We start from the raw sequence: 54,509 nt of genomic DNA on the forward strand, positions 1-54,509 counted from the left end.
GATGAAAGCGGTACTCTCTGTGAAGTAAAAATCATTTTCCAACTCGCCAAACCAAAAGTAGTGGTGTAGCTCATTGCGATTCCCAGCCCCGTCGCGGTGAAGCTGAATCACTCTGAACCTGGTCATGCTAACGACGCCGCGATATGGTTTAGAAATCAAATATGCAGCCACTAATTGCTTTAAATCACGAAGTTGGAACTGCTTAAAAGATGTCTAGTGGAACAGTGATTTCGCCAAGTTATGGCTAAAATGCCAGCTATTAATAGATTAGCTGCACAGATCTTCGAAAGAAAAAGCCCACCAGTTCAAGTGGGCTTTTTCTTTGAGGGTCAGTTTCTCGGCCAAAGCCGACTTTGGCCCAGTGACAAATCAGCTTCCGGTTTTGATCGCAAAACGGCCTTGTTGCTTAAATTGGAAGAAAGCTGAAGGAACTTTCAGGGTTTTATTCTTTGATGCGGCGAAGCCAGTAGTAGCCCAAATCATTGGTTATTAGGGTAGCGTTTCCTAGTACTGATTGGGTATATGTCTTGTTCTCAATGAATACGTCGATGTATCCGTTACCGATATCGAGAACTATGTTGCCGGCTTGGTTGCTGGTAAGGATGTCTAAGCCACGTCGAGACCATTGTCCGTAATCAATGTATTGGCAGGGAGCACATCCTATGATGGTTAATTTTGGCTTGATGAAGTCTAGAAAATCGTACGAGCGGCCCGAGTCTCTACCATGGTGGGGGGCTAGCATCACGGAAGTGTTTGCAACATCGTTGGCATAGTTGTTCTTTATCTGTTCGAAGGCTGCGTCGTGGGCGTCACCGCAGAACAATACTTTTCCTCCGGCACTTCGATAGAGGACGACGTAAGAACCCTCATTTACATCATCGTCAAGGTCGGGATCGGCTAATAACTCTTTCGTGGGTGCCAATATGTGAAGTGCGTCACCTACGCCATCGTTGTCATCCTTATTTGCATAGATAAATTGAGCCCCCGCCAAGTGGGTGACGACCGTGACATCCTTCTCCTTTCCATCGCGGACCTTTACATATCGATCCCAGTCTTCTTCGATGTATTGCGAGTTGTTATTGAATTCGGGCTTTTCGCGGCGGGTACCGGAATGCCAGAAGTTGTTGATTCCAATTTCATCGACTAATCGATTGAAGCCATCCATGTGGTCCATGTCTGGGTGCGTCAAGACAAACCGGAATACCTTCTTTATACCTATCCAATTGCAATAATCGATTGGGTTGGTGTTGTGGTCGCACATGCGAAAATTACCGGCTGCTCGCCCTGCCGTCTTCATTGCTTCAGAAAAGTTTGCTTTTTGGGTCGTTTCTGAATTTCCGTCGCAGATGTCAATCATCGTCACGCGACCACTGGCGTGTTGAACTACCGTGCAGTCGCCAGGATATACGTTAATAAAGTGAACTCTTGCCATGCCGGGGCTCCCGAGTTATTTCAACTCTATTGAGTTTGTTTAAGTTGAACTCGCTTTGTGATGTAGTTAGATTGCTTGCGGTATGAGAACAGGTACAAGGCGAAGAGTAGAGTTAGTGCCAAATAACCCCCCCATTCTTTTAGCCAATGGCACTCTTTGCCAAATTTGTCGAATGCTGCTACCACGCCGAATAGGAGCAACATTGAGCAGAAAGTGCGATACATGTTGTTCTGTTCCGATAGGATCTCGATCTTAGGGTCTTCTTTGGCGGCGGCAACAAAGTCCGCGTATGGAGCAAAAGTTACGAATTTAGTTCGCTTTAGAAGTGGCTCGATAAAAAGCGAGCCGATTCGGCTAATAACAGAGCCGATAAAGTAATACACGAAGACCCCGATAACTATGCTGTCTTGAATCGTATGAAAAGAAGTGAGCCTATCAACCAGTGCGGCAAAGATGACTCCTGGAAGCAGATAGTTGAAAAGGTTGTAACTGGTTAGCTTGTCGAGCAAGTCTTTCATTCGATACCCCCTTTATTTACCCACTTGTCCTTAATTTGGATAAACCGTTAGTGCGGCTTGAATTCTAGATGCTAGGTTCGCGGCTCTCGGCCGGCGCTGCTATTCTGTCGTGACAAGTTGCGAGGGCATCTGGCGGCTAAACTTTTACGTAGTGTTGTTGGACTCGCCATTGCGTTCCTGCGCGCTCAAGATCAGCCTCGAAAGGAAACGACAGTCGTACATCACCACTTTCTCTGCCTATCGGACTGCCCGGTACCACTGGATGTATCAGGTCCAGAATAGTATCGACTTTGTCGTGGGTAGGTTGGCTCGTGAACAACACCGAAACGTCGTTCCGGTGGTCGTTGCGAAACAGCGCGACAAACCTGCTGAATTCGGCACGCGGACGCGTCGTATCGTTAGTTGCATGTGACAGCATGAGAAACGACCAGTCATTCTGACTGGGTAATCCGCCAGCTTTAAGCGCCTCATAGAAGCGGTGATTCATGCCGCCATGGTGAGCCACTTGTACCACGTGCAATGGTGTCAGCAGCGCCAGAAGCTCGGGATAGTAGTTTTTGGATCGAGCGGGGGAAAAGTCGGTGAAACCAGCGTCCCCTGTTACCAGAATGGCCTGTTCTTGCAGATGGAAGCGCATCACATAGCTCAAGCGATTGCTGGGTGTGACCGTTCCTGACATCAGGCCTTCGGTTCGGTATGCAAGGATGTAGGTGCCGATCGGCAGCTTCTCGTGTAACTTCGCGATGAGTTCATGAGAAGGCCCCATCAGATGGAATCCCAATTCTCCTTTGGAGCTCGGATTCGCTTCTTGGAACGCCTTGCCATTCCAGCGGAAGTACCGTGGTGCTCCCTGAGGAATGGCTTCGGAAACGATGCGGATGCGTCTGCCTCCAGTTGCATGGCGTCTCTTGATGGCATTCACGACTTCGGCCAAGTTCGTTGCATTGATAGCTTCATTTGCAACCGACTTGCGGATGGTCTCCAGAGCGAGACGGTCGGATCGAAGAATGGCTTCATTGTGCCAGCGGGGTGGCGATCGTTCAAACGCTACGAAGTCATGCCACGCGCTGCCCGGGGGATACATTCTTTCTGAGCGCCAGCCACTTTCGTAGTACTTCAAATGCTCGACAGCGTCGACGAAGCGTTGATCTTGCTCTTCCAGATGCTCATGCTCATGTTCGTCATCGAATTGATTGAGCGCCTGAGCTGCTGCGGAACGCTGTAGCTCAAAATAGCTTGTCATCTGATCAGGGTTCGTCTGTAGTTCTCGCTCCAAAGGCTGAGATTGATTGCGAAGCGCCTTGTGGTCGTCAATCACACGCCCCATTAATTCACCGTAGCTCTCTTGGTGCCACTCGGCCAAACCCTTTTCGTAAACACGGTCCACATCTGCGATGCGCTCAAGTCTTTTTGTGAGGTAGCGCGCTAGAACCGTTTCCCCACCTTCCGCCATGAGGCGCTTCACAAGGCTAGCGTTTCCTCCTGACACGCTGCCTACACTAACCTCACCATCGTCATCCTGAATAGGCGGGAGCCAGATTTCGTCAATCTCCAGATCCAAATTCTCGATGATTGGCACCAGACCGCGAAGATGATCCGCGTCGTAATGTGTGCCGACGATGAGATCCAGCTTAGGTCTTTCCTCGCTGAAATCGGACCAGATGCTTGTCGGCGCACCTGCGGCATCAAATAGTTTTTTGAAGACGTGATTAATCGGGTAGCCGGAGGTTTTGTCTACGCCTGCATCGGCAAGAACACGAACCACTTGACCATTTTCCAACTGAAACTGTAGCAATAATGCGGCGCCCAGTTGAACCTCGAACATGTCGACTTGGATCTTGCCCATCTTTCACTCCATTTTCACGGTTACGGCACGATGTAAGTAGTTTAATTGCATAGCCCTCTTTTATATATAGACACATGGAATATTCACTCAGCGCGTTAGCTCGCCACTGATGCTTGAATTGCTAATCGGCAAACGTTAGGGCTGCCCCATTGACGATAGCGGCTATCGACCACCATTGGTGACCAAACGGTAGGTAATTGAGCGTAGCCGCCCGGTTCAGGCGGGAGTCTTACACCGACCGAGAAATCTGCCGCTCGATGCCCTTTCAGGCTGAGCAGCAAGTACCTGCAGCATAGCTGCCTGATTCCGGGCAAACACTGAAAGTCAGATTAGGCCGATTTCCAGCACTCGTCCAAAACGTGGATTGGAGATGAAAATTCCAAGAGGTACCAACGACGCTGCGATATGGTTTAGAAATCTATTACGCGGCCACTAATCCCTTTAAATAATGAAGTGGGAATTGCTTAAAAGATGTCTGGCGGAACAGTGGTTTTGCCAAGTTATGCGTAAAACTCCAGCCATCAATTGATTGACTGCACATCTGCAAAACAAAAAGCCAACCTTTTCGGGTTGGCTTTTTTGATGTCTGGTCGATATCTGGACAGAGCACGTTCTGGCTTAATCCGGTTGGTTGAGGCGCATCGGTATTTGGGCGACATGAAAAGTCTGATTGAGTAATCTTGAACGAAAGCCCATTTCCCTTAACCGAGAGAGGGAAATGGGGGATTTAACAGACTGTATTTGATGCTACTAAGGCATTTCCACTTTGTCGTTGCTGCCATCAGACACTTCCCGCTCTACGTAGGTGTAGGCTTGCTGCTGTCGGCGTAGATGAAACGGTCCTGCAAGCAACACTAACTGAAACCAATGCTGGATCGCACGTAGCAAGAATAATCCTTCATTGGTGTTGCACCCGCACAGATAAATGGCAAACAGGGGGATGATCAAGTAGCCCGTTGTATGCTAGTTCGTTCACCATTGGGATGTATCTCCCTAGGTAAGCCGCTTCTTGCCCGAAGGCGAAGTACTTAAAAATTCGTTCGAATTTTGGTGCGGCTAGCTCTGATACTGACAACAGAGGACGCTCTGTCCCAAGTAATTCAAATGCTGTTTGAAACAGTCGAACGCCAAGTCCCTTACTCTCGTAATTCGGGCGAACGCGAAGCGTACACAATTTCCTTTCAGTGTCGGTGTGTTTCAATATCATGTAGGCGACGGCTAATGAGGCGCGCTTTTCAATCAGCAACGTGCGTTCCCCTGTATAAATCCCAGGTAGCACCTTTTGGGCAAACCACTGATCGAATAGTGGATAGCTAGATCGTAAAAACTCAGCGTCCTGAGAGATGACGTTAATGGCTTCATTTAAGAGCGAAGGATCTTGGCCTAGAGTATCTTTCGTTAAGAGAAGACTCATTTTTCTTCCCTCTTCAACGTAGTAGGACCACCTGTCTTTCCGCCCTGTTTGCGCTGGTCTGCTGACGGTAATGGTGCCTTTGCCTCTGGGCAGCTAGTTGTGGGCTGTGCCGCTGCAGCGACTGGTGGAAACAGCAAAGCATGGCCGGCTTTGAGACCATCCCACAGCATATTACCCATTGCACCTACAATAAGAGCCACAGCGACGAACTTCCCAACACCAAACTCAACAATCTTGAATCTAGCCAGTGTGCCAAACTCTTTCACGGATGCGGGATTTGCTGATTTCCAGTGATAGCCAAGGCTGTTCTGCACGCGTTTAAGACTTGCATCAAGACTCGTCGTGGTTCCGTAAATCGAGTACTTCGCCCAAAATTCTTCATCTTCAAGAGAGCGCGATGCCTTAAATAGCTTGTCTTGGAAGATGATGTCTTTAGCCCGCGATCGCATTAGGAAAAGGTGCACCTTGGAGAAGTCAAGGAAGCTCCCAATTGTGCCTTCAAGGCCGGGTGGGGCGCCGCGTCTTACATTGATGCGGAAGTCAATGTCTTCTGTTCTTTGCCACGATGGCTGCCACCACTTCTCGGTATTTTGTCCGGTGCCTACGCAGTAAAAATCCCTCTTAAACTCAAGTAGACGAAATCGGATATACACACGCTCAATAGAGTGCCCCGTGGAATTTGCGACTATCTTCCCACGCTGAATCAGCGATTGGATTGAAATTGACAGGGCGTCATGGCCAGAATGCTTAGTTTCAGCAATGGCACCTTCTACACTCACGATAGCAAAGTTCTTGCTTCGCCCAGAAGGGTCATAAACGACAGCATCTTTGCCTTGAGTACCCATTGAAGCGACAGCCCAACTCTCGTTAAATATTGCCGGGACTGCTTGGGGTTGCGACACAACCGACGATAGGTCTTTTACTGTGGACAAGTTAATTTTTATAGGAAAAATTAACTCGATTGATGTCGTCTGATCATTCACGTCGAGCATTAGCCCGATGTCCAGCAAGGAATCAGCAGTATTTGCTTTCTTACTTGATTCCTGCTCCCAGATATTTAGGTGAATCTCGGGTAATACGAAAGGAGAATTGGTCGGGGCTATCCAGCCAGACGGGTGTCGGGCGAAGCAAAGCAAACCATACGTCGGGGGGACGGTGCTAGTAGCCATACTTCTCAAACGTAGCAGAATGATTGGGGTGGGGTATTCGAACTGACGTAGTTCGATAAAGGCTGGGATTTTGAAAAGCGAACCGGATTCGAAACCTTAATGGCAAACGCCTTTTCCCTGTCCTTAAAATACGTATCGAACTTTTCCTTTGTCACTCCTGCAAGAAACTCTGTTTTGGCCCAGAGCTCATTTGGAGAATCAACGTAGATATCCTCGATTTCAAACTTCCCTATCACACGTGAAATAGGTGAAGTTGCGTAGACGACTATTTCTCGGACATCTTTCTTGAATAGGACGCGTCGAAATTCAAAACCTTTGCGCCCATCAAAAATGGCATTGGCGTATTCAGGATGAATAGACAAGAGAATTCGCTTTTTCATGATCGCCGGAAAGCTGAAGAATGCTGTTAAGTTGTTGTGTCGAAATTTGAAAGAAACCCCAATATCCATTGATGTCTAGGCCTACTTGCTCGACGAGTGCCTGACGGTTTGGGCGTTTGTGAAATGCAATATTGTAAGTAAATCGTATTATCCAAGGATATCGTCGTCGCTGGTATAGGTTTCTTAGCTCGGTCTCCGTGAAAATGCTATAGGGAGCGCAGTAGGCCAGAAACTGATCTACAGTAGGAAAGTGACTGATATTGGTTAGCTCCTCTACGACGCATAACGATGTTACGACTGAGGTGTAGTAGGCTGGCCCACCTTCCGCGGTTCGGTAAATGAGTAACGTATCTCCACGCTTTAACTGATCTATGCCCTTCATCGCAGCCAAGTAGATTTTGTGGATGCTGTTGCTATGTGAGACATCCTGCAATATAGAAGAGCTCTCCGTTTTCAGCAGGGAGTCGGGTAGCAAACGAGAGTGCCATTCGGGGTACAGTGACAGAATGAAGTGTCTATTGTTTGTTATCGGAATACGAGGGTAGTCAAGCACCACGTCGCCGACTACGAAGTCAAGCTGCCGTTCGAAAACTAACTCTTCTCCGTTTTCTGTTTGTTTGACTGCACGCCGTACGAAGCCATACTTCATGAACAGCTCGACCAAAGCGGTATGCTTTTCAAAAATCGTCACATAAAGGGCGTTCACCCGCTCTTGTACCGCAACGTCAAATGCCCTCTTAATGAATCGCTCGCCTAAACGTGTGCCGTGTGGGTTGACCTTGAAAGTCCCAATTTTCAGCCGGCGGGCATGGGGCAATTGCGGATTTGTATCTAGGATCGGCTCATCCTCTATTTTGAGATACAAAAAACCGTCCAGCAGGCCTGCGTCGTTCCGGAACGTAAACGCTTGGTGAGCCCCCTTTTTCTTGAACCATTCGCCAAACTCAGCGTAATCGGCCTTCAAGGAGTCGAAAAAGGGGTCCTCAAACCAAATGTTCTCGAAGCGTTCTAAATGTAGGAGACTGTCTTCCATATTGTGCCTTTGGGCTCTTTGCAGCCGTGCCATGATTATTGAGAACAACAAAACTACTATCAATGTGATGCTAGCATGGTTATGCGATTGGGATTGAGTCGGCGGTAAACGTCAGCCAAAGCGTTTGCTGGGGGCCGGTGACTTGTCTGTCTCCACTGGGTACCACAGCCATGAGGCTATTCCGTTTAGTGCCATCAACGCCTGTATCGACGGTTTAGACGACCAAATTCCTATTCCAGCAAAAGCCTTCAAGGCGGCATTCCGTGGTCTGTCGGAAAATAACCTTGGCCTTCTCGTTGCGGTATTGCGCCATAAAAGTTAGTTGCTACCCGTAATGGTGTGACAGCTTCCAATCTCGCCATGGACATTTGAATTTTGGCCACTTTTTCCGGTTGACCGTGGAATCGGGCTGGCGACAGGGGGATGCCAATTAAAAGAAATCAGACAATGGTTTAGATCGAGAAAACCAGCCGGATTCGCGGTAATAATGGATGCGCAGGAACCTGCCACTTCCGGGTGGCGTTTTCTCTTCATATAAAAAGGAGACATCATGATTTTTGAAGGTGGTTGTTACTGCGGCGAGGTGCGTTATCGGGTCGAAGGCGAGCCGGTTCTGGAGGGGCAGTGTCACTGTCGCCAGTGTCAATACATCACGGGGGGCGAGCCGAATACGTTCATCGCTGTCCCGTCGAGCGGCTTTGCTTACACCAAGGGCAATCCGGCCTCATTTACGCGCAGCGATGTGCCCAATGCGGTGACGCGCCGGTTTTGCCCGAACTGTGGCACGGCGATTGGTACTGAGATTCCGGGTGGGCTGATGGCGGTGAAGGTTGGCACGATGGATGAGCCGGCCCGTTTTGTGCCCAAGGTCGCGATTTTTACGGTGGACAAGCAAGCGTTCCACATGATTCCGGAGGGCCTTCCCAGCTTCGAGAGAATGCCGGGCTGAGTTTTCATTTCAGACATTCACCCCCGGCAAGCTGTCGGGGGGTGTAACCAAAGCAATTGGTTTTCAGCCGAGCAGTTTCCGCTGGTCGAGGTATTTTTCGAGGATTTCCAGGCGGGCGAGCGGGTCGTCGAGTTCGAGCAGTTTTTGCTTGGCGAGGTTCTGGATGGGCAGGACTTCGGTGATGCGGAAGCCGACCCATTCGGCTTCGTCGTAGCGGTGCGGTTCGGGCAGGCGTTCGTTGCCGAGGTCGTCGACGACGCGGCGGAGCAGCGGGACGAGGCGCTGGCGTTCGGGCGGTAGCGGTGTCGGGCCGGTTTCGGCCAGCAGTTCGACGCTGGCTTCAAGCTGGTTGTTGGCGCCGACGCTGGTTTCGATGATGCGGAAGCGGCGGCTGCCGTGGGCGGTGATCATCAGGATGCCGAGCTGTTCCATCTCCCAGTCGCCGATGGTGGCCAGCGTGCCGACGGGGTGCGGTTCGGCGGTGGCACCGACTTCGCTGCCTTTTTCGATGAGGCAGACGCCGAAGGGCGAGCCGTCTTTCATGCAGGCGGCGGCCATGTCGAGGTAGCGTTGCTCGAAGATCTTGAGCGGCAGCACGCTACCGGGGAAGAGCACGGTGCTGAGCGGGAAGAGCGGGATGCGCATTGTTTCGACGGCATTGCCGGTCGGCGAGCGGACGAAGTCGAACCAGCCCATGTCAGCGCTCCTCGCCCCAGCGCTGCATCAGCGTGTGCGGCACGCCGATCTGGTCAAGGATGCGGGCGACGACGAAATCGACGATGTCCTGGACGCTTTGCGGGTGGTGGTAGAAGCCGGGGCTGGGCGGTAGGATGACGGCGCCGGCGCGGCTGAGGCGCAGCATGTTTTCGAGATGGATGGCCGAGAACGGCGTTTCACGCGGGACCAGGACGAGCTTGCGGCCTTCTTTCATGACGACGTCGGCGGCGCGTTCGATCAGGTTGTCGGCCAGGCCCTGGGCGATGGCGGCCAGCGTGCCCATGCTGCACGGGCAGACGACCATGGCGTCGGGCGGGTTGGAGCCGGAGGCGACCGGGGCGAACCATTCTTCGCGGCCGAAAACAGCCAGTTTTTCCGGGTTGACCGCAGGATAGCGGGCGAGCAGGGCGGTCTTGGCATCGCTCGGGCGCGACGGCAGTTCGAAATTGAGTTCCTGTCTGGCGACGACTTGCGATGCTTGCGAATAGAGCAACTGCACCTTGCAGCCGGCGTCGAGCAGGCATTCGAGCAGGCGCAGGCCGTAGGGCATGCCGGAGGCGCCGGTCAGCGCGAGGCAAATGGTTTTAGGCATTGGGAACTTCCGAAGGCGCTGGTTCAGCCAGCAGTTTAGCCGCGATCAGGCCGTTGATGGTGCCGAAAACCAGCGCCGCGGCGGCGAAGACCGGGGTAAGCAGAAAGACGCCGTCGTGCGGGATGAGCCAGACGCGGGCGAGCAGCAGCTGGCCGCCGATGTGGGCGAAGGCGGCGAGGATGGACAGGCTGACCGGGCCGAACCAGCGCTTGGGCAGATGGCGGGCAAGGCCGAGGGTAAGCAGGCTGAGCGTCGTCCCGGTGAGCGACAGGAAGAAGCCGGGGGCGAGGAAGAAGCCGAGCAGCAGACTGCCGGCCAAAACCCGCAGGGCGCTGACCCAGACCGCCGTGCCCCAGCCGTAGCGGGCCAGCACGACGAGGGTGACGATGTTGGCCAGCCCCGGCTTGACGCCGGGCAGCGGCGACGGGATGGCGGCGTCGACCAGCGACAGGCCGACGGCCGCCGTGGCCAGCCAGGCGACGCGGCGGTCCTCGGCGGTGACGGTGAGTTCAATAACTGATCGAGTCATAGACCTTGGTCCGCCCGGCGATCTGGACGCTGACGCGATTCGGGGCGCAGATGGCGATTTCGCCGGGGCGCATGAGCCAGCCCTGCTTGACGCAATACTGGCGCGGGCTGGGGTCGGAGACGACGCGGGCGCGGCCCGGTTCGACGGCGATCAAGGTGGTGCCGAGCGGCCCGGCGACTTCGAATTGCTTGCGCGCCTTGAGGTCGACTTCGGCAAAGACCTTGCCTTCCTGCCGGATGATGGCGCGGTCGGCCAGACCGCCCTGCCAGAAAACCGGGATGCTGGCGCCGACGGCAGCGGCGCTGAGCAGCATGATCAGCCAGTCGCCGGGGCGGATCAGCGGCAGCCAGCTCATGGCCTTGCCGGGCGCCGGCGCATTTCAATTTTGGCCATTATTTCCGGTTGACCGTGGAATTGGCTGCCCGCAGCACCCTCAGCCGCCAGCCAGCGTACGGTGGCGGACCAGCACCCGGGCCCGCGTGGCGAATTCGTTGGCCAGCCATTCGGCGATGTAAACCGAGCGGTGCTGGCCGCCCGTGCAGCCGATGGCGACGGTCAGGTAATTGCGGTTGTCGCGGATGTAGGCGGGCAGCCAGGTGGCGACGAAGCGGCTGATGTCGTCGCGCATGTGACGGACTTCTTCCTCGGCTTCGAGAAAGTCGATGACCGGCTGGTCCTTGCCGGTCAGGGCGCGCAGTTCCGGGTCGTAGTGCGGGTTGGGCAGGCAGCGCACGTCGAAGACGAGATCGGCATCGAGCGGAATGCCGTGCTTGAAGCCGAAGGATTCGAACATCAGGGTCAGGCCCTGGCCCGGCTCGGCCTCGATGAACTGGCGGACCCATTCGCGCAGGCCGCTGGCCTTCATGCCGCTGGTGTCGATGCGGTGGCCGAGGGTGGAAATCGGCTCGAGCAATTTGTTTTCGGCCCGGATGGCTTCTTCCAGCGTCTGTCCGGCGGTGGCCAGCGGGTGACGCCGGCGCGATTCGGAATAGCGCTTGAGCAGCGTTTCCTCATGCGAAAAGAGAAAGAGGAAGGTGATTTTGACGCCGTCTTCCTTCAATTTGTCGAGCTTGGCCGGCAGCAGTTCGATGCCGTGTCCGGAACGGGCGTCGATGGCAACGGCCACCTTGTCGACATTCTCTTCCTTGAGCATCCCGGCGAGGACCGTCAGCATGATCACCGGCAGGTTGTCCACGCAGTAATAGCCGGCGTCTTCAAGCAGGTTCAGGGCGACGGACTTGCCGGAACCGGAAAGTCCGCTGATCAGTATGAGTTCCATGGAGGCAGAGCATAATCAAGGCGGCGCCCGGTATCAACCCGCGGCATAATATAAAGCCAGCAGTCCTTGGCAGCTTGCATGGTCATTCCCGCGAAAGCGGGAATCCGGTTCAAGCATGGACTCCCGCTTTCGCGGGCGTGACAAATCAGGTTGCCGGCGAACAGAAAAACAGGAGATCAACATGACCCCGACAATTCCATTGCTCGACCTGCCATTCCTGGCCGAACTGACCGCGCTGCGCCGCGACATTCACGCCCATCCCGAGCTGGCTTTCAACGAGAACCGGACGGCCGACATCGTTGCCCGCGAACTCGAGCGCTACGGCCTGGAAGTCCATCGCGGCATCGCCAAAACCGGCGTCGTTGGCGTCTTGCGGGCCGGTACATCGACCAAAATGGTCGGCCTGCGCGCCGACATGGATGCCCTGCCGCTGGCCGAAATGAACGAATTCCCGCATCACTCCAAGCACGCCGGGAAAATGCACGCCTGCGGCCACGACGGCCATACCGCCATGCTGCTCGGCGCTGCCCGCCATTTGGCCCAGCATCCCGATTTTGACGGCGTCGCGGTCTTCATCTTCCAGCCGGCCGAAGAATCAGAAGGCGGCGCCGCGGTGATGATCGAGGACGGCCTGTTCGAGCGTTTCCCGGTCGAGGCGGTGTTCGGCCTGCACAACTGGCCGGGCATCCCGGTCGGCGAGATGGCCGTCATGCCCGGGCCGGTCATGGCCGGCACCTGCGCTTTCGAGATTTTCGTGCGCGGCCACGGCTGTCATGCCGCCATGCCGCATCAGGGCGTCGATTCCATCGTCGCCGGCTCGCAGCTGGTGCTGGCGCTGCAGACGGTGGTCAGCCGCACGCTGCACCCATGTGAATCGGCCGTGGTCAGCGTCACGCAATTCCATGCCGGCGAGGCGTGGAACATCATTCCCGAAGAGGTGGTTTTGCGCGGCACCATCCGCAGCTTCAAGCCGGAGGTGCAGGAAAATATCGAACGCGCCGTTGAGCGCCTGTGCAGCGGCATCGCCGCGGCCAACGGGGCGCAGATCAGTGTCCAGTTCGATCACCGCTATCCGCCTACGGTCAACAGCGTCAACGAGGCCAAATTCTGCCGCGAAGTCGCCGCCGAAGTGTTCAAGCCGGAACGCGTGCTGACCGACATCCTGCCCTCGATGGGCGCCGAGGATTTCGCCTACATGCTCAACGAAAAGCCGGGCTGCTACGTCTGGCTCGGCAACGGCCCGGGCACCGGCGGCTGCACGCTGCACAACCCACACTACGATTTCAACGATGAACTGCTGACCCTCGGCGCCAGCTACTGGGTGCGCCTCGTCCAGCGTTACCTGCCGACAAAGCCGGCGGCCTGAATCTGCTTTCACGGGCGAAAAAAAAAGCGGCGTTGAACGCCGCTTTTTAGCGCTGGGCGCCGCCCGGCCTAGAGCTTGAAGCGGGCAACCTGCTGGTTCAATTCGCCGGCCATGCCTTTCAGGCGTTCTGCCGATGCGACGACGTCGCGCATGGCGCGGGCCCCTTCTTCGATCAGGTTGCGAACTTCGCCGATGTGCGTCTGCATCGTTCCTTCGTTCTGATATTCGACGCTGATGGCATCGGTAATGCGCGCCACCACCTGCGTTACCTCGAGCGAACTGGTGTTCATCTGGTCGAAGGCGTCGCGCGCCTGGTTGGATAGCTCGACGCTGCCATCGACCTGCCGCATGCCGGATTCCATGGCATCGACGGCGCGTGCCGTGCCGGTGTGGATGCTGTCGACCATGGCGGAAATTTCGGCGGTCGATTTTGTCGTGCGTTCGGCCAGCTTGCGCACCTCGTCGGCGACCACGGCAAAGCCGCGCCCCTGTTCGCCGGCCCGCGCCGCTTCGATGGCGGCATTGAGGGCAAGCAGGTTGGTCTGGCTGGCGATGTCGGAGATGACGCCGAGGATGGAATTGATCTGGGCGGACAGCGTGCCCAGTTCGCGGATGTGGGTGGCCGTAACCTGCACCGAACTGGCCATCGATTTGGTTTCTTCGGCGGCCTTGCTGGCCAGCGCCGCGCCACTCCCCGAAATTTTGCTCGACCCCTGAACGATCTGCTCGGCTTCCCTGACGGCATTCATGACCTGACCGAGGCTTTCGGAGAGCACTTCGCCATTGCTGACCATGCTGCGGGCGACATCCAGTTGCTGATCGCTGCCGCTGGCTACCTGCGAGGTGGCCGACGCCATCTGGGTCGCCGTCTGGGCGACGTCGTTCGCATGCCTGGCCAGTGTGCTGACCAGCTCGCGCAGGTGCACCTGCATGGCGGACAGCCCGGCCAGCAGGCTGTCACGGTCATCATCGGCAATGGCGATTGGCTGCGTCAGGTCGCCGGTGGCGATCGCGTTGGCCACCTGACGGGCGTAGCCCGGCTCGCCGCCGAGTTGGCGGCGAACATAGGCCAGCGTGGTGATGACGCTGGCGATGCCGACCAGAATGGCCAGCGCCGACAGCGCCAGCACAATGTTGCCGGCCTGTTCGGCCTTGCCGGCAACTTCAAGGCGCTGGGCGCTGGTTGCCTTGTCGATGACCTCGAGGTCATCGAGCAGGGCCTTCTTCAAGGCCCGCCAGGCGGGGGTTTCCTTGCTGTTGATCAGGCTCTTGGCGTCATCGGTGCGGCCCGACTTGATGGCGGCGAGAACTTCCGTCTGGGCATCGGCCTGGGCCTGGGCGAGCGGTCCGAGGCGGGCCAGCGAACTGCTGAAACCGTCGACCGACGCGGCGGCACTGGTGGCGCGTTCGCGCGCCGCGGCGAAGTCCTTGCGGGCTTTTTCGAGATTGTCGAAAGCCTTGGGATTGCTCGGGTCGAGGACAATGTTGCGTATCGCCTGACCCATTTGCAGACCCTGGCTGTACATGTCCTGATAGCCGTGCTGCAGGGCGCCGATGCCATCAAGGAAGCTGCCGAAACGGGCCGAGGTGCTGCGCAGGCCACTGTTGGCGACGACAACGGCAGCAATGAAAGCGGCCATGATCAAGGCCATGCCAAGCAACAGTCGGTTACGGAAGCTCATGGCCCTACCCCTTTGGTAATATTAGAGTTTCATTGTACGGCTTGGTTGTTTCGGCTGCTAGCGCGATCCGCCGGCGGTGATCATTCCATCGGTGAGCCGGAGGGCATTGACCAGCAGCAGCTCGCGTTCGAGGCCGGCGACCAGGCGCTCGTCGGAGAGGTTCAGAAAGCGGGCGTTGACGTCGACGGCGAACGGCAGAGAGAGCACGAAGGCAGGGAAGTCGGCTTTCGGCAACTGGCGTTTTTCCATCATTGCGAAGGAGACGATGACCTTGATGGCATGCCAGGCCAGTTGCCCGATATTGCTGCGGAAGTTGCCGAGGCGCCGGAAAGCCCGTTCAAAAGCCGCGTCGACCGTGGAAAACGGCTTGCCGTGGCCGGGGATGACGATGTCGATGGGCAGCCGGGCGAGCATTTCGAGCGTTTCCTGCGCGCTGGCCAAGCCGTCGGCTTCGCCGAGCAGTTCCGGAAAAATGACGCCGAAGCCGTTTTCCCACAACGCATCGCCGGAAATCAGGATGCGTTTTTCCGGGTTGTAATAGGCCAGCGCCTCCATGTCGTGGCCGGGTACGGCCAGCGCCTGCCAGTTGAGGCCACCCATTTCGACTTCGTCGTTGGCGTCGATCAACCGGTCGTGCTGGAAGCGCGCGCTTTGCTGGCCGAGCGGCGAGAGCAGCAGGGCATCCTTGTCCCACTCGGCAATGACGGCGTGCAGGCCGGCCGGGACGATGATCTCGCAGTCGAAGGCTACCTTGAGCGCGGCATTGCCGCCGATGTGGTCGGAGTGCGAGTGGGTGTTGATCAGGCGGCTCAGGTTGCGGCCGGCCAGGGCGTGATGGACCAGATCGACCGTCTGTTCGGCATGCGTGACATAGCCGCTATCGACCAGCGTGGCCTGGTCGCCGTCAAAAAACAGGATGTTGTTGGCCGACAGCCAGCCGCGTTCGAGGACGAGCAGGCTGGCCGGAAGGTCCGGGTTCATTCCGGTTTTTCCGGGCTACCGTCGGGATTGGCCGGCTGCATTGTCGTCGGCACGGCCAGCTCGGCCACGATGTCCGGCGCGCTCAGCGGCGGCCGGCCGCAGCCGAGGCAATAGCCGGAATCGGGGTCGGCCATGCAGATGCCGACGCATTGGTAGAGTTCTTCGTCGTTCATTTTGCGTTGCCGTTGCCGTTGCTGTGTATGCCGCATTCCTGCGGGGCCTGTTCGCGGCGTCGCCGGGCGACGTTGGCCAGGATGTGCTGCTGCCCGGCGTCGTCGAGGCGCGACCAGGCCGTGATTTCATCGATAGTGCGCAAGCAGCCCTGGCACAGGCCGTTGCTCGCATCCATCTTGCAGATATTGATGCAGGGAGAGGTGATCATTTAAATGAGCATGAAGCGGTGTTGCTGGTCGCGGACCATTTCAACGGCTTCGAGGGCTTCGTCGCGACTGATTCTGGCCAGCATGGCCAGATGAAGACGGCGGTCACGGGCAGTTAGTTCCGGGAAGTTGAGGGTATGGGCGTTGATGTCCTCGTTGCCGTCGTCGCTGACAACACCCTGGCGGTCGACCGTGATGCTGACTGGGGTCAGGTGCAGGGCCGGCTCGGGCGACTTGAGGTAGTCGGCGAGTGCGTGGACCAGATGTTCGGGCATCAGCGATTCGGCAGTGTGGCGCAGTTTGGCGTCGAGTTCGGCCAGGTGACGGGTGCCGACTTCGAGGGCATGGCCGCCCGAGGTGCCGCGCAGGACGGTGAGATGGGCGCGCTCGACTGAGACGTCGGCACGCAGGCCTTCGCGCTCGTCGCGCAGGGCCTTGACGTGGGCGTGGAAGGTGTGGAGCAGGCTTTCGAGGGCTTTGCAGCGCAGGCCGTGCCGGGTGGTTTCGAGTTGGCAGCTCGGCTCGATCAGCGTCTGGCCGGAGAAAAAGAGTACGAGCTGGGGGACATCGCTGCGGATGACATCGCCCTGTTGCGCCAAGCCGAGCTGCTTTTTCTGTTGCCGGCGGGCAGCGAACATGGCGTAGAAATATTCGCTTTCCCAACTGCACGGCTCGGCGAGAAAGTCGCGCACGGCCTGGCTGCGGCCGAGCATCTGGTCGATGTCGCCGGCCGTGGCGAACAGCGCGTGCACCAGCGGATCGTCAGCGAAGGCCTTGCGGTTGATGTCGATCGGGCCGGGCAGCGAGGCGACCAGCCCGTCGCAGTAGCCCAGCGCATAGTCGACCGGGCCGCTCAGGTGTTTTTCGAAACCCGGGGCAGCCTTGAGCATCGGGTCCACCATCTCGGCCACCCGGTCGAGCGCCTTGCGCAGGGACGGATCCAGCGGCGGCGCAGGCTTGAGAAAATCAGCGACGGTGGAAAGAAGGCTCACTCGGACCTGGCACAAAGGGCCCGGCCGGCCTTGGCGCCATTCGGGCGGTTGATGGCGCTGGAAATCCAGTCGCCGACAGCTGCCAGTTTAGCCAGATCGATGCCGGTTTCAATGCCCATGCCCTGCAATAAATAAACAACGTCCTCGGTTGCCACGTTGCCGGAGGCGCCTTTGGCGTAAGGGCAGCCGCCAAGGCCGGCGATCGAGCTGTCGAATACGGCCATGCCCATCTGCAGCGAGGCGTAGATGTTGGCGATGGCCATGCCGTAGGTGTCGTGATAATGGCCGGCCAGTTTTTCGATGGGGAGCAGTTTGGCGCAGGCTTCGATCAGCCGTTTGACCGAGGCCGGATTGCCGACGCCGATGGTGTCGCCGAGCGAAACTTCGTAGCAGCCCATGTCGAACAGGGTTTTGGCGACTTCGGCGGTTTTTTTCGGATCGACGGCGCCTTCGTAGGGGCAGCCGACGACGCAGGAAACATAGCCGCGGACCGGTATTTCCAGTGCTGAAGCGGCCGAAACCACGGGTTCGAAGCGTTTCAGGCTCTCGGCAATCGAGCAATTGATGTTTTTCCGGGAAAAACTCTCGGAGGCAGCGCCAAATATGGCAACTTCGGTTGCGCCAGCTTCAATGGCTGCATCAAAACCTTGCAAATTTGGCGTTAAAACCGGGTAGACCGTGGCAGCGTGGCGTTTGATGCCACGCATGACCGCCGCATTGTCGCCCATCTGTGGCACCCATTTCGGCGAGACGAAGGAGGTCGCTTCGATGGCACGCAGGCCGGCATCGGCGAGGCGTTCGATCAGTTCGATCTTGATCGCCGTCGGGACTACCTGCGCTTCATTCTGCAATCCGTCGCGCGGGCCGACTTCGACGATTTTTACCTTGCTGGGCAGCTTCATGGGAGTACCTCGTTAACTCCCTCCTCTTGTAGGGGAGGGAACTTGGTTTAGTTCGGCTCGAATTCGACCAGTTCGGCACCATCGGCGACCTGCTCGCCGGCAGCGTAGCAGAAAGTCTTGACGGTTCCGGCGGCGGGGGCGGTGATGGTGTGTTCCATTTTCATCGCTTCGAGGATGAGTAGCGGGGCGCCTTTTTCGACCTTCTGGCCGGGTTGGGCGAGCAGGGCGACGACCTTGCCGGGCATCGGTGCGGTCAGCCCGCCGCCTTGGGCGCCGCCAGCTTCAACCAGATGCAGCGGGTCATCACGGAGAAGTGAGTACGTGCTTCCATTGAGGAAGATGCTGCGCTTGTCATCGACCGCGACGACGCTGGGCATCAGACGGCGGTCGTCCAGTTCGACGGCAAAGCGGTCGCCTTCGAGTTTCTTGCCACGGGCCAGCGTGGTCTGGCCGTTGATGGTGATCTGCCATTTGTCACCCTGGTAGCGAACCATGGCTTCGATCAGGCTGTCACCATCGCGGAAGCCGATCAGGCGGGCGGCCGAGAGGTTCATGCGCCAGCCGTCGCGGGCATGCCATGGCGAGCAGGGGTCGCCGCTGGTTTTGGCGGCCTGTTTGGCTGCGTGCTGTTCCCAGAGTAGTTCGCCGACCGTGGCGACGAGCAGCGCATCGCGCGGCACGGCCTGGGCGGCGGGGAAAAGAAATTCCTTCTGGCGCTCGATCAGGCCGGTGTCGAGGTCGGCGCCGGCAAAGGCCGGACAGGCGACGAGGCGGGAAAGGAAATCGATGTTGGTGGTGACGCCCGCAACCTGATAGTCGGCCAGCGCCTTGCGCATGCGGGCCAGCGCGGCGTCGCGGGTTTCGTCCCAGACGATGAGCTTGGCGATCATCGGGTCGTAGAACGGCGTGATTTCATCGCCTTCCTCGACGCCGGTGTCGACGCGGACGTTGAGGCTTTCGGCCGGCGGCGACAGGCGGACGAGCTTGCCGGTCGAGGGCAGGAAGCCCTTGTTGGCGTCCTCGGCGTAGATACGAGCCTCGAGGGCATGGCCGCGGATCTGCAGTTGTTCCTGGGCGAGCGGCAGCGGCTGGCCGGCGGCGACGCGCAGCTGCCATTCGACGAGATCTTGGCCGGTAATCATTTCGGTGACCGGGTGTTCGACCTGCAGGCGGGTGTTCATTTCCATGAAATAGAACGAGCCATCCTGGTTGGCGATGAACTCGACGGTGCCGGCGCCGACATAACCGACAGCTTTGGCGGCGGCGACGGCGGCCTTGCCCATCTCGTGGCGGCGCGCCTCGGTCATGCCGGGGGCGGGGGCTTCTTCGAGCACCTTCTGGTGGCGGCGCTGCACCGAACAGTCGCGTTCGAAGAGATAGACGCAATCGCCCTGTGTGTCCGCGAAGACCTGGATTTCGATGTGGCGTGGCTTGGTGATGTATTTCTCGATCAGCACGTGCTCGTTGCCGAAGCTGGAGGTTGCTTCGCGCTTGCACGAGGCGAGGGCGTCTAGGAAATCCTCTGTGCGTTCGACCAGGCGCATGCCCTTGCCGCCACCGCCAGCCGCGGCTTTGATCAGTACCGGATAGCCGATGGCGTCGGCTTCCTTGTGCAGTAGTTCCGGCGTCTGGTCATCGCCGTGGTAGCCCGGGGTCAGCGGCACGGCGGCCTTGCCCATCAGTTTCTTGGCTTCGGATTTGGAGCCCATGGCGCGAATGGCCGAGGCCGGCGGGCCGATGAAGGCGATGCCGTTGGCGGCCAGCGCATCGGCGAAATCGGCGTTTTCGGACAGGAATCCGTAGCCGGGATGGACAGCCTGGGCGCCGGTGCGCTTGCAGGCGTCGACGATCCGGTCGGCGACCAGATAGGACTCGCGGGCGGCGGCCGGGCCGAGCAGCACGGCCTCGTCCGCCAGGCGGACATGGCGGGCGTTGGCATCGGCCTCGGAATAAACGGCGACGGTGCGGATGCCCATGCGGCGGGCGGTCTTGATGACCCGGCAAGCGATTTCTCCGCGGTTGGCAATGAGGATTTTGTTAAACATGCTGGGTCTCCCGCGGAGAAATAGCCTGAGCGTGCTGCGCACGCAGGCAATTTGACTTCGTCGCTGCGCCGCTGAGCGGCTGGTCGCCTCTATTTGCAATCAGGATCTTATTGAACATGGCTTATTCCCCAATCCAGTTGGGTTGACGTTTATCGAGGAAGGCGGCGATGCCTTCGCGGGCTTCCGGCGTGGCACGCAGGTGGGCGATGCGGTGAGCGGTGTCATCGACCAGCGTGTCGTTGATCGGGCGGCCGCTGACAGCGCGGATCAGGTCCTTGGCGGCAGCCTGGGACAGCGGGCCGCCTTGCAGCAGCGAGTCGACGATTTCCTGCACCTTGGCATCGAGCTGTTCCGGCTCGACGGCTTCATGAACGAGGCCGATTTCGCGGGCGCGGGCGGCATCGATGCGTTCGGCCGACTGGAAGTAGCGGTAAGCCTGGCGGGCACCGATGGCGCGCAGGACGTAGGGCGAAATGGCCGAGGGGATGATGCCGAACTTGACTTCGGAAGTGGCGAAAACGGCCTTGGTCGAGGCGACGGCGATGTCGCAGGCGGCAGCCAGCCCCATGCCGCCACCGAGGGCGGCACCCTGGACTCGGGCGATGGTCGGTTTCTTCATTTCGGCCAGCACGCGCAGCATGCGGGCCAGGGCGCGGGCGTCGTTGAGGTTGTCGTCGAGGCCATTGTTGGCGGCACGTTTCATCCAGTTGAGGTCGGCGCCGGCCGAGAAGCTCTTGCCTCTTCCGGCCAGGATGACGACGCGGACATCTTTGTCTTCATCGAGGGCGATACAGGCGGCAGTGAGCTCGGCGATCAGGGTTTCGTCGAAGGCGTTGTGGAGGTCGGGGCGGTTCATCCAGAGGGTGGCGACCGGGCCGGTGAGTTGTATTTCCAGGGCTTGGAAGGGCATTTTGTTTGTCTCGGTTTTGTTATTTGGTTTTGCTGAATTGGCTTGGGTTTCCGCCTTGCTGGCGGGCGTACTTTCTTTTGTGTGGCCAAAAGAAAGTAGCCAAAGAAAAGGCCACCCCTGGGTCGGTGCCGGCGTTGCCGGTTCCCTGTGCTACTCGGAAGGCCGGGCGGCTGCGGAACTCGGGGCTTTGCCCCTCAAACAGTCCTCGCCGAAGGCCCCCGGCCTTCCTGCGTTGCTCGGCACCTCTCAAGGGGCCCGGTAAAACGACCCGTTTTTGAGCTTGGGTGCCTGAATGGCTGATTTCATTTTTGGCCGCTTTTTCCGGTTGACCGTGAAAGTCGATTCTTTGCGCTACATCTGTCCAGCGCGGACGCCTTTGGGGCCCCCGTGGAAGGCGCTGAGCAACGCAGGCTGGCCGGGGGCAGTCGGCTTGCGTTGTCTGAGCCGCAGGCGAGTTTAGCAAGCCGCCCGGCCTGCCGAGTAGCGCAGGGAACCCGCAGGGCGCCGCCCCCGGGGTCGCCTTTTCTTTGGCTACTTTCTTTTGGCGAAGCAAAAGAAAGTACGCCCGCCAGCAAGGCGGAACCCCAAGCTCATTCAAAGGAGCATTCATTTCAACCCCCTCTCCCGAATCAACCCAGCCATCGGCTGCCCATCCAGCGCCGCAATCAGACTCGCCTGATTAACCGCCGGCTGATTCTGGCTAACCTTCCATTTACCGACCAAGCGGTCGATGGAAATCTCGATGCCGACGACAGCCCCAAGCATCTTCCCGATGTAATCCGCCGGCGCATCATCAACCGCCCATGGGCGCGGCAGTCCGCCCTCGTGTTCGGCAGTCAGCACATGCAACTGAGCCAGAAGCCAGTCAGCATCGTCGATCAGGCGAAGCTCGCCATAGGCATGCACCGCCGTGTAATTCCAGGTCGGCACCACCTTGCCTTGCTCGGCCTTGGTGGCGTAGCCGGACGGGCTGATATAGCAGTCCGGGCCTTTGAAAATGACGAGAATTTTCCGGTTGACCGTGACATCCGCGACCAGCCGATTGGCCCGCGCAACATGGCCGCGCAAAGTGCCGTTCGGCCCGGCAGACACATCCAGATGCAGCGGAATGTGGTTTGCGTCGAGGCCGTCCGCACCCTGCGTGACCAGCGTGGCGAGCGGAAAGGCGCGCATCAGCGCGTGCATGACGCCGACGTCGGTTTCCGCAAAATGCTTGGGCAGGTACATCGCCTTACATCCGGAAAATGCCGAACTTCGTCTCTTCGGCCGGGGCGTTCATCGACGCCGACAGTCCGAGGCCAAGCACCCGCCGGGTATCGGCCGGGTCGATGATGCCGTCGTCCCACAGCCGCGCCGAGGCGTAGTAGGGATGGCCCTGCGTTTCGTACTGCTCGCGGATCGGGTCCTTGAAGGCGGCTTCTTCCTCGGCGCTCCAGGTCTTGCCGGCCGCCTCGATGCCGTCACGCTTGACGGTGGCCAGCACGCCGGCCGCCTGTTCGCCACCCATCACCGAGATCCGGGCGTTCGGCCACATCCACAGGAAGCGCGGCGAGTAGGCGCGGCCGCACATGCCGTAGTTTCCGGCACCGAACGAGCCGCCGATGACGACGGTGAATTTCGGCACCTTCGCGGTGGCGACGGCCGTCACCATCTTGGCGCCGTCGCGGGCGATGCCGCCATTTTCGTACTTGCGGCCGACCATGAAGCCGGTGATGTTCTGCAGGAAGACGAGCGGAATGCCGCGCTGGGCGCAGAGCTCGATGAAATGCGCGCCTTTGAGGGCCGATTCCGAGAACAAAATCCCGTTGTTGGCGACGATACCGACCGGGTAGCCGTAAATCCGAGCAAAGCCGCAAACCAGCGTCGTGCCGTAGCGGGCCTTGAATTCGTCGAAATCGGAGCCGTCGACGATGCGGGCGATGATTTCGCGGACGTCGAAGGGCTTTTTGGAGTCGGTCGGGATGACGCCGTACAGTTCCTCGGCACCATAGGCCGGTTCGGTCGGCATCGTCAGCGTGACCGGTGGCTGTTTCTTCCAGTTCAGATCCTTGACGATGCGGCGGGCGATGGCCAGCGCGTGGGCATCGTTCTCGGCCAGATGATCGACGACGCCGGAAATGCGCGTATGCACGTCGGCGCCGCCGAGGTCTTCGGCCGAGACGACTTCACCGGTGGCGGCTTTCACCAGCGGCGGGCCGCCCAAAAAGATCGTGCCCTGATTCTTGACGATGATCGATTCGTCGCACATCGCCGGCACGTAGGCGCCGCCGGCCGTGCATGAGCCCATCACGGCGGCGATCTGCGGGATGCCGGCGGCTGACAGGTTGGCCTGGTTGAAGAAGATGCGGCCGAAATGTTCCTTGTCCGGGAAGACCTCGTCCTGCATGGGCAAAAAGGCGCCGCCGGAATCGACCAGATAGACGCAGGGCAGCCGGTTTTCGAGGGCGATTTCCTGGGCGCGCAGGTGTTTCTTGACGGTCAGCGGGTAATAGGTGCCGCCCTTCACGGTCGCGTCGTTGGCGACGACCATGCATTCGACGCCGTTCACCCGGCCGATGCCGGCGATCACCGACGCCGCCGGCACGTCACCGCCGTACATCCCGTAGGCCGCGAACTGGCCGATCTCGAGGAAAGGCGTGCCGGGGTCGAGCAGGCCATTGACCCGCTCGCGCGGCAGCAGCTTGCCACGAGCCAGATGTTTCTGGCGCGCCGCTTCCGGGCCGCCGAGGGCGATCTTTTCGACCTTGTCGTGCAGGTCGGCGACCACGGTTTCCATGGCGGCCGCGTTGGCCTGGAAATCGGCCGAGCGCGGGTTGAGTTGGGATTTCAGGATGGTCATGTCTCCTCGCTTCTTTTATGTGTGCGTTGCCTGAATTGCGATTTGGTAAGTGCTACAACTGCTTTGCCTCTTTCAGCCACTTGCTGACCGGCTCCGGTCGGTAGGCCGTCATGGTGGCCAGCAGTTTTTCGATGTCGGTGTCGGCCAGCGCCATGGCCCGGTTCTGGGCGCGCAGGAAGCCTTCGTCGACCGCCTGGTCGAACATGGCGAGCAGCGGGTCGTAGAAACCATTGACGTTAAGCAGGCCCATCGGCTTCTGGTGAAAGCCGAGCTGGCCCCAGGTCAGGATTTCGCAGAATTCCTCGAAGGTGCCAAAGCCGCCGGGCAGGGCGATGAAACCGTCGGACAGCTCGGCCATGCGCGCCTTGCGCGTGTGCATCGAATCGACGACCTCGATGCGCGTCAGCGCCCGGTGATCGACGGCGCGACCGGCGACTTCCTTGCCCATCAACGCCTCCGGGATGACGCCGATGACCGTGCCGCCGGCCTCAAGACAGGCATCGGCGACAGCGCCCATGAGGCCGATGTTGCCGGCGCCATAGACCAGCTCGATGCCGCGCGCGGCGAGCAGGCGGCCGAGCTTTTCGGCCTCGGTGCGGTAGATCGGGTTGCTGCCGGCGTTGGAGCCGCAGAAGACGCAGATTCGTTTCATCGTGTTCTCAAAAACCGCCGGTTTTCAGCCAGTGTTCGATCTGCGGCAGGCGGTCGGCGCCGAAGAAGGCTTCGCCGTCGATGACGACGTGCGGCGAGCCGAAGACACCGATTTTCAGGGCGTTATCGACTTCGTCCTTGAGACGGGCCTTGATCTCCGGGGTTTGCAGGGCTGCGGCCAGTTGTTCGCGGTCGATGCCGAGCGCCGCCGCGATGTCGAGCAGCGTGTCGGGCGAGGAGACGTCGAGGTCATCGACGAAGAAGGCGCGAAAGACGGCATGGGCGAAAGCTCGGGCCAGCGCGCAGTCCTGGCCATGCAGCCAGTAATAGGCGCGGGCGGCGTTCTGCGTCGGCAGCGGGAAGCGGCTGGGCGGGTTGTAGGGAATGCCCATGTGCCGTGCCGAACGATGGAAGTCGGCCAGCATGTACTTGCCCTTGGCGCTGATACCGTCGGCCGGCGGCCGTGAGCCGGTGGCCTGGAAAATGATGCCGAGCAGGATCGGATGCCAGCGCACCTTGCGGCCGTATTGGGCGGCGAGGGCATCGATCTTCTCGCTGAGCAGGTAGCCGTAGGGGCTGGAAAAATCGAACCAGAAATCGATGGGGGCCGGGTTGGCGTTTCCTGTGTCGGTCATCGTTTGTCTCCTGTCGGGGCTACGGTCAATTTCATTTTTAGGCTTTTTTTCCGGTTGACCGTAGCAATGGGGTTTGACTACTCGTTGGCGATGCTGCGCCCGATGACCAGCCGCTGGATGTCGTTGGCGCCCTCGTAAATCTGGCAGATGCGCACGTCGCGGTAGATCCGCTCGACCGGGAAGTCGCTGGTGTAGCCGACGCCGCCGTGGATCTGGATGGCGTCCGAGGCGATCTTCTCGGCCGCTTCGGAGGCGAACATCTTGGCCATCGACGCTTCCTTCAGACACGGCTTGCCGGCGTCCTTGAGCTGGGCGGCGCGCCAGACCATGAGGCGGGCGGCGTCGAGCAGGGTGTTCATGTCGGCCAGGCGGAAATTGACAGCCTGATGGTCGATGATGGGCACGCCGAAGGTCACGCGTTCCTTGGCGTAACGCACGGCCGCTTCAAACGCGGCGCGGGCCATGCCGATGCTCTGCGCGGCGATGCCGATGCGGCCGGCTTCGAGGTTGGAGAGGGCAATCTTGTAGCCTTCGCCCTCCTTGCCGAGCAGGGCCGAGGCCGGTACGCGACAGTTCTCGAGAATGATCTGCACGGTGTCGGAAGCGTGCTGACCCATCTTGTCTTCGGTGCGGCCGACGATGAAGCCGGGCGTCGCCGTCGGGATCAGGAAGCAGGAGATACCCTTCTTGCCAGCCGCCTTGTCGGTCACGGCAAAGACGATGGCCATCTGGGCGTGCTTGCCGGTGGTGATGAACTGCTTGACGCCATTGAGCACAAAGAAATCGCCATCGCGGTCAGCCCGCGTGGTGATCGCCGAGGCATCCGAGCCGGTGTGCGGCTCGGTCAGGCAGAAGCAGCCGAGCTTCTCGCCGCGGGCCAGCGGCTTGAGCCATTCTTCCTTCTGCGCGTCGGTGCCGTATTTCATCGTGATGCCGCAGGCCAGCGAGTTCTGCACCGAAACGATGGTCGACGTGGCGCCATCGCCGGCGGCGATTTCTTCGAGGGTCAGGACCAGCGACATGTAATCCATGCCGGCGCCGTCCCATTCCTCGGGGACCACCATGCCCAGCGCGCCGAGCTCGCCGAGTTCCTTGAGCGCGTCGGCCGGGAAGGTGTGGTTCCTGTCCCAGTCGGCGGCGAAGGGGGCGAGGCGCTCCTGCGCGAAGGCGCGCATGGTGTCGCGGATCATTTCCTGTTCTTGCGTGAGAATCATCGGTTCGTCTCCGCTCAGAGCATTTCAACGGCGAGGGCCGTCGCTTCGCCGCCACCGATGCACAGGGAGGCGACACCGCGCTTCTTGCCGTACTTCTTGAGCGCGCCGAGCAGGGTGACGACGATGCGGGCGCCGGAAGCGCCAATCGGGTGACCGAGCGCACAGGCGCCGCCGTGGACGTTGACCTTGGCCGGGTCGAGCTTGAGGTCGTGTAGCGCAGCCATGGTGACGACGGCAAAGGCTTCGTTGATCTCATAGAGATCGACCGATTCTGCGGTCCACCCGGTCTTGGCGAACAATTTCTGCATGGCGCCGACCGGAGCCGACGGGAAGAGGGCGGGTGTGTCGGCGTGCGTGGTGTGCGCAACGATGCGGGCAATCGGCTGCAGGCCAAGCTTGGCGGCTTGCGAAGCGCGCATGAGGACCATGGCGGCGGCGCCGTCGGAAATCGACGACGAGTTGGCCGGGGTTACCGTGCCGTCCTTCTTGAATGCCGGCTTCAAAGTCGGGACTTTTTCGACGTTGACCGCGAACGGACCTTCATCCTTGTCGATCACGACATCGCCCTTGCGGCCGGCGACGGTGGTCGGGGCGATTTCCCAGGCGAAGGAACCATTGTTGCTGGCTTCGATGGCGCGCGTCGTCGAGCGGATGGCGAATTCGTCTTGCGCTTCACGCGTGAAGCCGTAAGTGGTCGCACACTCTTCGGCAAACGTGCCCATCAGACGGCCGCGCGTTTCCTTGCTGTAGGAATCTTCGAGACCGTCCATGAACATGTGGTCGAACATCTGGCCGTGGCCGAGGCGATAGCCGCCGCGTGCCTTGGAGAGCAAGTAGGGGGCGTTGGTCATCGATTCCATGCCGCCGACCACAGCAGCGCCATAGGAGCCGGCAAGGATGCCGTCGTGGCCGAGCATGGTCGCCTTCATGGCCGAACCGCAGACCTTGTGGATGGTGGCGCAACCGGCCGAGAGCGGCAGGCCGGCCTGCAATGCCGCCTGGCGGGCCGGGGCCTGGCCCTGGCCGGCTTGCAGCACGCAGCCCATCAGCACTTCCTCGATCAGGTTGACGTCGATGCCGGCGCGATCGACGGCGGCCTTGATGGCCACGGCGCCAAGGTTGGCTGCAGTCAGGGCGCTGAAGCCGCCCTGAAACGAGCCCATGGCGGTGCGGGCGGCGGAAACGATAACGATCGGGTCATTCATGCTGTTTTCTCCTGCGTAGTTGTTGTGATCAGGCGTCCAACGCTTTCAGTGCGGCGTCGTAACGGAAAGGCAAATCCTGCGGGTGGTCGACGGTGATGCCGAGGTCGTGGATCAGGCCGTCCTTGAGGCCGTAGATCCAGCCATGGACGGTCAGTTGCTGGCCCCGGCTCCAGGCATCCTGAACGACCGGGTTGTGGCAGACATTGACCACCTGCTCGAGGACATTGAGTTCGCACAGCCGGTCGTGGCGAAGTTCTTCCGGCAAGCTGTTTACGTTGTCCATGTGCTTGTTGTGGACGTCATGGACGTGGCGCAGCCAGAGGTCGACGACGCCGACCCGGTCACGGCGCAGGGCGGCACCAACGCCGCCGCAGCCATAGTGGCCGACGACCATGATGTGCTTCACCTTCAGTACATCGACGGCGTACTGGATGACCGACAGGCAGTTGAGGTCGGTGTGCACGACGACATTGGCGACGTTGCGATGAACGAAGACCTCACCCGGCAGCAGACCGACGATCTGGTTGGCCGGCACGCGCGAGTCGGAACAGCCGATCCACAGGAATTCCGGCGTCTGCAACTGGGACAGCTTGTCGAAATAATTGGGGTCAACGGCCTGCATCTGGCCGGCCCAGGCGCGGTTGAAGTCGAACAGGTGCGACAGGTTCTCGCTGCGGATTTCTTCTTCCGACCAGTTGTCGAGATCGAGGGCGAGGAACATGGTGCCTTCGATCGGCGTCTGGTAGTAATTCGGCGCCTCGGTGAAGCCCAGCTCGCGGTAGAGCTTCACGGCCATGCGCATGTTGGGCAGCGTGTCGATCATCAGCTTGCGATAGCCGATTTCCTTGGCCGCCTTGATGGCGGCCAGCGCGAGTGCCGCGCCGACACCGTGGCCGCGCTCCTCCGGCGCGACGTAAAGGCGCTTCATTTCGCAGACGCCGTCACTGTCCGGCAGCGGGCGAACGCCGACGCAGCCGGCCGGACGGCCGTCGACCTCGGCAAAGAACAGCCGGCCCTGTGGCGCGACATAGGTGCCGGGCAGGGAGGCCATTTCCTGGTCGAAGTTCTGGTACGACAGATCGACGCCGAGCCAGGCCGCGTAATTGCGGAAATACTGGCGAACCTGCTCGAGGGCTTCGGTATCGTCTGCGGTGAGGGTGCGTAGGGTAACGGGCATGCTGTGGGCTCCTGGTGGCGGTGCTCCCTGCTCGGAAACACCGGCGGGAGCTGTTTATGCGGTTTCGGCGAAAAGTTCGCGACCAATCAGCATTCTACGGATTTCCGAGGTGCCTGCCCCGATCTCGTAGAGCTTGGCATCGCGCCACAAACGGCCGACCGGATACTCGTTGGTGTAACCGACGCCACCCAGCGTCTGGATCGCTTCGCCTGCCATCCAGGTGGCCTTTTCTGCGGAATAGAGAATGGCGCCGGCAGCATCCTTGCGCAGCGTGCGCGAATGGTCGGTGGCATCGCAGGCGCGGCCGACGGCATAGACGTAAGCGCGATTGGCCATCCAGGTCGAATACATGTCGGCAACCTTGCCCTGCATCAGCTGGAATTCACCGATCGCCTGACCGAACTGCTTGCGTTCGTGGAGGAAGGGTACGACGACATCCATGCACGCTGCCATGATGCCGAGCGGGCCGCCACAGAGCACGGCGCGTTCGTAATCGAGGCCGGACATCAGCACTTTGGTGCCGTTGCCGACGCCGCCCAACACGTTTTCTTCGGGCACTTCGCAGTCGTCGAAGAACAGCGGGAAGGTGTTGGAGCCGCGCATGCCCAGCTTGTCGAGGTGGGTGCCGTGGCTGAAGCCCGTCATCCCCTTTTCGACGATGAAGGCGGTCATGCCCTTGGCGCCGGCATTCGGGTCAGTCTTGGCATAGACGACCAGCGTGTCGGCATCGCCGCCGTTGGTAATCCACATCTTGGAACCGTTGAGGACGTAGCGGTCGCCCTTCTTGTCGGCCTTGAGCTTCATCGAGACGACGTCGGAACCGGCGTTCGGCTCGGACATCGCCAGCGCGCCGACGTGGTCGCCTGAGATCAGCTTGGGCAGGTATTTCTGGCGCTGGGCCTCGGTGCCGTTACGGCGGATCTGGTTGACGCACAGATTCGAGTGGGCGCCGTAGGACAGGCCGATGGAGGCCGAGGCGCGCGAGATTTCCTCGAGCGCGACAATGTGGGCCAGATAGCCCATGTTGGTGCCGCCGTATTCCTCGCCGGCGGTCATGCCGAGCAGGCCCATGTCGCCGAATTTCTTCCAGAGGTCGGCCGGGAAGTGATTGATGCGGTCCACTTCGGCGGCACGCGGCGCGATTTCGGCGTCGGCAAAGGCCTTCACCGCGTCGCGCAGCAGGTTGATGTCTTCGCCGAGGCCGAAGTCGAGGCTGGGAATGTTCATGGTTTGTCTCCGTTATCGATTTATTTTTCAGTCTTGCCGTGCATGACCATGATGGTCTGCTGCATCAGCGCACACAGCGTTTCCCGGCCGTCTTTCACAGCGAAGACTTCGGCCTGGGTAATGATCAGTGTCTTGCCCGGGCGCACCACCTTGCCGCGGGCGATCAGCTTTTCGCCGTCGGCCGGGGCGACCAGATTCATCTTGAATTCGACCGTCAGCACCGAGGCAGTTTCCGGCACGACGGTCATCGCCGCATAGCCAGCTGCTGAATCGGCAATCATGCCGACGACGCCGCCATGGACGAAGCCATGCTGCTGCTCGACGCCCGTCCAGTGCGGCAGATGGATTTCCGTCCGGCCGTGTTCGATGACCGGCATCGTCGCCTGGATGAGCTCCATGGCGTTCTGACGGGCAAAGCTGGCGCTGACGCGCTCGGCAAAGTGGGGATCGACGATTTTGGGCATAGGTCGTGATTGTATTTACGTTGACGTTAACGTCAACTAGAGATCAAATATTTTTTACGGGGCATCGCGACGAGCCAGCTCCTGTTCGCACTGGCGCTCGAATTCCGAGATTTCGGCCAGCATCGCCTCGATGTCCTCGCGCTGCTGCTCCAGCGCGGCACGGCGCTTTTCCATGACGCGCAGGCATTCGAGCAATTGCGGCGTTTCGTCCTCGGTCGACGCATACATGCCGATCAGGTCCTTTATTTCGGCCAGCGACAGGCCGAGGCGCTTGCCACGCAGCGCCATCTTGAGGCGCGCCCGGTCGCGGCGGGTGAACACGCGCTTGCTGCCTTCGCGTTCGGGCGAGAGGATGCCCTGGTCTTCCCAGAAGCGGATGGTGCGCGGGGTGATGCCGAATTCCCGAGCCAGGTCGGAAATGGCGAAAGTGGTGGCCGTTTGGCTCAAATCAGTCTCCTCAAGGTGCGGCCAAGTAAAACAGATGCGGGGGGTTTTTTCAATCCGCTACCGTATGGTAAGTTGTTTGCCTTGCTATCAAGGTTTCCCATGTCCCTGCATTTTCCTCACGCTCACCCGCCGGCCGCCGGCGAACTGACCGAAGTTGCACCCGGCGTTTTCTGGCTGCGCATGCCGCTGCCCTTCCAGCTCGACCACATCAACCTCTGGCTGCTTCGTGACGGCGCCGGCTGGGTCATCGTCGATACCGGCTTTCCCGATGACGCGGTACGCGCCATGTGGTCGCAGATCCTGGAAAAACTCGACGGCCCGGTGACGCGCCTGATCGTCACGCATTTTCATCCCGATCATCTCGGGCTGGCCACCTGGCTCATGGAAAAGACCGGTGCGCCGCTGTCGATGACGACCGGCGAGTTTTTGACGGCGCATGTGGTGTGGAACGAGGTGGGTGGTCACGGGGCCCGTTTCATGGTCGAGCAGTTCCGTCAGCACGGGCTGGATGGCGAGCATCTGGCCAAATTCGAGAAGCGCGGATCGGGCTATCGCAAGGCGGTGCCGGCGTTGCCCGAACACTATGATCGCCTGAAGATCGGCGACATTGCCACGGTCGACGGGAAAAAATGGCAAATTTTGATAGGCCATGGTCACGCTCCGGAGCATATGGCGCTTTACTGCGTCGAACTTGGCGTGTTAATTTCGGGCGACATGCTTTTGCCAAGAATTTCGACCAATATCAGCGTTTTCGCCGCAACGCCGAAGGCTGATGCGTTACGCTGGTTCCTCGAGTCGTTGGACGAAATGGCTGATGAAGTTCCGGATGAAACACTGGTTTTACCTTCGCACGGCTTGCCCTTCACAGGGATTCGGGCGCGGGTTCAGGCACTGCATTCGCACCATGAAGAACGATTGCAAGCTTTGGAAGACAGCTGTGAACTAGCGCCGAAGAGCGCAGCCGAGTTGCTCGATGTGTTGTTCAATCGGGCGCTCGATACACACCAAACCATGTTCGCGATGGGTGAAGCAATTGCCCATCTGAACTACCTTGAGCAAGCTGGTCGGCTGTTACGCAGCATTGGCGCCGACGGGGTGATTCGCTATTCGCGGTTGCAGTCTAAAGCCGCTACGCACTGACAGAGGGAGTTTCAAGATGTCGCAGCAAACCGAAAACCAGGGTATGAACCTGCCGAACCCGGCCGAAATGGCCAAGACCTACGCCGAAGTCGCCCAGCGCGCCTCACGCCTGATCACCCAGTTCATGGAAAAGAAGGCCAAGGACGGCGTCAATGCGCCGGCCGATGAACTTGGCGTGGCAAAAGCTTTCATGGACCTGTCTTCCCGTCTGCTGGCCAATCCGTACAAGATGGCCCAGACCCAGATGAACATGATGTGGGACTACTTCTCGCTGTGGCAGAACACCAGCATGAAGATGATGGGCATGCCGGGCAGCCACCCGGTGGCCGCACCCAAGAAGGGTGACAACCGCTTCAAGGACGAAGAGTGGGAAGAGCATTTCATGTTCGACTTCGTCAAGCAATCCTATCTGATCACCGCCCGTCACCTGCACGACACCGTTGCCGGTACCGAAGGCCTGGACGAAGCGACCCAGCAAAAAGTGAACTTCTTCACCCGTCAGTACATCGATGCGCTGTCGCCGTCCAACTTCGCCATGACCAATCCGGAAGTTTTCCGCGAAACCGTCAAGAGCAACGGCCAGAACCTGATCAAGGGCCTCAACAACCTGCTGCACGACGTCGAATCCGGTGATGGCCAGCTGCGTATCCGGATGACCGACACCTCGGCCTTCGAAATGGGCAAGAACGTTGCCACGACACCGGGCAAGGTGGTCTTCCAGAACGAACTGTTCCAGCTCATCCAGTACAACCCGAGCACCCCGGAACAGAACAAGAAGCCCTTCCTGATCGTTCCGCCGTGGATCAACAAGTACTACATCCTTGACCTGCGAGAGAAGAACTCGATGGTCAAGTGGGCGACCGACCAGGGCCACACCACCTTCATCATGTCGTGGATCAACCCCGACGAGAAGCTGGCTGCCAAGTCCTTCGAAAACTACCTGCTTGAAGGTTCGCTCGAAGCCATCAACCAGGTCTGCGCCCATACCGGCGAGAACAGCGTCAATCTGGCCGGCTACTGCCTGGGCGGCACGCTGACCATGACCACGCTGGCCTATATGGCGTCCAAGAAGGACAAGCGCGCCAATTCGGCCACCTTCTTCACGACCATGCTCGATTTCTCCGAGCCGGGCGAACTGGGCATCTTCCTTGACGAAGGTGCGGTTGAAGGTCTCGAAAAACGCATGGCTGAAAAGGGCTTCCTCGAAGGTTCGGAAATGGCCGGCACCTTCAACATGCTGCGCGCCAACGACCTGATCTGGTCCTTCGTGGTCAACAACTACCTGATGGGCAAGGATCCGTTCCCGTTCGACTTGCTCTACTGGAACTCCGACTCGACCCGCATGCCGGCCGCGATGCACAGTTTCTACCTGCGCAACATGTATCTGGCCAACCTGCTCAAGGAACCGGGCGGCATCACGCTCGGCGGCGTCAAGATCGACATCAGCAAGGTCAAGACCCCGTGCTACTTCATCTCGACCATCGAAGACCACATCGCGCCGTGGAAGAGCACCTACATGGGCGCCCGTCTGCCGTCCGGCAACACCAAGTTCGTCCTCGGCGGTTCCGGCCACATCGCCGGCATCGTCAATCCGCCGGTCGCCAACAAGTACGGTTTCTGGACCAATGACGCCACCGACGGCAACCTGCCGGAAAGCCCGGAAGACTTCCTGGCTGGCGCAACGCAGAACGCCGGTTCGTGGTGGACGCATTGGAACCAGTGGGTTACCGCCCTGCCGGGTGGCGATGCCAAGGTCAAGGCGCGCAAGCCGGAAGACGGTACCCTTAAGGTCATCGAAGATGCACCGGGTTCCTACGTCAAGTTCCGTCTCGATACGCAGAAGAAAAGCTAAGGGCGGTTTGGCCTGAAGAACCGGACGGGAGGCTGCGGCCTCCCGTTTTTATTGGGCGAACCATGCTTGTTCCGGCCTGTCTTACAAACACAGACCGCGAGGAGGCATATTATGTTCGATTCTCCCGTCGTATCCGTTCACATTCCACAGGCGCTGCGCAGCTTTGCCGGTGGCCAGCATGAAATCATGGCCAGCGGCGATACCGTGGGCGAAGTGCTTGAAGCCGTGGGGCATGAGTACCCGGCCATTCGTTCGCATCTGATGTCGGCAGAAGGGGATTTGCAGGCCGGCGTCGCCGTCTTTCTCGGGCCGCGCAGCATTCGTGAAATGCAGGGCTTGGCGACCCCCATCGAACTGGCTGAAACGCTCAGTATCGTGCCGATTGGCGCCGTTTAGCGGATTTCAATTTTGGCCAGAATTTCCGGTTGACCGTGGAAATACGGTCGGACCGGATAACGCTCGCCTAGTGGCGGAAAACCGGCAGCCTGGCTGAAAATTTCGGCCATTCCACCGCGTCGAGCATGTTCTTGACGATCAGGCCAAGCTCGGTGTCACCGGTGATTTCCAGTTCGCGGTTGAAGAATAGGGTGTCCGGGTCTTCCTGGCGGGAAAGCAGTTGCAGGTAGGCCGACAGATTGGCGGCAAAAGCCAGATCGGGTTCGCGTTGTGAGGTGAAAACCGGCCGGAACAGGCCGTTGGCGTAGGTGTATGAAGCCTCGCCGCCGGTATCGAGAACGCGGACGCGAAACAGCTTGTCTTCGAGCAGGGCCAGTTCGCTTTCCGGCAGCAGTTTCATTTTCAGCGCGGCGTTGAGGCCGGCGACCAGCACCAGCGCATGCGGCCATTGCGGCAACTTCTGGCCAAGGTTGGCGACGAAGGTGGGCAAGCGGAATTTGGGGATGGTGAAGCTGCCGTTCATGATCAGACTCCGAGTTGTGCCAAGGCTTGCGTGTGATGCTGGACTATACCCGCATCGCCGAACCAGTAGCCATCGACCAGGCCGCTGCTGTTCCATTCCCGGCTATCGACACTCACCGCCTCGCCGCGTCGTGCGGCATCGAAAGCGGCGATGATGGCATTGATGTGGTCCTTCTGCGGGCTGATGCGCACGATGTCGATGCCCATTTTCAGCATGTCCGGTATTTCGTGCAGCAGGTTGTAGCTTTGCGCCGACATTGTCTGAATGCCGTTAATGCAAAGAAAATCCTGGCCTTCGCGTGTTTTCAGGGTCAGGCCCTCGGCGTGATCCAGGCACTTGAACTGGCAGTCATCCTTGTTCAGATCGTAGTGGCGGGCCGTGAAGCAGCGGGCCGAAAAGGCGAGCGGAATCTTGCCGAAGGCAAAGACCTCGGTCTCGACCCCGGCCGGCTTGCTGGCGTGCAGGGTTTCGATCATCGCCCGCGTGCCTTCGAGCGGCGGCACCCAGCGCTTGAGGCCGTGGCGGGCAAAGGTGGCGAGCGTCGTCTCGTTGTAGATGTTGAGGTGCGGGCCGGCGACGAAATCCTGGCCGTGCACGAGGTTGACTGCACCGAGGTCGTTGGCTTCGAGCATGCAACCCGAGTCGTCCACCAGCCGGCGCAGCGCCTTGAGATCGCTCTCCGATTCGAGCAGGGCCTGGGCCGAAACGACGACCTGCTTGCCGGCATCGGTCAGGTCGCGGGCCAGGCCGATCCAGTCGGTGGTACGCAACTGCTGGCGGCGCGAGCAGACGACTTCGCCGACGTAGATGATGTCGAGGGCCGGGTTCTGCGCCATTTCGGCGTAGAACTCCATGACCTCGGCCTTGGGCCAGAAATAGAGGAGGGGGCCAAGCGAGAGTTTCATGCTGCGTTGTCCTTCAGCGCCATGGCCGGTTGTAGGCGCCGAGCGTCGCCTGGCTGCCTTCGGAGACTTTGGAGAGCTCGGCCTGCCAGGCCGGTTTGACGTGGAAGCGCTCGCTGCCGTCGCGCAGCGAATCGAGCGCGGCGCGTAGCGTGCGGGTAACCTGCGCGACGTAGGTCGGGCTGCGCTGGCGGCCTTCGACCTTGATGGCGCGGACGCCGATCTTGATGATGTCAGGCAGGATTTCCAGCACATTGAGGCTGGTCGGTTCTTCGAGCGCGTAATAGGTTTCGCCCTGGACCTCAAAGCGGCCCTTGCACAGCGTCGGGTAGCCGGCCGGCTCGTCGTCGCCGAAACGGTCGATGAGCACGCCGTTGAGGCGGGTTTCCATGGCGCCCGGCTTCTTGTCCCACTTCACGTACTTGGCCGGCGAGCAGGCGCCGACGGTGTTCGGCGATTCGCCGCAGGCATACGAGGACAGCCAGCAACGCCCTTCGTTCATGACGCACAGGCTACCGAAACCGAAGACTTCGATTTCGACCGGCGTGTTCTTGATGACGTTCTCGACCTGGGCCAAGGTCAGGACGCGCGGCAGCACGGCGCGGCGGATGCCGAATTCGCGCTGACAGAAATTGATCGCTTCGTAGCTCGTCGCCGAGCCCTGCACCGACAGATGCAGGCGTTGGCGCGGGTGACGGTTACGGGCATAGTCGAGCAGCCCGATGTCGGCCAGAATGATGGCATCGACACCCTGGTCGACGGCGGCGTCGACCGCCTTTTGCCAGTCGGCGACGCGGCCGGCCTGGGGGAAGGTGTTGATGGCCAGCAGCACTTCGCGACCCTTGCCGTGGGCGTAGCGAATGCCGTCGGCCATGGTCTTGGCGTCGAAATTGAGGCCGGCGAAGTTGCGGGCGTTGGTGTCGTTCTTGAAGCCGAGATAGACGGCATCGGCGCCGTTGTCGACGGCAGCCTTGAGGGCCGGCAAACTACCGGCTGGGCAGACGAGATCGGGCAGGGAGGTCATCGGAGACATCCGGAATAGCAAGCGGCGGAGTATAGCCAGCCGCCTGCTTTTGCCATTGATCCTGGTCAAACGGATAGCTCATGCTAGGATCACACCTCGCGGATGACCTGTTTGCCTGCGGCGAACGGCATCGAAATTCGCGGTGAATTTGGCCGGTGGGCGGCTGGGAAAAAGGAAGGCGATGCGGGAAGGCTGATGCATGGATAAGGAACGTGTTCTCGTCGTCGATGACGAACAGTTGAACCTGTTCATAATCGAAGAATTTCTCGAGCAGGAAGATATCTCGCTCGAGATGCACAGTGATCCGCTGGCGGCGTGGGCCAGCCTGATTGCCCCGGAGAGCAATTTTTCGCTGGTCATTCTCGACCGGATGATGCCCGAGCTCGACGGCATGGAATTTCTTCGGCGAATGAAGCGCGAGTCGCGCTTTGCCGACATTCCGGTCATCATGCAGACGGCCGCATCGTCGCCGGATCAGGTGCGGGAAGGTCTCGCAGCGGGGGCTTACTACTACCTGACCAAGCCGTACGAGCCGGAGGCGCTGATATCCATCGTCCGTGTGGCGATGGAGGATCGCCGGGCGCGCAGCCAGTTGCGCAGCCGGGCGGCCCGGCTGGAAGACGCACAGAAGCTGATTCGCACGGTCGAATACCGCTTCGTCACGATGGACGACATTGCCAGCCTGGTCCCCGTACTGGCTGCCATGTGTTCGGTGCCCGACGTGGTTGCTCCAGGGCTTTCCGACTTGATGGTCAATGCCGTCGAGCACGGCAATCTTGGCGTCAGTTATCAGGAAAAATCGCTGCTCAAATGGGAGGGCGACTGGGAGGCAGAAATTTCCCGGCGGCTCGCTTTACCGCAATTTTGCGAGCGTTTCGCAACGATTCGGCTGGAGCGCACGACGGAATCCGTGGTGTTTACGATCACCGATCAGGGCCATGGTTTTGAATGGTCGAAATTCCTGGCTTTCGATCCGGATCGCGCTTTCGACCCCAACGGCCGGGGCATCGCCATGGCCAGGATGATGAGTTTTTCCAGCCTCGAGTATCAGGGCTGCGGCAACGTGGTGGTCGCCACGGTCAACAACGTGGTCGAAGCTTAGCGGCTGACGATGGTCGGCCGGTAGCCGAGTGCGGCGCGGATCTTTTCCGCCACGCGGTCGGCATCGCCGCGGCTGGCGTAGGGGCCGAGGTGAACGCGGTGAATGCCGCCGGCCGGATTGACCCGCATGGCTTCGGTCAGCCAGTCGAGTTCGCGCACCAGATGGTTTTTGAGGCTTTCCGCGTTGTCGGCGTTGGAGAAGGCGCCGAGTTGCAGGTAGATGCCCTTGGCTACACCGGCATCGCTGTTCGGTCCGGCCGGAACTGGTGTTGGCACGGGTGGTTCGTCGAGTGCCACGCGTTTGGCCAATTGCTCGATCTCGTCATTTTCGGCGTTGCTGGCTATCCGCGGTGGAGGCGTGACCTGGGCGTAGGCGGTGCCGGCCAGCTCGCCGGGAATGATCGCCTCGACCTCGACCTGGCCGCTGCCGCCGTTGATCAGGCCGAGCTTGTAGGCGGCGGTGTAGGACAGGTCGATGACGCGGTCGGCGTGGAAGGGGCCGCGGTCGGTAACGCGGACGATCACTGATTTGCCGCTCTGCAAGCTGGTGACGCGCACGTAGGAGGGCAGGGCCAGCGTCGGGTGGGCGGCAGTCATGGCGAACATGTCGTAGGGTTCGCCGATCGAGGTCTTCTGGCCGTGGAACTTCTTGCCGTACCAGCTGGCGATGCCGCGGGTCTTGTACGGTTTGAGCGCGTTGTTCGGGAAGTATTCCTTGCCAAGCACGACGTAGGGTTTGGTTGCCGGCTTGTGCAGCGGTTCCCACTTCGGTTCGGCGTCCGGGATGTCTTCCAGACCATCCGGAATGTCGTCGGCCGGGCCGTCATCTTTATAAAAGCCGCCGCCGCGCTTGAGGACGGCGGTCGGCTTTCTGGTCGGCGTCGGCGATTTCAAATTTGGCTGTTTTTCCCGGTCGACCGTGGAACCCTGCAATGGCGCGGGAGGCACGCTGCCGCAGGCGGCGAGCAGCAAGGCGAGGGTCAGCGGGACAAGTGGTCGGGTCATTTTTTGACCAGCATCCGGTGGGTGTGGATCGACATCAGCATGCCGACGCCGAGGAACAGTATGACCAGCGCCGTGCCGCCATAGCTCATGAAGGGCAACGGTACGCCGACGACGGGCAGGATGCCGCTGACCATGCCCATGTTGATGAAGGCGTAGGTGAAAAAGCCCAGCGTGATGGCGCCGGCAAGCAGACGCGAGAACAGCGTTGGGGCGCCGGAGGCGATTATCAGGCCGCGGCCGATGAGCAGGGTGTACAGGAAAAGGAGCAGGACGTTGCCGAGTAGGCCCCATTCTTCGGAATAGACGGCGAAGATGAAGTCGGTATGCTTTTCCGGGATGAATTCGAGGTGGGTCTGGGTGCCGTTCAGGTAGCCCTTGCCAAAGGCGCCACCGGAGCCGATGGCGATGGTCGACTGAATGATGTGATAACCGGAACCGAGCGGGTCAGTGGTCGGGTCGATGAGGGTCAGGATGCGCTTTTGCTGGTAGTCGTGCATCATGCCCCAGAGAATCGGCGCGGCGGAGCCAGCGGCGACGAGCAGCCCGGCAATGACCTTCCACGGCAGCCCGGCGAAGAAAATGACGTAGAAACCTGCCGAACCAACGAGCAGCGCGGTGCCGAGGTCCGGCTGCTTGGCGATCAGCGCAAACGGGATGAAAAGCAGTAGCGCGGCAACGAAGTAATGCTTGAGTCTGAGGGTCGCCTCGTATTTCTGGAAATACCAGGCGAGCATGAGCGGCATGGCGATCTTCATGATCTCGGACGGCTGGATGCGCGTGAAACCGAGCGACAACCAACGCTTGGCCCCGTTGACCTTGATCCCGAACAGGAACACGGCAACGAGCAGGATGATCCCGAAGACATAGAGCGGGATGGCGAAATTCATGAGTTTCTGCGGCGGCAGGCGCGAGACGAACCACATGACGACCATGGCGATGCCCATGTTTCCGGCCTGGGAAAGCATCCGGTGATTGCTGTCCCAGGTGGCAGAATTGACCGTGGCCAGGCCGACACCCATGATCGCCAGGGTAATGAAAAAGAGCGGAAAGTCGATATGGGCGATCAACTGCTGCCAGCTGCGGCGGAGGGTGCCAACGATGTCGATCATTCTTCGTGCTCTTCCTCAATGGCCGCCGGATCTTCCGGTGCCGCACCACCCGGCAGCTTGCCGAGCAGATAGTAGTCGATGACCATGCGGGCGATCGGGGCAGCTGACTGGGCGCCAAAACCGCCATTTTCGACGAGAACGGCGAGGGCGATTTTCGGGTTGTCGGCCGGAGCATAGGCGATGAACAGGGCGTGGTCGCGCAATTCCTTCTTGGTGCTGCCTTCCTTGTACTGGGCGCCCTTCAGCGAGAAGACCTGCGCCGTCCCGGTCTTGCCGGCAGCCTCGTACGGCGCGCCGGCAAAGGCGCGGGCACCGGTACCCTCCTTGTTGACGCCAACCATGGCCCGGCGAATGACATCGACGTTGCTTTGCTTCAACTGCAGGTCGCGAATCGGCTTCGGTTCGACCTGACGTTTTTCGCCAGTTTTCGTATCGATCAGGTAATGCACCAGATGCGGCCGGAACATCACGCCGTTGTTGGCGACGGTGGCGGTGGCCTGGGCCAGCTGAATCGGTGTATACGCGTTGTAACCTTGGCCGATGCCAATCGAGATCGTCTCGCCGGCATACCATTTTTGCTGCTCAGGCTTCTTGAAACGCTGTTTTTTCCACTCCTGCGACGGCAGGACGCCCTTCGATTCCCCGGAGTCATCCTTGCCGAGATCGACCCCGGTGCGCTGGCCGAGGCCCAGCGAGCCCATGAACTTGGAGATATTGTCGATCCCCATGTCGTTGGCCAGGATGTAGTAATAGGTGTCGCAGGAATGGACGATGGACTTGTACATGTCCACGCTGCCGTGGCCACCCTTTTTATCGTCGCGGAAAGTATGGTTGCCGAAGGTGAAGTAGCCAGGATCGCTGATCGCCTGATTGGGCGTGCGCTTGCCCATTTCCAGCGCAGCCAGGGCCATGAACGGTTTGAAGGTCGAACCCGGCGGATAGGCACCGTTGATCGCCCGGTTGACCATCGGCTTGTCCGGGTGCTCGTTGAGTTCCTTCCAGTTGTCGGGCGTAATGCCGTCGACGAACAGGTTGGGGTCGTAGGTCGGTGTCGAGACCAGGGCGAGGATGCCACCGGTCTTCGGGTCGATGGCAACGAGGGACCCCTTGCGGTCGCCGAAGGCCTGCTCGGTGATCTGCTGCAACTTGGCGTCCAGGGTCAGGGCCAGGTTGTTGCCGGATACCGGCGGAATCCGTTTCAGGCTGCGCAAGGCACGGCCACCGGCATCAATTTCGACTTCCTCGTACCCTGTTTCGCCGTGCAGTTCGAATTCGTAGTGTTGTTCGAGACCGGTTTTGCCGACGTGATCGGTACCCTTGTAGTTGGCTTGTTTTTCCGAATCTTCGATCCATTTCAGATCACGCTCGGTGATCCGGCCAATGTAGCCGATGGCGTGCGAGGCGATAGCGCCTAGCGGGTATTGGCGGAACAGTCGGGCCTTGACCTCGACGCCGGGAAAACGATAGCGATGTGCCGCAAATTTGGCGACTTCGCCATCGGTCAGGCGCGTGCGAATCGGGATCGATTCGAAATTCTTCGCCTCATCGAGCAGGCGTTTGAAGCGCTTGCGATCCTTGGGCTGGATGTCGATTACTTCGGCCAGTGCATCGATGGTGGCTTCCAGGTCGCCCGCCTGGGAAGGGGTGATTTCCAGCGTGAAGGCTGAGTAATTGTGGGCCATGACCACCCCGTTGCGGTCGGTGATGACGCCACGGTTGGGGACGATGGGGATCAGCGCAATGCGGTTGTCTTCGGCCCGGGTCTGGTAAAAATCGTGCTGGATGACCTGCAGCCAGACAAAGCGGCCAAGCAACAGGCCGAAAGCCAGCAAGACGCCGATGGCGGCAATGCCCAGGCGAAAGCGAAAACGGTCTACATCGGCTTCCGGATTGGTGAAGTTGGACACGTACTGCCTGCCTCGGTCTTAAATCGGGCGATTGGGGTCCTGCTCAACCGGCCGGTACTGGGGCAGGAGCAGGATGAAGGTTGCCGGAATCCAGAGCAGGGTGGCCACAACGGGGCCGATAAAATAGCCCCAGCCCGGAAAGTCGGCGCCGACAGCAAGGCGCATCAGGGCCTGAACGATTTGCGTGGCAACCAGCAGAGGCAACACCTGCAAGGCCTGCTGGACCAGCGGGAACCACAGGATGCGCCGGGACAGGGCTGAGGCAGTGTAGGCGAGCAGCACGTAGGCGAAGCAGTGCTGGCCGAGGACAGCGCCATCGGCGACATCCATGAGCAGGCCGAGGACAAAGGCCCAGCCCATGCCGACGCGGCGGAATTCGCGGATGCACCAGAAGCACAACACCAGCGCGACCCAGTCTGGAACGCCCGGCCAGTGAGCCGTCGGCAGGAAATTAAGGGCGACGGCGCCGATCAGGCTGAAGAAAATGAACCAGGGCTGGACCGGCTGCAGGATGCGCGAAGAGGAAAAAGTCGGTTGCATCAGTTTCCCTTACCCACGGTTTTCTTTTTCTTGCCAGCCAAGCCGGGTTTGTCGCTGCTTCCAGGTCGCCCGGTTGATTCCGGCGGCGCTGGCGGCAAGGGCTGGCGCGGGTCGAGAACCATCACCTCGCCGAAGTTTTCGACACCGGCAATCGGCACGCAGAAAATGCGGGCGAATGAATAGGCGCTGTCGCGTTCGATATTGACCACCTTGGCGACCGGAAAGCCGGGCAGATAGATGCCGTCAAGTCCGGAGGTGACCAGTATGTCACCGATCTGGATGTCGGCATTGGCCGGCATGTAGCGCAGTTCGAGCTGGCCGTTGCCGAGCCCGAAAACGACCGAGCGTTGGCCGCTGCGCACGATCTGCACCGGCACCACCTGATCCTTGTCGGTGATCAGCGTGATTTCAGCCGAGAACGGGAAGACGCGAGTGACCTGGCCGACGACGCCGGTCTCGTCGATGGCAGGCTGTCCGGCCACGACGCCGGCTTGCTGACCCTTGTCGACGATAATCTTGCGCGAGAAAGGATCGCGCGCGGTGTACAAAATCTGCGTCACCTGACCGTTGGCCTTTTCGCGTTCCTTGACCGACAGCAGCTTGCGCAGCCGTTCGTTTTCGGCCTCCAGTTGGGCCAGCCGCTGCAGGTTGGGGGCGGTGGTGAGCTGGGCGTGTTTCAGCTCGTTGTTTTCCTGCTGCAGGCCGCGCATGCCTTGCAGATAGCTGGCGGCATAGTCCACCAGACTACCCGGCGTCTGGGCGACACGTTGCACCGGGTCTACAACCAGGGCAATGCTCTGGCGGAGCAGTTCCAGGCTCTTGAAACGCAGGTCGACAACGAAGATCGCCAGCGAAACGGCGATGTAGAAAGTCAGAAGGGCCAGCGGCGCTGGCCCTTGCTTGAAGAACGGTGGAGGCGCGTGGTCGATGCCGGCCATCGCTCAGTCCTGTCGTGCTGCGGTCAACGGTCAGTCCGAGGCAAAAATGCTGCCCAGCTTGTCCATTTTTTCCAGAGCCAGACCACAACCGCGCGCCACACAGGTCAGTGGCTCGTCGGCGACGATCACCGGCAGGCCGGTCTCTTCCATCAACAGACGGTCAAGGTCGCGAAGCAGGGCGCCACCACCGGTCAGGACCATGCCCTTTTCGGCAATGTCAGCACCCAGTTCCGGCGGCGTCTTTTCGAGCGCCGATTTCACGGCGGAAACCACCTGGTTGAGCGGATCGGTCAGTGCTTCGAGGATTTCGTTGGAGGAAATCGTGAACTTGCGTGGAATTCCTTCGGCCTTGTTGATGCCGGAGACTTCCATTTCCTTCACTTCAGCGCCCGGGAACGCCGAGCCAATCGTCTTCTTGATGTTCTCTGCGGTGTTTTCACCGATCATCATGCCGTAGTTGCGGCTGATGTAATTGATGATCGCTTCGTCCAGCTTGTCGCCGCCAACGCGCACGGAACCGGCGTAAACCATGCCGCCAAGCGAGATGACGCCGACTTCGGTGGTGCCGCCGCCGATATCGACAACCATCGAGCCGGTTGCTTCGGAAACCGGCAGGCCGGCACCGATCGCCGCAGCCATCGGCTCCTCGATCAGGTAAACCTGGCTGGCGCCGGCGCCGAGGGCGGATTCGCGGATGGCGCGACGTTCGACCTGGGTCGAGCCGGAGGGGACGCAGATGATGATGCGCGGGCTCGGGCTGAACAGCTTCGAGTCGTGCACCTTTTTGATGAATTGTTTGAGCATCTGCTCGGTGACGGTGAAGTCGGCAATGACGCCGTCTTTCATCGGGCGGATGACGGTAATGGTGCCCGGCGCCTTGCCAAGCATGTCTTTGGCTTCACGGCCGACCGCCTGGATTGTTTTTTTGGCGTTGGGGCCGCCTTCGAGGCGGATGGCAACGACTGACGGCTCGTCGAGGACGATGCCGCGCGCCCGCACATAGATCAGCGTATTGGCGGTGCCAAGGTCGATGGCGAGGTCATTCGAGAAGTATTTGCTGAGGAAACCGAACATGTATGCTCCGCTTGGGGGGTGCGGTAGGGAAAACTTTTATGATACCTTATAACGCTTTCCATTTTAAGACTTTGTGCGCTGCAATAAAGTCTTCGGACCCCATGTCGCTCACATTAGAACAGGTTAAACGCATCGCCCATCTCGCCCGAATCGAGATCAGCGATGACGAGGCGCTGACCACTCAAGGCCACCTCAATGGCATCTTCCAGTTGATCGAGGAGATGCAGGCTGTCGATACCCGCGGCGTCGAACCGATGGCGCATGCTCAGGATGTCAGCCAGCGACTGCGCGAAGATGCCGTCACCGAAGGCGACCGTCGTGCTGCCTATCAGGCCGTCGCCCCGGATACCGAAGCTGGCCTCTATCTTGTGCCGAAGGTGATCGAATGATCAACAAGAGCCTGAAGCAGCTGTCGCAGGCCCTGGCCGCCAAGCAGATTTCGAGCGTCGAACTGTCGACGCTCTTCCTTGATCGTATCGAGCGCCTGAACCCGACGCTCAACGCCTTTGTCACGGTCGACCGGGAAAAAAGCCTGAAAATGGCGTTGGCTGCCGATGCTCGTATCGCCGCTGGCACGGCCGGCCCGCTGACCGGTATCCCGATTGCCCAGAAGGATATCTTCTGCGCCGAGGGCTGGACGACGACCTGTGGCTCGAAAATGCTGGCCAATTTCGTTTCGCCCTATGACGCGACGGTCATTCACAAAATGCACGCCGACGCCGGGATGGTGTCGCTGGGCAAGACGAATATGGACGAATTCGCCATGGGTTCGTCGAACGAAACCTCGTTCTTCGGCCCGGTGCGCAATCCTTGGGATACCAGCCGAGTGCCTGGCGGCTCTTCCGGCGGTTCGGCCGCTGCGGTTGCCGCTCGTTTGGCGCCTGCCGCAACCGGCACCGATACTGGTGGTTCGATCCGCCAGCCGGCCGCACTGTGCAATCTGACCGGCCTCAAGCCGACTTACGGTGTGGTTTCGCGTTACGGCATGATCGCCTTTGCCTCGTCGCTCGACCAGGGCGGCCCGATGGCGGCCAGCGCCGAAGATTGCGCGCTGTTGCTCAATACCATGGTCGGCTTCGACGAGCGCGATTCGACTTCGCTGGATCGCCCGGTTGAGGACTACACCCGCGATCTGGAAAAGCCGCTGAACGGTCTGCGCATCGGCCTGCCCAAGGAATTCTTCGGCGAAGGTTGCGATGCCGAGGTGATGGCTGCCGTTCGTGCCGCGATTGCCGAATATGAAAAGCTCGGCGCAACGACGGTTGAAGTCTCGCTACCCAACTCGCATTTGTCGGTGCCGGCCTATTACGTCATCGCGCCGGCCGAAGCGAGTTCCAATCTGTCGCGCTTCGACGGCGCCCGTTACGGTTATCGCGCGCCCGAGTACGACAACCTCGAGCAGATGTACGAAAAGACCCGTGCTCAGGGCTTCGGTGCCGAGGTCAAACGACGCATCATGATCGGCGCTTATGTGTTGTCACACGGCTATTACGATGCTTATTACCTGCAGGCGCAGCGTATCCGTCGATTGATTGCCAACGATTTCGTCGAAGCCTTCAAATCCTGCGACGTGATCATGGGGCCGACCTCACCGTCGACCGCCTTCAAGCTCGGAGAAAAAGCCGCCGATCCGGTGCAGATGTATCTTTCCGACATTTACACGATTGCCGTCAATCTGGCTGGTCTGCCCGGCATGTCGATTCCCTGCGGCTTTGTCGGTGGCTTGCCGGTTGGCCTGCAGTTGATCGGTGACTATTTTGCCGAAGGGCAATTGCTCAACGTGGCGCACCGTTATCAGCAGGCGACCGACTGGCATCAGCGCCGGGCGGCCGTCGAATAGGCATGTGGCGGCGTCTGCTGCTTGTTGTCGTTCTGGCAGCGGCCGGTTGTGCCGAGGTCGAGAAGCAGCCGGAAATCGTTGCTGCCGAAGAGCCGGTGGTCGACAAGCCGGCGGCAGAAAGCAAGGAACCGAAGTTCAAGAACTCGACACTCAAGTATCTGGCCAATCGCAACCTCAAGCCGCAGCCGACGCGCCCGCTCAATGTCCGCTCGCGCTGTACGCATCGTGATGCCATCGGGACGCAGACGCGGCTCGACCTGCTGGTCAAGGAAGCCCAGGTCAAGACCTTTGTCGCCCAGGTCAGCATGAAGGGTCACGGCACCTGCCGCTTTGACCTCAATGAGTTCGAGCAGATCGAAAAAATGCCGCAAGCCCTGCTCCGCCACAAGAAACAGTCGGATTGCCTGGTTCGCATGTGGGAGCAGGGTCCAAAAGTAACGATTGCATTCAACAGTTGTCCCAAGTCCTGCGACGGGCAGGCCTTCGAGTATCTCTGGCCGATCATGGTCGAGGCGAAGAGCGGACATTGTTTCTGAAACGGATGAAGCCATGAATCAGTGGGAAGTAGTGATCGGTATCGAAACGCACGCACAACTGGCGACGGTTTCGAAGATTTTCTCGGGCGCCTCGACGGCCTTCGGCGCTGCACCGAATACCCAGGCGTGTGCGGTTGATCTCGCCTTGCCGGGCGTTTTGCCGGTGCTCAACAAGAAGGCGGTCGAGTGCGCCATTCGCTTCGGCCTGGCCATCGGCGCCGAAGTCGCCCAGAAGTCGGTCTTTGCCCGCAAGAACTACTTTTATCCGGACCTGCCCAAGGGTTACCAGATCAGTCAGATGGACCTGCCCGTCGTCGTTGGCGGCAACATCACGGTGCAGGTCGGTCAGGGTGACAAGGCTTACGAGAAGGTTGTTCGCCTGACCCGTGCGCATCTGGAAGAAGATGCCGGCAAGTCGCTGCATGAAGATTTTCAGGGCAAGTCGGGCATTGACCTCAACCGCGCCGGCACGCCGCTGCTCGAAATCGTTTCCGAGCCGGACATGCGCTCGTCCGACGAAGCGGTCGCCTACGCCAAGGCGCTGCATGCACTGGTGCGCTGGATCGGCATCTGCGACGGCAACATGCAGGAAGGCTCCTTCCGTTGCGACGCCAACGTTTCGGTGCGGCCGAAAGGTCAGGCCGAATTCGGTACCCGGCGCGAGATCAAAAACCTCAACTCCTTCCGTTTCCTCAAGGAAGCCATCGACTTCGAAGTCCAGTGGCAGATCAACGAAATCGAAGAAGGCCGCCGGATTCAGCAGGCCACCGTGCTGTTCGACCCGGATAGCGGCGAAACCCGCATGATGCGCAGCAAGGAAGACGCGCACGACTACCGCTATTTCCCCGATCCTGATCTGCTGCCGCTGGTCATTTCGAGCGAGTGGATTGCCCGCGTCCAGAGCGAACTGCCGGAACTGCCGGTGCAGATGCGCGAGCGCTTCATCAGCGAGTTCGGGCTTTCGAACTACGACGCAACGGCGCTGACGGCAAATTCCGAAATTGCCTCTTTTTTCCAGTCGACCGTGGCAATCGCCGGCAAGCAGAATGCCAAGCCCTGCGCCAACTGGGTCATGGTTGATCTCGCCGCCCGCCTCAACAAGGATGGCAAGGAAATCGCCGAATCACCGGTATCGGCGGCCCAACTGGCCGGCTTGATCCTGCGCATCGCTGACAACACCATCTCCAACAACATTGCCAAGAAGGTTTTCGAGGCTTTGTGGAATGGCGAGGGGATGACAGCTGACGAAGTCATCGACAAGCAGGGTCTCAAGCAGATTACCGACAGCGGCGCTATCGAATCATTGGTTGACGAAGTTCTGGCAGCCAATCCCGCCAATGTCGCCGAGTTCAAGGCCGGCAAGGAGAAGGCGTTCAACGCCTTGGTCGGTCAGGTCATGAAGGCGGCCAAGGGCAAGGCCAATCCGCAGCAGGTCAATGACCTGCTCAAGCAAAAACTGGCCAGCTGATCAGCGGGCAGGTTGAGCTGTGCCGCTCGGCGCTGGCGGCGAGCGGCGGGTCAGTTCGTAGTAGCGCTTGCGGTCGGCGTCGTACTTGGCCTTGATAACGGCGAAGTCCCGCTTCTTGATGTCGAGCAACTCCTGCTGGAGCTTGATCTCGTGGTCAATGGCGCGCAAATCCCGCTCCAGGTCTGGGGGCAAGGCTTTCTTCTTGTAGAACTCGGCCTCGTTTTCAAACTTTTTGCGCTTGGTTTGTGCTTGGTCTATGCGTGTAATGGTCGCCAGAATGGCCAGGTTCACGTCTGCCTCGGCTTTGCGCTGAGCCAAATCGATGTCTTCTGGCATCGCGTAGGTATCGAGCAATGCCTGATCACGTCGCCGCTGCTCGCGGCTGGCGTTTTCAAGCTGCTTGCGCCGAAGGTTTTCTTGAGCCTGTTCGGCTTTTTGCTCCGGCGTCAGCGCCGCGCCCACTTCCTTGACGATGTTGCCACCGCTGTCCAGAACCCGATAGGCGCGTCCCCGGCACTGCTCCGGCAACATGTCGCCGCAGACCCGGCGACCCGTGCTTGGATCATGGCAGCAGTAAAACTCCCCCGCCGCTTGCGCCGAGCCAAGCGAAATCAACAACAGAGGGGCAATGAGCAGCGTTTTACGCATGGATGCCGTACTGCTCCCGGTAGCGGGTAACGGCGTCGCGGTGGGCAGCAAATTCCGGATGGTGGGCCAGGAAGGACATCAGGTCGCTCAGCCCGGCAACGGCGATGACCGGGATGCCATAGTCGCGCTGGACTTCCTGTACCGCCGACAGTTCACCCTGGCCGCGTTCCTGGCGGTCGAGCGCAATCAATACGCCAGCCGGGGTGGCGCCGGCAGCGCGGATCAGTTCGACTGACTCTCGGACCGAGGTGCCGGCTGAAATCACGTCATCGACAATCAGCACCCGGCCGGTCAGTGGTGCGCCAACAATGTTGCCACCTTCGCCGTGATCCTTGGCTTCCTTGCGATTGTAGGCGAAGGGATAATTTTGGCCGCGCTGGGCCATGGCCATGGTGATCGTGGCGACCAGCGGAATGCCCTTGTAGGCCGGGCCAAACAGCATGTCGAACTGGACACCGCCGGCTTCAGCAGCTTTCGCGTAGAATTCGGCGAGACGGCCGAGTGAGTTGCCGTCATTGAACAAACCAGCATTGAAGAAGTAGGGCGAGAGCCTTCCCGCCTTGGTTTTGAATTCGCCAAAGCGCAGTACTTGGCAGCTCAGCGCAAATTCAATAAATTCCTGACGAAAATCCATATTTTTCCATTCTATCCGACCGGGAAAACCGGGCCGATCATTGCACAATGTTACGCATCATCTCCCTGAATCTCAATGGTATCCGCTCTGCCTGGAGCAAAAATGTCTTGCCCTGGGCGGCCTCTCAACACGCTGACATTTTTTGCTTACAGGAACTGAAGGCACAATTACCCGACTTGACGTCCGAGATGATGGCTCCGGATGGCATGCACGCGTTCTATCACTGCGCCGAGAAAAAAGGTTACAGCGGCGTCGGGATCTGGAGCAGACAGAAGCCTGACCGTGTAGTCGAGGGTTTCGACGGAGGTGAGTTCGACACCGAGGGGCGCTATATCCGGGCCGATTTCGGGAATCTGTCGGTGATTTCGCTTTACCTGCCTTCGGGCTCTTCTTCGCCTGAGCGGCAAGAAGCCAAATTCCGCTTTCTCGATGTGTTTCTGCCGCACATGGTTGCCTTACGGGCGGAAGGGCGGGAAATAGTCCTGTGTGGCGACTGGAATATTGCGCATCAGGCCATTGATCTGAAAAACTGGAAATCGAACCAAAAAAACTCCGGTTTCCTGCCAGAGGAGCGTGCCTGGCTCAGCCGGGTGTTTGATGAACAAGGCTGGGTCGATGTCTATCGATCTCTTTACCCCGACGCCGGCGAGGCTTGTTATACCTGGTGGAGCAATCGCGGCCAGGCTTGGGCCAAAAATGTGGGGTGGCGGATCGATTACCAGATTGCCACGCCGGGTATTTCCGCTTCTGCCCGGCAGGCTGAAGTCTACAAGGCCGAGCGTTTTTCCGACCATGCCCCGCTGGTAATCGATTACGACTTCAAATAAGCATTCATGCGAATTGATTTCGCTGCGCCGTAGGGATAATCTGTATCTCTGCCTAACTCACTAACGAGGTTAAAAATGTCCGAAGAAATGACTGCTGCCAACAAGGAAAAGTTGGTTACCGATTTGAAGGTAGTGATCTCCGACACCGAAGAGTTGCTGCGTGCCACTGCCGGTGCTGCTGGTGAAAAAGTGAGCGAACTGCGTGAACGTCTGAGTGTTCGTCTGCGCGATACCAAGGAGCGTGTTCTCGATCTGGAAGCTGCGTTGGTCGACAAAACCAAGGCCGCTGCGCGTGCCACCGACGATTTCGTACACGAAGAGCCTTGGAAAGCCGTCGGTGTTGCCGCGGCACTGGGACTTGCCCTTGGTGTGCTGATCGGCCGTCGCTAAGCGAATGACCGAACAAGCAGGCGGTGAAGCGGGCCGCGAAGGCCTCTTCGCCGCGCTGAAAGGTAGCGTTGCGACGCTGATCGCGATTGTCAAAACGCGGGCCGAACTTCTCGTTACAGAGCTTGAGGAAGAAAAGCTTCGTCTCATGTCGCTCTGGTCGAAGGCGATTGGCGCCGCGTTTTTGCTCGCGGTTGGCGTTGTCTTGGCGATTTTTTGTCTGTCGCTGGCTTTCTGGGAGCACCGGGTTTTGGTGTTGGGCATCTTTGCCGTGCTATTCATAGGTGGTGCCTTGTATCTGATTGCTTCACTGAAGCGGCAAACCTCTCAACCAAGCAAAATGTTTCGGGCGAGCCTGTCTGAACTCGAAGCGGACATGGCGCTATTGCGTCGTTATCGCAACAAGTCTGAATGAACCCGAAATTACTGGAGCTGGCTACCCGGCATGGTGCCCTCAAGGCGCGCATCGATGAACAGCGCCGTGTTCTGGCGCGTCATTCGGTGCCACTTGAAGCGGCGCTTGCGCGTGGCGATACGGTTCTCAAGGGCGTCGACTGGCTCAAACACCATCCAGCCGCTGTTGGCATAGCTGTTTTGGTTGCCGTCGTCGCCCGCCCGCGGCGGGCTATGCGCTGGGTTCGGCGCGGCTTCTTTCTGTGGCGAGGCTGGCGCGCCATCCGGATTTCCCTGATCGGTGCGCGTTAACCATGGGTGAGTCGGTCGGTGATGAAGCCGTACTGCCCACCTGGTGGCGGCAGATGGTTTCTTCTCAGCGACGGCAGGTGCGCAGGGTGCTGGCCGAACTGATCGCGACGCGCGGCATGATGCCGCTGTTGATGAAGGTGCGTAATGGTGGCCACTGGACGCCGGATGAAAAGCTGGAGCTTATCCGGCATTTGCGCCGTTTGGTCCGCCTGTCGCCCTATCTGATAGCCTTGCTATTGCCTGGCTCCATACTGCTTTTGCCCGTGTATGCCTGGTGGCTGGACAGGCGCAGGATCAAACGGGGCGACTAGTATTCGCTGCGCTTTCGTTCCATGGCGCCACTTTCAGCAATAGAACCATTCCCGGAACGGCCAGCCCCGCGCATAGCCAGTAAAAGCTGCTCCAGCCCAGCGTTTCAACAAGCCATCCGGCAGAGGCGTTGATGAAAGTGCGTGGCACGGCCGCCAGACTGGTGAAGAGCGCCATCTGGGTGGCCGTGTAGGCCGGATGAGTCGAGCGCGCGATGTAGGCGACGAAGGCTGCCGTTCCCAAGCCGACGCCCAGTGCTTCGAGGCTGATGACGAAGGCCAGCGCGATGCGCTCTTCTGCGCCGATGCTGGCATAGTGGCCCTGCGACGCCAGCCAGGCAAAGCCGAAAATGGATACCAGCTGGACAACGCCGAACAGCCATAGTGCCCGGTTGATCCCCAGCCGTATCATCCACAAACCGCCGAGCAGGGCGCCGATTACCGCTGGCCAGAGGCCGGCATGTTTGGCGATGAGACCGATGTCAGTCTTGGTAAACCCCATGTCGAGATAAAATGGAGTAGCCAGTGCCGTGCATAGGCTGTCCCCGAGTTTGTAGAGGAAGATGAAGCCGAGAACCATCAGGGCTCCGCGCCAGCCTTGTCGGCCGATGAATTCGTGAAACGGCTCTGTTACTGCCTGGCGGAGCGTTTTTGGCACACCCTTGATGAGTGGTTCACTGACCAACCAAGCCATCACCATGCCGGGGATCATGAAGGCGCCGGTTATCCAGAACACTTCATTCCACGGAAGGCGATCTGCCAGGATCAACGATAGCGAACCAGGGATCAGGCCGGCGATACGATAGGCATTGACGTGGACAGCATTGCCAAGGCCCAGTTCGTTGTCATTCAAAATCTCGCGCCTGAAGGCGTCGACCGCAATATCCTGCGTTCCCGACAGAAAGGCGAGCAGGGCGGCGAGCCACAAGATGGGCCAGATACTTTCTTTGGGATCGAGGCCGCCGAGCGAACCAATGACCAACAGCAAGCCGAGTTGAGTCAGCAACATCCATCCCCGGCGCCGGCCAAATCCGGGAACGCTGAAGCGATCAAGGAGTGGCGACCAAAGAAATTTCCAAGTATATGGAAACTGGATCAGGGCAAAAAAACCGATGGTCTTGAGATCTACCCCCTCGCTACGTAGCCAGGCGGGCAGAAGGTTGAGCAAGAGGTAGAGGGGCAGGCCCGAACTGAAACCGGTAAAGATGCAGATCAGCATCTTCCGGCTGAGCAGGGCGGCAAGCCAGACCGGCATCAACGGGTTTGCGTCAGGCGATAGACCGCCAGGCTGCCGAGAAAGTTGACCTCGCTGGTGACGGGGTTGCCTTCTTCATCAAGAACGCTGCGCTCACGGATGATCAGTCCCATTTTGTTGCACAAGTCCTCGAAATCGAGCAGGGTGAAGAAGCGCACATTGGGCGAGTCATACCACTGGTAGGGAAGATCCTCGGAAACCGGCATGCGGCCATCAATTACTGAACGCAGGTTCTTCCAGTAGGCGAAGTTGGGGAAGGAGACCACTGCCTCCCGCCCGACGCGTAGCATTTCACGCAGGATGCCCTCGGTGTGACGAACGGTTTGCAGTGTGCGGGACAGCACAACGTGGTCGAAAGCCTGGTCGGCAAATTCGTCGAGGCCACGCTCCAGATTGCCCTGAATAACATTGATGCCGTTCTTGATGGCCGCGAGCACGTTGGCATCATCGATTTCGACCCCGACCCCCTGTACGCCACGAAGGTCGATCAGGTGTTTCAGTAGCGTGCCGTCGCCACAGCCGAGGTCGAGCACGCGATGGCCTGGCTCAATCCAGCCGGCGATCAATTCAAAATCAGGGCGGCCCAGAGTGTGCGTCATAGCTTGATGTTCCGCAGATAGGCATCGACCACGGCGTGATAGTGAGCATCTTCCATCAGGAATGAGTCGTGCCCGAAATTGAGGTCGATTTCCGCGTAGGACACATTGCGTCCGTTGGCCAGCAGGGCAGCGACAATCTCTTTCGAACGCGCCGGGGTGAAGCGCCAGTCAGTGGTAAACGAGGCAATCAGGAAGTTGGCTTTACTGCGTGCCATGGTGGCATTCAGGTTGCCGTCGTCCTCGCGCGACGGGTCGAAATAGTCGAGTGCTTTGGTCATCAGCAGGTAGGTGTTGGCATCGAAATAGCCAGCGAACTTGTCACCTTGATAGCGCAGGTAGGACTCGACCTCGAATTCGACATCGAAACCGAAGGAGAAGGCGCTGTTGCGAAGTTCGCGGCCGAATTTCGCACCCATTTGGTCGTCCGACAGGTAGGTTATGTGGCCGAGCATGCGCGCCAGGCGCAGGCCGCGTAGCGGACGGGTGTTGTGTTCGTAGTAGTTGCCACCGTGGAAGTCCGGGTCGGTGAGTATGGCCTGGCGGGCAACGTCGTTGAAGGCGATGTTTTGCGCTGACAGCCTGGGGGCTGCGGCGATGACGATGGCGTTGCGCACCCGCTCCGGGTAGGTGATGCTCCAGCGCAGCGCCTGCATGCCGCCCAGGCTGCCACCCATGACGGCCGCCCAGCTATCGATACCGAGTATGTCGGCCAGCCTGGCCTGGGCGTGCACCCAGTCGTTCACAGCAACAATCGGAAATTCGGCACCCCACGGCTTGCCGGTGGCCGGGTTGGTCGACGATGGTCCGGTCGAGCCG

59 protein-coding genes (1 of these 59 only partly in view) are annotated in these 54,509 nt (G+C 59.6%); 15 read left to right on the top strand and 44 right to left on the bottom strand.

All coding sequences use genetic code 11. From position 1 onward, the window contains the following. Positions 1 to 442 precede the first annotated feature (442 nt). From AC07TV_RS15515 to AC07TV_RS15545, 7 genes are all read right to left on the bottom strand, one after another. Positions 443 to 1,432 (bottom strand): ComEC/Rec2 family competence protein, encoded by a 990-nt coding sequence (locus AC07TV_RS15515; RefSeq protein WP_494649270.1) that lies wholly within the window; start codon positions 1,430 to 1,432, stop codon positions 443 to 445. A gap of 26 nt (positions 1,433 to 1,458) precedes the next feature. Further along, complete coding sequence (locus AC07TV_RS15520; protein WP_494649271.1) at positions 1,459 to 1,950, bottom strand: hypothetical protein; 492 nt, start codon at positions 1,948 to 1,950, stop codon at positions 1,459 to 1,461. A gap of 136 nt (positions 1,951 to 2,086) precedes the next feature. Beyond that, positions 2,087 to 3,796 (bottom strand): hypothetical protein, encoded by a 1,710-nt coding sequence (locus tag AC07TV_RS15525; RefSeq protein ID WP_494649272.1) that lies wholly within the window; start codon positions 3,794 to 3,796, stop codon positions 2,087 to 2,089. A gap of 898 nt (positions 3,797 to 4,694) precedes the next feature. After that, positions 4,695 to 5,210, bottom strand: coding sequence for a hypothetical protein (locus tag AC07TV_RS15530; RefSeq protein WP_494649273.1), 516 nt, complete (start codon positions 5,208 to 5,210; stop codon positions 4,695 to 4,697). Beyond that, the gene (locus AC07TV_RS15535) at positions 5,207 to 6,379 is read right to left on the bottom strand and encodes a hypothetical protein (protein ID WP_494649274.1); all 1,173 of its coding nucleotides are present in this window, start codon (positions 6,377 to 6,379) and stop codon (positions 5,207 to 5,209) included. The genes AC07TV_RS15530 and AC07TV_RS15535 overlap by 4 nt, the downstream gene beginning before the upstream one ends. Before the next feature lie 5 nt (positions 6,380 to 6,384). Next, the gene (locus tag AC07TV_RS15540; protein ID WP_494649275.1) at positions 6,385 to 6,759 is read right to left on the bottom strand and encodes an ASCH domain-containing protein; all 375 of its coding nucleotides are present in this window, start codon (positions 6,757 to 6,759) and stop codon (positions 6,385 to 6,387) included. Then, complete coding sequence (locus AC07TV_RS15545) at positions 6,725 to 7,792, bottom strand: hypothetical protein (RefSeq protein ID WP_494649276.1); 1,068 nt, start codon at positions 7,790 to 7,792, stop codon at positions 6,725 to 6,727. The genes AC07TV_RS15540 and AC07TV_RS15545 overlap by 35 nt, the downstream gene beginning before the upstream one ends. Positions 7,793 to 8,342: 550 nt before the next feature. On the opposite strand from AC07TV_RS15545, the gene AC07TV_RS15550 reads away from it, so the two are divergent. After that, positions 8,343 to 8,741: a GFA family protein gene (locus AC07TV_RS15550; protein WP_226496770.1), complete on the top strand. Its 399-nt coding sequence runs from the start codon at positions 8,343 to 8,345 to the stop codon at positions 8,739 to 8,741. Between the two features lie 63 nt (positions 8,742 to 8,804). Here the strand turns inward: AC07TV_RS15550 and AC07TV_RS15555 are convergent, their stop codons facing one another. From AC07TV_RS15555 to rapZ, 5 genes are all read right to left on the bottom strand, one after another. Further along, a complete protein-coding gene (locus AC07TV_RS15555; RefSeq protein WP_494649277.1) occupies positions 8,805 to 9,437 on the bottom strand; it encodes an LON peptidase substrate-binding domain-containing protein in 633 nt (210 codons plus the stop codon). Position 9,438: 1 nt separating this feature from the next. Beyond that, positions 9,439 to 10,050 carry a flavin prenyltransferase UbiX gene (locus AC07TV_RS15560; protein ID WP_494649278.1) on the bottom strand — a complete coding sequence of 204 codons (612 nt, stop codon included), beginning with the start codon at positions 10,048 to 10,050 and terminating at the stop codon, positions 9,439 to 9,441. After that, on the bottom strand, positions 10,043 to 10,579 hold the full coding sequence (locus tag AC07TV_RS15565; RefSeq protein ID WP_494649279.1) for a Gx transporter family protein: 537 nt from the start codon (positions 10,577 to 10,579) through the stop codon (positions 10,043 to 10,045). The genes AC07TV_RS15560 and AC07TV_RS15565 overlap by 8 nt, the downstream gene beginning before the upstream one ends. Next, entirely contained in the window at positions 10,560 to 10,934 is a 375-nt protein-coding gene (locus tag AC07TV_RS15570) for a NusG domain II-containing protein (RefSeq protein WP_494649280.1), read from the bottom strand. The genes AC07TV_RS15565 and AC07TV_RS15570 overlap by 20 nt, the downstream gene beginning before the upstream one ends. 78 nt (positions 10,935 to 11,012) lie before the next feature. Further along, positions 11,013 to 11,858 carry an RNase adapter RapZ gene (rapZ, locus tag AC07TV_RS15575; RefSeq protein WP_494649281.1) on the bottom strand — a complete coding sequence of 282 codons (846 nt, stop codon included), beginning with the start codon at positions 11,856 to 11,858 and terminating at the stop codon, positions 11,013 to 11,015. A gap of 181 nt (positions 11,859 to 12,039) precedes the next feature. Here rapZ and AC07TV_RS15580 point away from each other — a divergent pair, with 181 nt between their 5' ends. Then, positions 12,040 to 13,224 carry a M20 aminoacylase family protein gene (locus AC07TV_RS15580; RefSeq protein WP_494649282.1) on the top strand — a complete coding sequence of 395 codons (1,185 nt, stop codon included), beginning with the start codon at positions 12,040 to 12,042 and terminating at the stop codon, positions 13,222 to 13,224. Positions 13,225 to 13,292: 68 nt separating this feature from the next. Here the strand turns inward: AC07TV_RS15580 and AC07TV_RS15585 are convergent, their stop codons facing one another. From AC07TV_RS15585 to AC07TV_RS15670, 18 genes are all read right to left on the bottom strand, one after another. Next, on the bottom strand, positions 13,293 to 14,906 hold the full coding sequence (locus AC07TV_RS15585; RefSeq protein WP_494649283.1) for a methyl-accepting chemotaxis protein: 1,614 nt from the start codon (positions 14,904 to 14,906) through the stop codon (positions 13,293 to 13,295). Positions 14,907 to 14,963: 57 nt separating this feature from the next. Further along, positions 14,964 to 15,887, bottom strand: a complete 924-nt coding sequence (locus AC07TV_RS15590) for an MBL fold metallo-hydrolase (protein WP_494649284.1) — start codon at positions 15,885 to 15,887, stop codon at positions 14,964 to 14,966. Then, positions 15,884 to 16,060 carry a hypothetical protein gene (locus AC07TV_RS15595; RefSeq protein ID WP_494649285.1) on the bottom strand — a complete coding sequence of 59 codons (177 nt, stop codon included), beginning with the start codon at positions 16,058 to 16,060 and terminating at the stop codon, positions 15,884 to 15,886. Before AC07TV_RS15595 ends, AC07TV_RS15590 begins: the two co-directional genes overlap by 4 nt. Next, a complete protein-coding gene (locus tag AC07TV_RS15600) occupies positions 16,057 to 16,269 on the bottom strand; it encodes a DUF1289 domain-containing protein (RefSeq protein WP_494649286.1) in 213 nt (70 codons plus the stop codon). Before AC07TV_RS15600 ends, AC07TV_RS15595 begins: the two co-directional genes overlap by 4 nt. Beyond that, entirely contained in the window at positions 16,270 to 17,259 is a 990-nt protein-coding gene (locus tag AC07TV_RS15605) for a hypothetical protein (protein WP_494649287.1), read from the bottom strand. Beyond that, complete coding sequence (locus AC07TV_RS15610; protein ID WP_494649288.1) at positions 17,256 to 18,161, bottom strand: hydroxymethylglutaryl-CoA lyase; 906 nt, start codon at positions 18,159 to 18,161, stop codon at positions 17,256 to 17,258. The genes AC07TV_RS15605 and AC07TV_RS15610 overlap by 4 nt, the downstream gene beginning before the upstream one ends. Positions 18,162 to 18,208: 47 nt before the next feature. Then, on the bottom strand, positions 18,209 to 20,206 hold the full coding sequence (locus tag AC07TV_RS15615) for an acetyl/propionyl/methylcrotonyl-CoA carboxylase subunit alpha (RefSeq protein WP_494649289.1): 1,998 nt from the start codon (positions 20,204 to 20,206) through the stop codon (positions 18,209 to 18,211). 121 nt (positions 20,207 to 20,327) lie between these two features. Beyond that, the gene (locus AC07TV_RS15620) at positions 20,328 to 21,116 is read right to left on the bottom strand and encodes an enoyl-CoA hydratase/isomerase family protein (RefSeq protein ID WP_494649290.1); all 789 of its coding nucleotides are present in this window, start codon (positions 21,114 to 21,116) and stop codon (positions 20,328 to 20,330) included. 606 nt (positions 21,117 to 21,722) lie between these two features. Next, entirely contained in the window at positions 21,723 to 22,343 is a 621-nt protein-coding gene (locus AC07TV_RS15625) for an FMN-binding negative transcriptional regulator (RefSeq protein WP_494649291.1), read from the bottom strand. Positions 22,344 to 22,347: 4 nt separating this feature from the next. Next, positions 22,348 to 23,955 carry a carboxyl transferase domain-containing protein gene (locus AC07TV_RS15630; RefSeq protein WP_494649292.1) on the bottom strand — a complete coding sequence of 536 codons (1,608 nt, stop codon included), beginning with the start codon at positions 23,953 to 23,955 and terminating at the stop codon, positions 22,348 to 22,350. A 52-nt stretch (positions 23,956 to 24,007) separates the two neighbouring features. Beyond that, on the bottom strand, positions 24,008 to 24,607 hold the full coding sequence (locus AC07TV_RS15635; RefSeq protein ID WP_494649293.1) for an LOG family protein: 600 nt from the start codon (positions 24,605 to 24,607) through the stop codon (positions 24,008 to 24,010). Between the two features lie 7 nt (positions 24,608 to 24,614). After that, complete coding sequence (locus AC07TV_RS15640; RefSeq protein ID WP_494649294.1) at positions 24,615 to 25,241, bottom strand: 2-hydroxychromene-2-carboxylate isomerase; 627 nt, start codon at positions 25,239 to 25,241, stop codon at positions 24,615 to 24,617. A 77-nt stretch (positions 25,242 to 25,318) separates the two neighbouring features. Then, positions 25,319 to 26,455: an acyl-CoA dehydrogenase gene (locus AC07TV_RS15645; protein WP_494649295.1), complete on the bottom strand. Its 1,137-nt coding sequence runs from the start codon at positions 26,453 to 26,455 to the stop codon at positions 25,319 to 25,321. Between the two features lie 14 nt (positions 26,456 to 26,469). Further along, positions 26,470 to 27,660, bottom strand: a complete 1,191-nt coding sequence (locus AC07TV_RS15650; protein ID WP_494649296.1) for an acetyl-CoA C-acyltransferase — start codon at positions 27,658 to 27,660, stop codon at positions 26,470 to 26,472. A gap of 28 nt (positions 27,661 to 27,688) precedes the next feature. Beyond that, complete coding sequence (gene can / locus AC07TV_RS15655) at positions 27,689 to 28,837, bottom strand: carbonate dehydratase (protein WP_494649297.1); 1,149 nt, start codon at positions 28,835 to 28,837, stop codon at positions 27,689 to 27,691. Positions 28,838 to 28,891: 54 nt separating this feature from the next. Next, entirely contained in the window at positions 28,892 to 30,064 is a 1,173-nt protein-coding gene (locus AC07TV_RS15660) for an isovaleryl-CoA dehydrogenase (RefSeq protein WP_494649298.1), read from the bottom strand. Positions 30,065 to 30,084: 20 nt separating this feature from the next. Next, positions 30,085 to 30,528, bottom strand: coding sequence for a PaaI family thioesterase (locus tag AC07TV_RS15665; RefSeq protein ID WP_494649299.1), 444 nt, complete (start codon positions 30,526 to 30,528; stop codon positions 30,085 to 30,087). Between the two features lie 54 nt (positions 30,529 to 30,582). After that, positions 30,583 to 30,975: a MerR family transcriptional regulator gene (locus AC07TV_RS15670; protein ID WP_226496793.1), complete on the bottom strand. Its 393-nt coding sequence runs from the start codon at positions 30,973 to 30,975 to the stop codon at positions 30,583 to 30,585. Positions 30,976 to 31,074: 99 nt separating this feature from the next. Between AC07TV_RS15670 and AC07TV_RS15675 the strand changes: the two genes are divergently transcribed. The 3 genes from AC07TV_RS15675 (at position 31,075) to AC07TV_RS15685 (ending at position 34,363) form a co-directional block, all read left to right on the top strand. Continuing rightward, positions 31,075 to 32,115 (top strand): MBL fold metallo-hydrolase, encoded by a 1,041-nt coding sequence (locus tag AC07TV_RS15675; RefSeq protein WP_494649300.1) that lies wholly within the window; start codon positions 31,075 to 31,077, stop codon positions 32,113 to 32,115. Between the two features lie 16 nt (positions 32,116 to 32,131). Then, positions 32,132 to 33,967 (top strand): PHA/PHB synthase family protein, encoded by a 1,836-nt coding sequence (locus tag AC07TV_RS15680; protein WP_494649301.1) that lies wholly within the window; start codon positions 32,132 to 32,134, stop codon positions 33,965 to 33,967. Between the two features lie 111 nt (positions 33,968 to 34,078). Further along, complete coding sequence (locus AC07TV_RS15685; protein WP_494649302.1) at positions 34,079 to 34,363, top strand: MoaD/ThiS family protein; 285 nt, start codon at positions 34,079 to 34,081, stop codon at positions 34,361 to 34,363. 67 nt (positions 34,364 to 34,430) lie between these two features. On the opposite strand, the gene ubiT is transcribed toward AC07TV_RS15685, so the two are convergent. From ubiT to ubiU, 3 genes are read right to left on the bottom strand one after another with little or no spacing between them, the layout of a single operon-like run. After that, positions 34,431 to 34,886: a ubiquinone anaerobic biosynthesis accessory factor UbiT gene (ubiT, locus tag AC07TV_RS15690; protein ID WP_494649303.1), complete on the bottom strand. Its 456-nt coding sequence runs from the start codon at positions 34,884 to 34,886 to the stop codon at positions 34,431 to 34,433. 2 nt (positions 34,887 to 34,888) lie between these two features. Continuing rightward, the gene (locus tag AC07TV_RS15695; RefSeq protein ID WP_494649304.1) at positions 34,889 to 35,791 is read right to left on the bottom strand and encodes a U32 family peptidase; all 903 of its coding nucleotides are present in this window, start codon (positions 35,789 to 35,791) and stop codon (positions 34,889 to 34,891) included. A gap of 13 nt (positions 35,792 to 35,804) precedes the next feature. Continuing rightward, the gene (gene ubiU / locus AC07TV_RS15700) at positions 35,805 to 36,812 is read right to left on the bottom strand and encodes a ubiquinone anaerobic biosynthesis protein UbiU (RefSeq protein WP_494649305.1); all 1,008 of its coding nucleotides are present in this window, start codon (positions 36,810 to 36,812) and stop codon (positions 35,805 to 35,807) included. A 199-nt stretch (positions 36,813 to 37,011) separates the two neighbouring features. Between ubiU and AC07TV_RS15705 the strand changes: the two genes are divergently transcribed. After that, positions 37,012 to 37,914, top strand: coding sequence for an ATP-binding response regulator (locus AC07TV_RS15705; RefSeq protein ID WP_494649306.1), 903 nt, complete (start codon positions 37,012 to 37,014; stop codon positions 37,912 to 37,914). On the opposite strand, the gene AC07TV_RS15710 is transcribed toward AC07TV_RS15705, so the two are convergent. Genes AC07TV_RS15710 through AC07TV_RS15735 form a run of 6 tightly spaced genes read right to left on the bottom strand, consistent with a single transcriptional unit; the run spans position 37,911 to position 44,486 of the window. Beyond that, positions 37,911 to 38,918: a septal ring lytic transglycosylase RlpA family protein gene (locus tag AC07TV_RS15710; RefSeq protein ID WP_494649307.1), complete on the bottom strand. Its 1,008-nt coding sequence runs from the start codon at positions 38,916 to 38,918 to the stop codon at positions 37,911 to 37,913. The genes AC07TV_RS15705 and AC07TV_RS15710 overlap by 4 nt on opposite strands. Beyond that, on the bottom strand, positions 38,915 to 40,027 hold the full coding sequence (rodA, locus tag AC07TV_RS15715) for a rod shape-determining protein RodA (protein WP_494649308.1): 1,113 nt from the start codon (positions 40,025 to 40,027) through the stop codon (positions 38,915 to 38,917). The genes AC07TV_RS15710 and rodA overlap by 4 nt, the downstream gene beginning before the upstream one ends. Next, positions 40,024 to 41,934 (bottom strand): penicillin-binding protein 2, encoded by a 1,911-nt coding sequence (gene mrdA, locus AC07TV_RS15720; RefSeq protein WP_494649309.1) that lies wholly within the window; start codon positions 41,932 to 41,934, stop codon positions 40,024 to 40,026. Before mrdA ends, rodA begins: the two co-directional genes overlap by 4 nt. 18 nt (positions 41,935 to 41,952) lie before the next feature. Next, positions 41,953 to 42,474 (bottom strand): rod shape-determining protein MreD, encoded by a 522-nt coding sequence (gene mreD, locus AC07TV_RS15725; RefSeq protein ID WP_494649310.1) that lies wholly within the window; start codon positions 42,472 to 42,474, stop codon positions 41,953 to 41,955. Continuing rightward, positions 42,474 to 43,412, bottom strand: a complete 939-nt coding sequence (gene mreC / locus AC07TV_RS15730; protein WP_494649311.1) for a rod shape-determining protein MreC — start codon at positions 43,410 to 43,412, stop codon at positions 42,474 to 42,476. Before mreC ends, mreD begins: the two co-directional genes overlap by 1 nt. Positions 43,413 to 43,442: 30 nt before the next feature. Beyond that, positions 43,443 to 44,486 (bottom strand): rod shape-determining protein, encoded by a 1,044-nt coding sequence (locus tag AC07TV_RS15735; protein ID WP_494649312.1) that lies wholly within the window; start codon positions 44,484 to 44,486, stop codon positions 43,443 to 43,445. A gap of 101 nt (positions 44,487 to 44,587) precedes the next feature. On the opposite strand from AC07TV_RS15735, the gene gatC reads away from it, so the two are divergent. The 4 genes from gatC to gatB are packed head-to-tail and all read left to right on the top strand — an operon-like array spanning position 44,588 to position 48,330. After that, positions 44,588 to 44,875, top strand: a complete 288-nt coding sequence (gatC, locus tag AC07TV_RS15740; RefSeq protein ID WP_494649313.1) for an Asp-tRNA(Asn)/Glu-tRNA(Gln) amidotransferase subunit GatC — start codon at positions 44,588 to 44,590, stop codon at positions 44,873 to 44,875. Then, positions 44,872 to 46,326 (top strand): Asp-tRNA(Asn)/Glu-tRNA(Gln) amidotransferase subunit GatA, encoded by a 1,455-nt coding sequence (gatA, locus tag AC07TV_RS15745; RefSeq protein ID WP_494649314.1) that lies wholly within the window; start codon positions 44,872 to 44,874, stop codon positions 46,324 to 46,326. The genes gatC and gatA overlap by 4 nt, the downstream gene beginning before the upstream one ends. Positions 46,327 to 46,328: 2 nt before the next feature. Next, entirely contained in the window at positions 46,329 to 46,862 is a 534-nt protein-coding gene (locus tag AC07TV_RS15750) for a hypothetical protein (RefSeq protein WP_494649315.1), read from the top strand. Between the two features lie 13 nt (positions 46,863 to 46,875). Continuing rightward, complete coding sequence (gatB, locus tag AC07TV_RS15755; protein ID WP_494649316.1) at positions 46,876 to 48,330, top strand: Asp-tRNA(Asn)/Glu-tRNA(Gln) amidotransferase subunit GatB; 1,455 nt, start codon at positions 46,876 to 46,878, stop codon at positions 48,328 to 48,330. Here gatB and AC07TV_RS15760 read toward each other — a convergent pair whose 3' ends face one another. Together AC07TV_RS15760 and pyrE are read right to left on the bottom strand one after the other, a co-directional pair. Further along, on the bottom strand, positions 48,331 to 48,978 hold the full coding sequence (locus tag AC07TV_RS15760; protein ID WP_494649317.1) for a transcription factor S-II family protein: 648 nt from the start codon (positions 48,976 to 48,978) through the stop codon (positions 48,331 to 48,333). It lies immediately after the preceding gene. Next, a complete protein-coding gene (gene pyrE, locus AC07TV_RS15765; RefSeq protein ID WP_494649318.1) occupies positions 48,971 to 49,612 on the bottom strand; it encodes an orotate phosphoribosyltransferase in 642 nt (213 codons plus the stop codon). Before pyrE ends, AC07TV_RS15760 begins: the two co-directional genes overlap by 8 nt. Positions 49,613 to 49,659: 47 nt before the next feature. Between pyrE and AC07TV_RS15770 the strand changes: the two genes are divergently transcribed. The 5 genes from AC07TV_RS15770 (at position 49,660) to AC07TV_RS15790 (ending at position 51,842) form a co-directional block, all read left to right on the top strand. Beyond that, positions 49,660 to 50,439 carry an exodeoxyribonuclease III gene (locus AC07TV_RS15770; protein ID WP_494649319.1) on the top strand — a complete coding sequence of 260 codons (780 nt, stop codon included), beginning with the start codon at positions 49,660 to 49,662 and terminating at the stop codon, positions 50,437 to 50,439. Positions 50,440 to 50,514: 75 nt separating this feature from the next. Next, positions 50,515 to 50,829 carry an ElaB/YgaM/YqjD family protein gene (locus AC07TV_RS15775; RefSeq protein ID WP_226496813.1) on the top strand — a complete coding sequence of 105 codons (315 nt, stop codon included), beginning with the start codon at positions 50,515 to 50,517 and terminating at the stop codon, positions 50,827 to 50,829. Positions 50,830 to 50,833: 4 nt separating this feature from the next. Continuing rightward, positions 50,834 to 51,241: a phage holin family protein gene (locus AC07TV_RS15780; protein ID WP_494649320.1), complete on the top strand. Its 408-nt coding sequence runs from the start codon at positions 50,834 to 50,836 to the stop codon at positions 51,239 to 51,241. Then, positions 51,238 to 51,531, top strand: a complete 294-nt coding sequence (locus AC07TV_RS15785; RefSeq protein WP_494649321.1) for a YqjK-like family protein — start codon at positions 51,238 to 51,240, stop codon at positions 51,529 to 51,531. The genes AC07TV_RS15780 and AC07TV_RS15785 overlap by 4 nt, the downstream gene beginning before the upstream one ends. A 2-nt stretch (positions 51,532 to 51,533) precedes the next feature. Next, a complete protein-coding gene (locus AC07TV_RS15790) occupies positions 51,534 to 51,842 on the top strand; it encodes a hypothetical protein (RefSeq protein ID WP_494649322.1) in 309 nt (102 codons plus the stop codon). Here the strand turns inward: AC07TV_RS15790 and AC07TV_RS15795 are convergent. The 3 genes in view from AC07TV_RS15795 to metX are tightly spaced (each overlapping or abutting the next) and all read right to left on the bottom strand, a layout consistent with a single transcriptional unit that may run on beyond the window. Beyond that, positions 51,826 to 53,094, bottom strand: coding sequence for an AmpG family muropeptide MFS transporter (locus AC07TV_RS15795; RefSeq protein WP_494649323.1), 1,269 nt, complete (start codon positions 53,092 to 53,094; stop codon positions 51,826 to 51,828). The genes AC07TV_RS15790 and AC07TV_RS15795 overlap by 17 nt on opposite strands. Further along, a complete protein-coding gene (gene metW, locus AC07TV_RS15800) occupies positions 53,094 to 53,693 on the bottom strand; it encodes a methionine biosynthesis protein MetW (RefSeq protein ID WP_494649324.1) in 600 nt (199 codons plus the stop codon). Before metW ends, AC07TV_RS15795 begins: the two co-directional genes overlap by 1 nt. Continuing rightward, positions 53,690 to 54,509, bottom strand: partial view of a homoserine O-succinyltransferase MetX gene (gene metX, locus AC07TV_RS15805; protein ID WP_494649325.1) — the 3' portion only. The gene runs 305 nt beyond the window's last position; only the last 820 of its 1,125 coding nucleotides appear in the window; the start codon falls outside the window, past its right edge; its stop codon occupies positions 53,690 to 53,692. Before metX ends, metW begins: the two co-directional genes overlap by 4 nt.

The organism is Azonexus sp. GW821-FHT04F04, assembly GCF_059420025.1.

Bases quoted from the DNA above. Each gene is read 5' to 3' on its own strand.
- AC07TV_RS15515 (WP_494649270.1), bottom strand. From the start codon at position 1,432: ATGGCAAGAGTTCACTTTATTAACGTATATCCTGGCGACTGCACGGTA.
- AC07TV_RS15520 (WP_494649271.1), bottom strand. From the start codon at position 1,950: ATGAAAGACTTGCTCGACAAGCTAACCAGTTACAACCTTTTCAACTAT.
- AC07TV_RS15525 (WP_494649272.1), bottom strand. From the start codon at position 3,796: ATGGGCAAGATCCAAGTCGACATGTTCGAGGTTCAACTGGGCGCCGCA.
- AC07TV_RS15530 (WP_494649273.1), bottom strand. From the start codon at position 5,210: ATGAGTCTTCTCTTAACGAAAGATACTCTAGGCCAAGATCCTTCGCTC.
- AC07TV_RS15535 (WP_494649274.1), bottom strand. From the start codon at position 6,379: ATGGCTACTAGCACCGTCCCCCCGACGTATGGTTTGCTTTGCTTCGCC.
- AC07TV_RS15540 (WP_494649275.1), bottom strand. From the start codon at position 6,759: ATGAAAAAGCGAATTCTCTTGTCTATTCATCCTGAATACGCCAATGCC.
- AC07TV_RS15545 (WP_494649276.1), bottom strand. From the start codon at position 7,792: ATGGAAGACAGTCTCCTACATTTAGAACGCTTCGAGAACATTTGGTTT.
- AC07TV_RS15550 (WP_226496770.1), top strand. From the start codon at position 8,343: ATGATTTTTGAAGGTGGTTGTTACTGCGGCGAGGTGCGTTATCGGGTC.
- AC07TV_RS15555 (WP_494649277.1), bottom strand. From the start codon at position 9,437: ATGGGCTGGTTCGACTTCGTCCGCTCGCCGACCGGCAATGCCGTCGAA.
- AC07TV_RS15560 (WP_494649278.1), bottom strand. From the start codon at position 10,050: ATGCCTAAAACCATTTGCCTCGCGCTGACCGGCGCCTCCGGCATGCCC.
- AC07TV_RS15565 (WP_494649279.1), bottom strand. From the start codon at position 10,579: ATGACTCGATCAGTTATTGAACTCACCGTCACCGCCGAGGACCGCCGC.
- AC07TV_RS15570 (WP_494649280.1), bottom strand. From the start codon at position 10,934: ATGAGCTGGCTGCCGCTGATCCGCCCCGGCGACTGGCTGATCATGCTG.
- rapZ (WP_494649281.1), bottom strand. From the start codon at position 11,858: ATGGAACTCATACTGATCAGCGGACTTTCCGGTTCCGGCAAGTCCGTC.
- AC07TV_RS15580 (WP_494649282.1), top strand. From the start codon at position 12,040: ATGACCCCGACAATTCCATTGCTCGACCTGCCATTCCTGGCCGAACTG.
- AC07TV_RS15585 (WP_494649283.1), bottom strand. From the start codon at position 14,906: ATGAGCTTCCGTAACCGACTGTTGCTTGGCATGGCCTTGATCATGGCC.
- AC07TV_RS15590 (WP_494649284.1), bottom strand. From the start codon at position 15,887: ATGAACCCGGACCTTCCGGCCAGCCTGCTCGTCCTCGAACGCGGCTGG.
- AC07TV_RS15595 (WP_494649285.1), bottom strand. From the start codon at position 16,060: ATGAACGACGAAGAACTCTACCAATGCGTCGGCATCTGCATGGCCGAC.
- AC07TV_RS15600 (WP_494649286.1), bottom strand. From the start codon at position 16,269: ATGATCACCTCTCCCTGCATCAATATCTGCAAGATGGATGCGAGCAAC.
- AC07TV_RS15610 (WP_494649288.1), bottom strand. From the start codon at position 18,161: ATGAAGCTGCCCAGCAAGGTAAAAATCGTCGAAGTCGGCCCGCGCGAC.
- AC07TV_RS15615 (WP_494649289.1), bottom strand. From the start codon at position 20,206: ATGTTTAACAAAATCCTCATTGCCAACCGCGGAGAAATCGCTTGCCGG.
- AC07TV_RS15620 (WP_494649290.1), bottom strand. From the start codon at position 21,116: ATGCCCTTCCAAGCCCTGGAAATACAACTCACCGGCCCGGTCGCCACC.
- AC07TV_RS15625 (WP_494649291.1), bottom strand. From the start codon at position 22,343: ATGTACCTGCCCAAGCATTTTGCGGAAACCGACGTCGGCGTCATGCAC.
- AC07TV_RS15630 (WP_494649292.1), bottom strand. From the start codon at position 23,955: ATGACCATCCTGAAATCCCAACTCAACCCGCGCTCGGCCGATTTCCAG.
- AC07TV_RS15635 (WP_494649293.1), bottom strand. From the start codon at position 24,607: ATGAAACGAATCTGCGTCTTCTGCGGCTCCAACGCCGGCAGCAACCCG.
- AC07TV_RS15640 (WP_494649294.1), bottom strand. From the start codon at position 25,241: ATGACCGACACAGGAAACGCCAACCCGGCCCCCATCGATTTCTGGTTC.
- AC07TV_RS15645 (WP_494649295.1), bottom strand. From the start codon at position 26,455: ATGATTCTCACGCAAGAACAGGAAATGATCCGCGACACCATGCGCGCC.
- AC07TV_RS15650 (WP_494649296.1), bottom strand. From the start codon at position 27,660: ATGAATGACCCGATCGTTATCGTTTCCGCCGCCCGCACCGCCATGGGC.
- can (WP_494649297.1), bottom strand. From the start codon at position 28,837: ATGCCCGTTACCCTACGCACCCTCACCGCAGACGATACCGAAGCCCTC.
- AC07TV_RS15660 (WP_494649298.1), bottom strand. From the start codon at position 30,064: ATGAACATTCCCAGCCTCGACTTCGGCCTCGGCGAAGACATCAACCTG.
- AC07TV_RS15665 (WP_494649299.1), bottom strand. From the start codon at position 30,528: ATGCCCAAAATCGTCGATCCCCACTTTGCCGAGCGCGTCAGCGCCAGC.
- AC07TV_RS15675 (WP_494649300.1), top strand. From the start codon at position 31,075: ATGTCCCTGCATTTTCCTCACGCTCACCCGCCGGCCGCCGGCGAACTG.
- AC07TV_RS15680 (WP_494649301.1), top strand. From the start codon at position 32,132: ATGTCGCAGCAAACCGAAAACCAGGGTATGAACCTGCCGAACCCGGCC.
- AC07TV_RS15685 (WP_494649302.1), top strand. From the start codon at position 34,079: ATGTTCGATTCTCCCGTCGTATCCGTTCACATTCCACAGGCGCTGCGC.
- ubiT (WP_494649303.1), bottom strand. From the start codon at position 34,886: ATGAACGGCAGCTTCACCATCCCCAAATTCCGCTTGCCCACCTTCGTC.
- AC07TV_RS15695 (WP_494649304.1), bottom strand. From the start codon at position 35,791: ATGAAACTCTCGCTTGGCCCCCTCCTCTATTTCTGGCCCAAGGCCGAG.
- ubiU (WP_494649305.1), bottom strand. From the start codon at position 36,812: ATGACCTCCCTGCCCGATCTCGTCTGCCCAGCCGGTAGTTTGCCGGCC.
- AC07TV_RS15705 (WP_494649306.1), top strand. From the start codon at position 37,012: ATGGATAAGGAACGTGTTCTCGTCGTCGATGACGAACAGTTGAACCTG.
- AC07TV_RS15710 (WP_494649307.1), bottom strand. From the start codon at position 38,918: ATGACCCGACCACTTGTCCCGCTGACCCTCGCCTTGCTGCTCGCCGCC.
- rodA (WP_494649308.1), bottom strand. From the start codon at position 40,027: ATGATCGACATCGTTGGCACCCTCCGCCGCAGCTGGCAGCAGTTGATC.
- mreD (WP_494649310.1), bottom strand. From the start codon at position 42,474: ATGCAACCGACTTTTTCCTCTTCGCGCATCCTGCAGCCGGTCCAGCCC.
- mreC (WP_494649311.1), bottom strand. From the start codon at position 43,412: ATGGCCGGCATCGACCACGCGCCTCCACCGTTCTTCAAGCAAGGGCCA.
- AC07TV_RS15735 (WP_494649312.1), bottom strand. From the start codon at position 44,486: ATGTTCGGTTTCCTCAGCAAATACTTCTCGAATGACCTCGCCATCGAC.
- gatC (WP_494649313.1), top strand. From the start codon at position 44,588: ATGTCGCTCACATTAGAACAGGTTAAACGCATCGCCCATCTCGCCCGA.
- gatA (WP_494649314.1), top strand. From the start codon at position 44,872: ATGATCAACAAGAGCCTGAAGCAGCTGTCGCAGGCCCTGGCCGCCAAG.
- AC07TV_RS15750 (WP_494649315.1), top strand. From the start codon at position 46,329: ATGTGGCGGCGTCTGCTGCTTGTTGTCGTTCTGGCAGCGGCCGGTTGT.
- gatB (WP_494649316.1), top strand. From the start codon at position 46,876: ATGAATCAGTGGGAAGTAGTGATCGGTATCGAAACGCACGCACAACTG.
- AC07TV_RS15760 (WP_494649317.1), bottom strand. From the start codon at position 48,978: ATGCGTAAAACGCTGCTCATTGCCCCTCTGTTGTTGATTTCGCTTGGC.
- pyrE (WP_494649318.1), bottom strand. From the start codon at position 49,612: ATGGATTTTCGTCAGGAATTTATTGAATTTGCGCTGAGCTGCCAAGTA.
- AC07TV_RS15770 (WP_494649319.1), top strand. From the start codon at position 49,660: ATGTTACGCATCATCTCCCTGAATCTCAATGGTATCCGCTCTGCCTGG.
- AC07TV_RS15775 (WP_226496813.1), top strand. From the start codon at position 50,515: ATGTCCGAAGAAATGACTGCTGCCAACAAGGAAAAGTTGGTTACCGAT.
- AC07TV_RS15780 (WP_494649320.1), top strand. From the start codon at position 50,834: ATGACCGAACAAGCAGGCGGTGAAGCGGGCCGCGAAGGCCTCTTCGCC.
- AC07TV_RS15785 (WP_494649321.1), top strand. From the start codon at position 51,238: ATGAACCCGAAATTACTGGAGCTGGCTACCCGGCATGGTGCCCTCAAG.
- AC07TV_RS15790 (WP_494649322.1), top strand. From the start codon at position 51,534: ATGGGTGAGTCGGTCGGTGATGAAGCCGTACTGCCCACCTGGTGGCGG.
- AC07TV_RS15795 (WP_494649323.1), bottom strand. From the start codon at position 53,094: ATGCCGGTCTGGCTTGCCGCCCTGCTCAGCCGGAAGATGCTGATCTGC.
- metW (WP_494649324.1), bottom strand. From the start codon at position 53,693: ATGACGCACACTCTGGGCCGCCCTGATTTTGAATTGATCGCCGGCTGG.